This is a genomic window from Bifidobacterium panos (genome assembly GCF_012932445.1).
Taxonomy (GTDB): domain Bacteria; phylum Actinomycetota; class Actinomycetes; order Actinomycetales; family Bifidobacteriaceae; genus Bifidobacterium; species Bifidobacterium panos.
The window spans coordinates 1-49,559 of record NZ_JAAIIJ010000020.1 but is presented as its reverse complement, the minus strand read 5'-3'; the positions used below and the strand labels follow the sequence as shown (position 1 = coordinate 49,559).

The following is a 49,559-nucleotide window of genomic DNA, read 5'->3' as shown; positions in this document are numbered from 1 at the left end:
GTCTACAGAGGACACGGGAACGATCTACTACCGCAAAATGACGCCGTCCGTTGATATCGACACGAACAGCCCACTGGGCTGTTCGTCCGGGGTGTCGAACACGGCAACATCCGCCGCAGACACCGGAATAGCCAAACAACACGAAAATCAAAAACAGAACAGCGAAAACGAGCGCCGCAACCCAAAACAAACCAAGAACAATAGCAATAGCACCGCAACCCAAGACAAACCAAGAACGATAGCGAGCACACCGCAACCCAAAACAAACTGAGAACGGTAGTAATGGGCACTGTAACCCAGAACAAGCCGAAAACAACAGCAATAGCACTGCGACTTGAGACAAACCGAGACGACAGCAACGCACACTGTGACTCAAACACGCAGGGAACGACCTCGCTGCGCTCGGACAGATCTTGATGTTTTATGCGACGTTTGCGGATGCTAGCGCTGTTTGGGCTATTGTTGGGCGTGGGCGGCAATGGCCGCTGCTTGACTTAAGGAGCGCAACGTATGCAGGTTTTCCGGTTCGGCCATTCGGCGTTGCGGCGCACGATGGGGCGCATTGACGATGCCGACCCGAAGCGCCCGGTGTGGGTGTTCCCCTATACGCAGGTGTCGTTCCGCTTCACCGGCACCTCGCTCGGCGTCGAGCTTGTCAACCATTGGAATTACGGCGATATCTATCTCGGGGCTGTGATTGACGGCATGCAGGTCAAGGTGCCGGTGCCCATAGACGCCGCGCACGATGCCGTCAGTCTGGAGAATGGCTATCCGCGGCGCGCCGAACCAGCGGAATCGACTGAGAAAACAGCAGTCGACGTACCGCCGCGCCAATCCACCATCGTCACCCTCGCCGAGCACCTGCCGGATATCGAGCACGAGGTTACCATCTTCAAACGGCAGGACGGCGGCATGTGCCATCTCAAGATGTTGGCAGTGTTGCTGGACGACGGGGCGGAACTGCTGGAGCCGGCGGACACCGAGCCGCAACCGCCTAAGGAGCGGCGCATCGAAGTGTTCGGCGATTCCGTGTCGTGCGGCGAGCGCTGTGAAGCCGTGCGTTACGCCGGCCAATGCGACCCGGATGCCGACCTGAGCTCATACAGCAATGCTTGGTATTCCTACGCGGCCATCGCCGCACGCGAACTCGGCGCTCAACTGCATATTACCGCCCAGGGCGGCGTGCCGCTGATCGACGGCATCGGTTGGTTCAACCCGCCGCGATACATCGGCATGGAAAGCATGTGGGACAAGGTGGAATACAACCCCGCGCTGGGCACGACCAAGCCGTGGGATTTCAGCCGATACACGCCGCATGTCGTGGTGGTGGCGCTAGGGCAGAACGATTCGCACCCGCGCGACTTCATGGCGCAGTGTTACGACGGCGAACAAGCCCGGCATTGGCGGGAGCGCTACGTTGATTTCGTGCGTACGTTGCGCGCGACGTACCCGAACGCGCTGATCGTGCTGACCACCACAATCATGGAACATGATTCCGCGTGGGATCGCGCGATAGACGAGGTGTGCTGCATGGCCTCCGACCCCAAGGTCACGCACTTGCTTTATTCGCGCAACGGCTCCGGAACTCCCGGCCATCCGCGCATCGCCGAACAGCGCGAAATGGGCCACGAACTGGCCGCTTACCTCGCATCTTTCGGCCCCGCTTTGTGGAATTGATATGTGGGATTGATAAAGGAGCAACGCATGGTCATCGCAACCGGCCCGGCCCCGGGTTCCGAAATGAACGTCTTCTGCACGTCGAGTGACGCCGGACGCAACCGTTGCGGCGCACTGACGGTGGCGGCCATATTTGACTCGCACATGGTGCTGCAACGAGACAAGCCCATCACTGTGTTCGGCACGCTCGCGGCGAACGCGGATCCTTGCGCTGTGACGGTTGCGATACTCGACGCGCACGGCACCACGGTCGCACAAGGCATTGCAACCACGCGCCCCTCGTTACCAAACGGACAATATACTGACCGATTGGTCACGGGCGATAATCCTTCGTTACCAACCAGACAGAATACTGACCGATTGGTCACGGACGATACCCCGCAGCAGTCATCCCCATTACCAACCGGACGGAATACCGACCGATTGGTCACGAGCGGCACCACGAGTGACGCACAGCCTGAAACTCCCCTCCCCTGGTCGGTGACACTGCCCGCGCTGCATGAGGCGGGGCCGTACACCATGCGCATCCATGCCGGTGCCGACGAGCTCATCTTCGAGGATGTGCTGGCCGGCGAAGTGTGGCTGGCGGGCGGCCAAAGCAACATGGAGGTCGAGCTGCGCAACAGCGACGATGCGGAGCGAGCCGTCAGCGAATCCGCCGATCCGCTGTTGCGTTTCATCAATGTGCCGAAAACCGGTGTGGTGGACGAGGCGGCGGAGCATGCCGCGCGCTGGCGTTCATGCTCGCCTGAAACCAGCGGGACGATGTCGGCAGTCGCCTATTATTTCGCGCGTAAACTACGGCGCGAATTGGGCGACGACGTGCCGGTCGGAGTTGTGGACTGTTACATCGGCGGAACGTCCGCAACCTGCTGGATGAGCCGCGAAACATTGGAAACTTGCGCCGCCGGACGAGGGTATCTCCAGCGTTTCGAGGCAGCGATAGCCGATAAAACCGCCGAATGCTTCGCCGCCGAAACCGCCGCTTGGCAAACGCGGTTCGATGCTTGGAATGCCTACATCGCGGCGGCGCGTGAGGCCAGCCCGGATGTCACGTGGGATGAGCTTAATGCACGATACGGCGCATGTCCGTGGCCGCCGCCCGTCACCCCGACTTCGCAGTGGCGCCCCGCCGGCGCGTTCGGGGCGATGCTGCAGCGGATTGCACCTTACGCACTCGCCGGCTTCCTGTGGTACCAAGGAGAGGAGGACGAGGCGTATTGCGAATCGTACCGCGAACTGCTGGGACTGCTGATCGGCGAATGGCGCGGCTTGTGGCATGACGCCGCACTGCCGTTTCTGATTGCGCAACTGCCGCAGTGGATTGACAAGACCACCGCCGAGACGAGTGGCGACCCGATGCGCTGGCCGGTGTTGCGCGAAGCCCAGTGGAGCGCCGCGCGTGAAATCAGCCGCGTGTTCGCCGTCAGCCTGATCGACTGCGGCGAGTTCGACAACATTCATCCCACCGACAAGCGCACACCCGGCGAGCGGCTGGCGGATTGCGCGTTGCGGCGGGTGTATGGGCGCAAGGATGTCGCCGTCGACGGGCCGTCCGTTGCGCGTTGGAACCGGGACGAGCATGGCCGGGTTACGCTGGTTTTCAACCATGCGCACGGGCTGCATTTCGACGGCACCGACCCGGACAGCCGGCGCAACATGGACGAACGGCGGCGCCTCAATCAAACGCCGCTTATTCGCCAAGCCACTCAGTCAGGTTTCGAGCTGGCGAGCACGGACGGCGTATTCCACCCGGCGCAGGCGACCATCGTCACGCGCGACGCCCGCCAAACCGCCACAAACGACCTCGCCCAGATAACACTCAGCGCCGAAGACGTCGACCACCCAACCGCCGTACGCTACGCCTGGCACAGCTGGGGCCCCGCTCCCCTGTTCAACGCCGCAAACCTCCCCGCCCCACCCTCACAATCAATCTAGTCAACAGTCAAGCGTGACGAAACGCAGCAACCGATTCGTCAATAGCGATTCGCAAAACAGACTTATGAACAGACTTATGAGACGAGCTTGTTCAAATCGGCCAAGCCAAGCACCTGACCGTGTTTCGTCTCGAAGGACTCGTCGCCGCCATACACCACGAAGCGCCGCTGCGGGTCAAGTCCCATTGCGGGAGCGATATCCTCAAGGGTTTTGAATGCGCTGGAGCGATAGGTGGCGGAGGATTTTACCTCAATGGCGTATTGGGGCTCGCCGCCTTTCTCGATGATAAGATCGATCTCTTTTTGGTTGCTGTCGCGCCAATAGAACAGCTTCGGTTCGCGGCCAATCGCCTCGTATTGCTTGGCAATCTCCACCACGACGGCATTCTCGTACAGGCTGCCCCTGTACCGGCTCAGCATCAGCTCCTCAGCGGACTCGACGCCAAGCAGATTCGCCGCCAGCCCGGTGTCATAGAAATAGAGTTTGGGGGCTTTAATAAGCCGCTTGCCGTAGTTCTTATGGAACGGATGCAGACGGAACGCAATAAAGCTCGACTCCAGAATGGACAGCCAGCTACGCGCCGTGTCCACGCTGATGTCGCAATCATTCGCCAGGCCTTCGATATTGAGCACTTCGCCAATCCGAGTGGCACACATGGTCAGGAATGCATTGAATTGCGCAACCCGGCGCACGCCCAGCTCCTCGCGCACATCACGGTCGACATATGTGGCGACATAGCTGCGGAAATAATCGGCAGGCGCGGTTTTTGTGGCGTTAAGCTGTGGATAACCTCCCGTGAACAGAAAATCATCGATGGTCGCGGGGGTCTTTTCGCCGGCAACCAACTCGGCGTAAGACAGCGGCAGCAAATGCAGTACCGCCACCCTGCCGGCGAGCGATTGCGAGATGCTCTTCAGCAACAAGAAGTTCTGCGATCCTGAGAGAACGTATTGGCCGAGCTCGTCGCTGCTGTCAATAACGCCCTGCATATAGGAGAACAGTTCCGGCGCACGTTGCGCCTCGTCAAAGATCACCCGCGAATCGTAACGCGAAAGGAACGAGTGGGGATCCTCCCGCGCCGCTTCCCGAACATCCGCATCTTCCAGCGACACATAGCGATATTGCGGAAATGTTTCTTTGACCAACGTGGATTTGCCGCTTTGCCTCGGGCCAGTGAGTGTCACCGCGGGGAACGTCTCTGCCAAGTCACGCAGCTTATCTGCCATAGCCCGTGGAATCATAGCGAAACTCCTTACATTGTGCGGTTTTCCAACATCTAACCCATGAATTACATAAAGTCTAACCCACGATTTACATAAAGTCTAACCCATGAATTACATAAGTTCTAACCCATGATTTGCATAAGTCCTAACCCATGATTTGCATAAGTCCTAACCCATGAATTACATAAGTCCTAACCCATGATTTGCATAAGTCCTAACCCATGAATTACATAAAAGCTAACCCACGAATTGCGTGGATGTTCAACGGATTGCGGTGTCCAACTCCTGCTGCGCGCGTTCGAAGCGCGAATCCATAATCTCAATGGAACGGCTGTCAAGCTGCTTCATCCGCGCCATCGGCATTGCGCGCGCAAGCACCGAATGAAGCGTGGCACACCAGCGAACTGCTCCATCACGAGGCATGGAAAACAGGTTGAGCACATCGTTTTGCAGCATCAAAGCCACGGTAACGTTCGGCTCCCCGAACATGGTTAGCTGATGCGCATCCTCCATCTGGGAGTCAAGCGGCTCGGGATTGAGATCAAACGCCGGCGACAGGCGCCACCCGTTACCCTCGCGCAGAAAGCCGTGGTTGCGCAGATGGTCGTCGCAATTCCCGATGGCCGCGCCAAATGCGGCCCGGTGCCACAGTTCGCGCATATCACAACCGACACGCTGCGCATATTCGGCCAAATCAAGCCAATCTCCACCCTCTCCATCCTTGGCACCCAAGGCTGTCATAGCGGAGATATAGGGGATGCGGCACATGCGCTCCGGCCCTTCAGACGACGGTTCGCGGTCAAAGCGCTCGGTGAGCAGCACCGTGCGATGACGACCTTCGGCATCCTCAATATTCACCGTCCGATGGTTCGGCACACACAACCCCGCCAGATTCGCCAAATCAAGCGTCACCGCCTCCCAGCCGATGACATCCCAATCATCCCCGTTCGGCTTGGGAAACTTGGCCATCCACAATCTGCCACTGTCATACACCGAAGCTTTCGGCCGCGCCCCACCCAGCGAGCCGGTGGCGCGATACAGTCGCCGCAACGCCACGTCGGGCACATCCCGATCCTGCCCGACCGCATCCGCCGTATCAAGCAGACCAGGCAAGTCAGTCAACACCGGCACATCGCTGCCGTCAGCCTGAGCGACACCATCGATTGCATAGCGCAACGCCCCTTGGCGCGTCAGGTCGTTTACGCCAAGCAGATATTCTATCTCGGAAACACGAGTGCGCTTCAACGCGCGGTTCAGCAGTCGACGCCCCCAGCGATCCGGCGCGGAATCGGAAAACGGGCCGAGCCCGTTGAAGAAGAACGGGGCGGTTGACGTGCGCGGGAGCGAAGGAGCCAGATCGTAAGCATTCAGATTGGCGAGATATTCAGGGTTGTAGCGGAACGTGAGTTTGTCGTTCTGCGCGAACAGCGTGCCGGCGGCTGCGGTTGCGCCTTTGATTGTGGTGCTGACTTCGATTTCGTAACGAGAGGACATGGTTTCATCTCCTCACCCGTTGGGGAAGTTGGTCAATGGCACGCGCCATTCCCAGCGCGGTTTTGTATGGGTCGGCGGCATCCACGAGAGGATCCAGCAGCTGCAACACATTAAGCACCGCGAACAGGGAATCGGTGCGCACGGCCTGGCCTGCTTCGACGTTGCGCACAGTGTTGACGCTGACGCCGGCTCGTTGCGCGACATCGGCAATCGTGAGGTTCAGCAATTTGCGCTGCGTCTGGGCGCAAGAGCCCAACGTGCGCAGCCCGCGACGCACCGCGGTCGGAACATATTTCATGCCATCACCTCACATATTTCGTCTGATTTTAATAAATATCAACATAGTGATAGTTATCTCAGATAAAGATTATCATACATATATTTAAATAGAGCTAACCCACGAATTACATAAAGTCTAACCAACGATTTACATAAGTCCTAACCCATGATTTACATAAGGTCTAACCCATGATTTGCATAAAAGCTAACCCACGAATTGCATAGATGTTTGGCGCATACGAAAACCGCCGCCTCCGCAGGGATGCGGAAAGCGGCGGTTTGGTTATCTTAGACCAGCGTTAGTTCAGCGACAAGCTCACTGCACCTGGGCGCGGGCGATCTTGCCGGTGAAGGAGTTGGCCTCGTCGGCGTCCTTCACGCCATCCTTGTTCCAGGAGAACATGGCGCGCAGCTTCGGGCCGACGGTCTCGATGCGCTCGTGGGAGTACTTCTCCTGCAGCTCCTTGAAGTGCGGGGCGCCGGCGTCCTGATCGTCGATGAATTCCTTGGCGAAGGAGCCGTCCTGGATGCGCTGCAGGTGATATTCCATGCGCTTGCGGCAATCCTCGTTGATGACGGTGTTGGTGTAATCGCCATACTGCGCGGTGTCGGAGCAAGACCAACGAGCCTTGTTCAGGCCGCCCTCGTTCATCAGGTCGACGAGCATCTTCAGCTCGTGGCACACCTCGAAGTAGGCGATCTCCGGCTGGTAGCCGGCGTCGGTCAGCACCTCGAAGCCCATCTCGACGAGCTTGTTCACGCCGCCCATGAGCACGTTCTGCTCACCGAACAGATCCGTCTCGGTCTCTTCCTTGAAGGTGGTCTTGATGGCGCCGGCGCGCAGAGCGCCCAGAGCCTTGGCGTAGGCCAGGGTGATGTCCCAGCCGTCACCGCGCGGATCCTGCTCGACGGCGACAACCACCGGCACGCCACGGCCGGCCGCGTATTCACGGCGCACGATGTGGCCCGGGCCCTTCGGCGCAACCATGAAGACCGGGTGATCTTCGCTCGGCTTGATGTAGCCGTAGTGAATGTTGAAGCCGTGGGCGAAGGCGACAGCCGCGCCCGGCTTGATGTTGGGCTCGATGTCGTTGGCCCAGATGGTGCGCTGGTACTGATCGGGGGCGAGGATCATGATGATGTCGGCTTCGGCGGAAGCTTCCGGCACGGACTTGACCTCAAGGCCCTGCTCCTTGGCGAACTCAACCGACTTGGAAGTCGGGCGCAAGCCCACCACCACGTCGACGCCGGAATCACGCAGGTTCAGCGCATGCGCGTGACCCTGCGAGCCGTAACCGATGATCGCAACCTTCTTGCCTTCGAGCACGGAAAGATCGCCGTCGTTTTCATACCAGATTTGTGCAGCCATTCGTTGGCACTCCTTTAATTTATATTTCACAGGCGGGCATGGCTTGGAGCCGTCCCGGGTATCCACGTTTGTTGCGCAGATGCGCTGTCGTTTGTCCTTGTGAGGGATTTTGTCCCTCGAAACCGAGAACCATCCTACCGGCACCGCTACCCGGGCCGCGCGCACGTCCACAACGTGAGCCAATCACGCTGCCGTCGGCGTCTCACTCGCCAAATTGACGAGGTTGAACTATTTGCACAAAAGCAAGGCGGCGATCGCGGTGCAGACGATGGCGGCTGGGAACAGGGCGATATAACCCAACGACGAAATGAACGCAATCACGACGACGGCACCCAGCACAGCCCCCAATGCCAGACCGAGCGGCTTGGCGAGCGCATAGAAGCCAAAATCCCGGCCTGCGGTGTGCGAATCAGGCAGGGCCTCAACCGCCAGCGGTTGCACCAGCACGTCATACAATCCCAATGCGAAACCGGCCACCAGCGAGAAGATCATCAAGCTTTTTTCGCCGCCGATGAGCACAATCGCCATGCCTGCCAGCAGGCCGAGAATATACAACACGCAGGTCAGGGCCGCCGCAATACGCAAGTTGCGCGAGCCGAGGCCCTTCAGGAACTTGTCTGCGATCGCACCGGCGCAAGCCGAGGCGAGTGCGGCACCAGCAAACGAGGCGATGGATAGCAGCATGATCAGCGTGCCTGAAGGCAGGGTGAGCGGCGCGGACGTGAGCTGGGGCTCGTCACCATATACGGCGAAACGCACGATGTACCACAGGAAAACGCCGGTGAGCGAGACAGCCGCCATCATGAACAGGCGGGATGCGAACAGGCGCAGGAACGGACGCGCCTTGTCGCCGCGAGGCCCGCGCAATACGGCATATTCCTCGTTCCAATCGATGCGCGAATGCCGCTGCTCAACACTGGAGGGTTCACGCGGCCACACCAGCACCGTCGCCACACCGGAAACGGCGAACAGCACGGCGGCGCACGCGAATGGGGTGGACGCGCCAAACGCGATGGACATGCCGCCAATCACACCGCCGGACACCTGACCGACCAGCACACCCATGGCATGCCAGCGCTCCACCGTGTCGCGGAACTTGTCGGGCACACGCTCGGCGATGGCTGCGACGAGCGGCGCGGAGACCATCGCATAAGCGAATTGCAGCACCACCCAAAGCACAGCCAGCACCACGATATTGTTCAGCGAGCCCAAAACCAGCGTGACCAGCGCGGCGAGCACACCGCCCGCGACCAGCCACGGCGTGCGGCGGCCGATGGCGAGGGATGTGTGGTCTGACCATGCGGCGACGAACGGCATGAACATCATCGAAGCGATTGCGCCAAGTGCAATGATGGCCGCCAGTGGCACAACCAGTACACAGCCGGCGTTCTTGGCAAGAATCGCGAACGCTGTGTCCAAGCCGCAAGCCCGCGCCACCTGATTGGGGATGCCCACCAGATTGAGCATCACCCATGGCGCGGTGGTGAGCGTGGCCGCCGCGGCGAATCCCCACTTCAACCGTGTCACGTCGAGACTCGAGGGGCGCTGACCGTCGGCGGAGACCATCGGGTCGCGCATGTCGAGAAACGACGAGGAATAGTCGGGCACGGCGGCATCGACCGCGGCGGCAGCCACGGGCACCGCCCCATCGGCGGTCAAGCGGGCGGCCTGCGCTCCGGGCTGTTCGCTGGAAGCCTCGGGCGGCAAACGACGATCCTCGATGGCCAGACGAGCCACGGCGGCCTTGTCTTCCGGACTCAGCGCCTTTTCGTAGTCGGGGCGGTCGTCGATGCCCGGACGGATATATGGTTCCAGCATGGCCTCTCCTCTTCGCTCGCGCACAGTTCGCGTGGGTTTTCGCGCAACCGCCGGGTGCATCACTCACCGCACGCTACGGACGGCTTGTTTTCATGCACCTAAGCTTACGGCGAGGGGCGTATCGAACACGGTGTGTCTCGCCGCGATTCCAACGTCGCTATTTCTTATCGGCAGCGCCTGTCCGGAGAACAATGCGACGAGCATAAACAGGAATCTTTCAGTTTTCGCCAAGGCGCATACCAGCAAGAAGCAAGAGAACGCGCACGAAACTCGACGTAGTGTTTTAGTGTTGGAAATATCCGTTTGAACAAAAGCAGAGGACTGGAGAAGCAGCGAATGTTCGTTCTCACCAACGCTTGGCGCGCCATCGCGCGGCACCGGGCGTATTCCATACTGACCGTGCTGGTGGCGCTTGTCGTTTCGTTCGGAGCCATCGTCTCGCTGGCGATACTGCATGAAAACGACGACGCGCACGGAGCCGACTACCAGGCGCAGCAGCCCACCGCCGTCATTCGACCGACCGCCGAACTGCAGTCGAGCCTGAAGGGCGACGACGCGGAAGGCACCACCTCGCACTATCTGACAATCAACGACTACAGTTCATTGGCAACCGCGGCGCAGAACGCGAATATCTCGTTCGAATACACGCTCATCGAAACGCTGCCGGTGCGTCAGAGCGACTCGATCACGGCGATTGCCGGCACGGAGGACAAGAGCGCGGACGAAACCGGCGGCGAGCTGCTGTTGCGCAGCTTCTATGACGAAGAAGCCGTCAAGTCAAACGATCTGGGAACGTTCAAGATCGTCACGGGCAAAGACCTCGAATACTCCGACACCTCGTTCACCGGCGCGCTGATTTCCAAGACGCTGGCCGACAAGAACAATCTGAAGGTCGGTTCCAAGTTCAGCGTGGGCGACCCGACTGACGCCTCGAAAACCTACGAGTACACCGTGCAGGGCATCTACGAATACACGGACGGGGCCAGCCAGCAGACTGCCAAGCTCGCCAAGGAAAACCGCGACAATGTGATCTACACGGCGTATGCCACCACATACACCTACGAACTCGACAAGCAGGAAAGCGCAAAGGGCACGTGGTCGGCGCCGCAACTGGACGTGGTGTTCCAGCTATCCAGCCCCTCCGATTACGAGCAGTTCGTCACGCTTGCGAAGAAAGCCGGGCTGCCTGACGGCTACGAGATTTCTTCGCCGTCGCTGAAGGCCTATGAACAGTCGATCGCGCCGCTGGGACGTGTGGCTTCCACGGTGCGCGTGGCGATGTGGGTGTTGCTGGCAGTCGGCGGATTGGCGTTGCTGGCGCTCACTATGGGGCGCACGTGGCTGGTGCGCGGCGAGGAGATTGGCATGGGTTTGATTACCGGCGTGAGCAAGCCGCGTCTTGGCTGGCAGTTCATGCTGGAGACGTTCATGCTGACGATTGTGCCGGCGGCTATTGGTTTGCTGGCAGGCGGTTTGAGCGCCGGGGCCATTGGTTCGAAGCTGGCTGAAGGCCACGCCACGCCCGTCACGTCGGGTGTTGTCTGGAACACGATTTGGGGCGCGTTGGGCGCGATTGCGGTGCTTGCGATTGTGGCGATGCTGCGCCCGGCGACGTTCCGCGTGCATAACCTGTTCAAGCCGACCGCATTCACGACACAGGAGGAAGCATGAGCGAGAAGGACGACAAGGATTTGAAAGACAACGACGTGAAGGATTTGACGGACGAGTTGACGGACGGCGCCGAGGAAGCTACGCACGCCGAAAGTGTCGAGAACGGCGAGAACGGCGATGCCGAGCATGATGCCACGCCGCAGTCGGTGTCGTTCGACATCGTGTTCGACGATGAGGAGCCGGACGAGCACAGCGACAACGGCAGTGACGCAGCCGATAATGACGGCAGCGACGCAGCCAGCGATTTCTTCTCCGCTCCGCTCATGGGCGACGAGAGCGACGACACCGACAGCACGGACGATACTGACGACGACACCGCGGTCCCCGAGGAGACCAGCGCCTCGGCCACCGCGGCCAACGCACGTCGCGTCAACGAAACCATTGCCTTGGGCGGCGATGCGCTGAAGAGGAAAGCCACCGTCGATCCGAACGAGGGCAAGCCCGCCGCTTCGGTTGCGGACGCGCGATTGGACGCTCAGGTGAGCGACCAGGTGCTGCTCAAGTCGTATCCCACGTTCTCGCTCAACCACGTCACCACGACGGATCACAAGTCCGGCCGTCATGTGCTGGACGACACGTCGATGGCGTTCTATGCGGGTTCGCTGTATGCGGTGAAAGTGCTTGACGACGAAGAAGATGCCGAGCAGCGCGCCACGCTGATGGCCGTGCTCACCGGCTTCCAACCGCCGGCTTCGGGCGCGGTAATGACGAAGAGCTCGAATATCACCGAGCTGGAAGTGGGGGATTTGCGCGGACATCGGCTGGGTGTGGTGACGCAGCGTTACGCGGTGCGCACCGACCTCGACGCCGAAACCAATGTGCTGTATGCGATGAACGGCTCAGGGCGCACGTTCCTCAAGCCCAAGCCGGTGATCGCGCGCGAACTGTTGAACCGCGTGGGCTTCGGCGAGGCGACGAAGGGCAGCAAGGTGGGCGATTTGCCGTTGCTGGAACAGCGTCGCGTGGCCATCGCGCGCGCGTTGTCTTGCGAGGCGGAGACGCTGATTCTCGACGAGCCGACCAAGGGGCTTGGCGAGGAAGACGCCGCCACGCTGCTCAAGCTGCTCGAGTCAATCGCGCATGGCCGCAATCCCAAGCGCGCGGTGATCATCGTCACCAGCAGCGACGAGGTTGCCTCGGCCGCCGAACAGACTTACGAGCTGTAAGGTGCAGTAAACCCGCTCAGGCGAGCAGAGCGCCTATTGCAGGGCGAAGGCCTTGCGGATGAGGAGCATCTGCAGCCAGGCGGTGCCGCCGGCGCCGAAGACGATATACAGCATCGGCGCCCAGACAATCGCCCCGGGAATGGTGGCGAGCAGGGCAATGGGCGCGACATCGAGTGCGAACACGACGAAAGCCACCAACGGCTTCATCACAGCCAGTCGCGCCGATTGCCTGATCTGCGCGACGACGCCGAGCTCGCTGCGCCCGCTCAGCGGCAGCACGAACGCCAGCACCATGCCAACCAGCACGATCACGGCCACGGTGATGCCGTAGACCACCGACACCGCGTCGCCCGACTGTCGAGACAGATACCACAGGTCGAAAACGGCCAAGCCCCACACGCACGCAAGAATCAGCGTCAGCAGCAGCACGGTGCCGACCCGCCGCTTGAATGCGGCCCAAAACCCGCGAAAAATGCCGTTGTCTCGCCCCTCCTGCATTGTTCGCGCCACCTCACAGGCCGCCGCGCTTGACGCCCCGATGGTGACCAGCGGAATCGAGCAGACGAACCACGCCACGGACAGCATGGCGAGGTCGCCGACGACGCTCATCACCTCGTTGTAGGGATTATCTGCGCGGAAAAATCGTGAGGCCATGGGTGCTCCTTACAATATGTGAAGTTATGTGAAGTTATCTGCGGTATGCGTCTTTTGCCGATTGCTTGCCAATTATCCGCCAATCGTCCCTACTGGTACAGCCAGTTGATGAACTCGCGGGCCGTGTCGGTCTGCTGCGTGTCGGCCGCGATGCCGATCAGTGCGTCGGAATCATCCGAGGCAAAGGCGCTCCAACCCTTCGCTTCGTTCAGTTTCAGACCGTATGGTTTGGATGCGCCCTTGCCGTCGCCCGAAGCGCCCGGGTCGTCACTTTCCGCATCGCTGAACCCGTTGAATGAGACCATCGAGCTGGCAAGTTCGGACTGCTGGGTTTCGCTCAGCGAAGATTTCAGATCAGTCAGATAGCCGTATCCCGCCAACTGCTGGAACATGGCACGCGGGGCGATGATCACGTCGATCTGTTTGGCGGAGAGCATGGTTTGCAACTTGGACAGGCCATCTTTACTGGTGTCGAAATAGCTGTCGATGGTGACGTCCTGCCCGAGTTTGTCGGCGAAGTGCTGCTGCATGGTTTGCGCCTCGGAGGTGTCGATGGCGCCGTCGAGCACCGCCGCATAGAGTTTCGGCCTGTTGTCCGGCGTGACGAAACGCACCACGAGAAAGGCGACGAGCGCGATGATCGCGAGCGCTGCGACGAGCGGCACGAGGAAATGCTCGCGGAAATATGCCGGTTTGGCTTTCAGTGGCAGTTGGCGGAAAACAGCGAGCTTGGATTCATGCGCGTGTTCGGGGGCGTTGGAGAGCGTTTCGACGGCTTTGCGCTGTTCGTCGGTCAGCTTCATTGCGGCCATGTGCCACCTCGTTCGTTTCGCCCACGCTGGCGTGCCGGCGCGCCGGCGCTTGCCCAGGATTGATGTGTCGCGCCCGAAGCCGACACGCGCGGAGCCGACACGACCGCCACTTGTTCCACTTAACCGCTTAATATATACTGCTGTCAATAAAAAGTCAACAATACTTGCAGTGATGCAGAACACCTTGTGACCATAATAATGACCATAAGGGATGACCGTGAAGGAGACGACGATGTTCGATCAGGGAACACATCTGACGCTGCGCCGCGACGGCGTGTGCGTGGTGCTCAAAACACCAGCCGACGGTATGCCCGAAGTGGAGTATTGGGGGCGTGATTTCGGGGCGGCCGGCGACGAAAACACGCTCGGCCAGCTCGACGCCATGACGTTGAAGGTCGCCACGCCCAAGGAGAAGCCCGACGCGGCGTTGCGCCCCTCTCTGCTGCCGCAGGGAGCCGAAGCGTTCGCCGGGCGGCCGGGGCTCGAGGCGCATCGTGGGGGCGCGCCGGTGTTCGTGCGTTGGACGAAGGTTGATGTGGCCGCTTCAGATGAGGGCGGTGAGACGACTTCCGTTACCATCAACGCCCAAGACGATGTGAACGACGTCGCCCTCGAACTGACGCTCGCACTGCAGCCGGGCGGTCTGATCACCACCGTCCACAAAGTCACCAATACACGCGCGAACGGCGATCCGCTGACGGTCAACTGGCTCGAATCCACGCTGCCCATGCCCAAGCTGGTCGACACACTCACGCAATTCACCGGCCGCTGGCCGCTGGAAAAGCAGCCGCACAGCGCCGCGCTGCCTGTCGGCTCCGTCACCCGCGAATGCCGCCACGGCAAAACCGGCCACGAAAGCCCGTGGATGTTCATCGCCTCCAAGGGCGAGCCGCAGTGGGGCGAAGGCGAAATATGGGCCTGCCACCTCGCATGGAGCGGCAACCAGACCTATCGTCTCGACAACCTGCCCTCCCATGAGCCGCTGATCGGCGCGGGCGAACTGCTCGGGCCGGGCGAAATCCAGCTCAACGCCGGCAGCAGCTATATCACGCCGCAAGTCTGCTTCTCTTACTCCCCCGCCGGTCTGGACGGCATGGCCGCGCGTTTCCACGATTGGCTGCGCTCCTTGCCTGCGCATGTGAACCCCGCAGCCAAGCCACGCCCGTTCACGCTGAACACTTGGGAGGCCGTGTATTTCGACCACAACGAAGCCACGCTCAAGAAGCTGGCCGACCGCGCCGCCGAAGTCGGCGTGGAGCGTTTCGTGCTGGACGACGGCTGGTTCCATCTGCGCCGCGACGACACCAAGGGCCTGGGCGATTGGGTGGTTGACGGCGAAGTGTGGCCCAACGGCCTCGACTCCCTGGCCAAGCATGTGCACGATCTCGGCATGGAGTTCGGCTTGTGGTTCGAGCCGGAGATGGTCAATCTCGACTCCGATTGCGCACGCGAGCACCCCGATTGGATTCTCGCCGCCCCCGAAGCCGTGCCCTATCGCGAGGATGTCTCCTACCGCACACAATACGTGCTTGATCTGGCCAACCCGAACGCCTACGCGCATGTGCACGACCAGATGGCCGCGCTGGTGGGCCAGTTGGGCATCGATTACATCAAGTGGGATCACAACCGTGACGTCACCGAACCGGTGCATGACGGCCGTTATGGCCTGCACGAGCAGACATTGGCGTGCTATCGCCTCTTCGACGAACTCAAGGCCGAATTCCCCTCCCTCGAAATCGAAAGCTGCTCCTCGGGCGGCGCGCGCACCGATGCGGGCATCTTGCAGCACGCCGACCGCATCTGGGCCTCCGATTCCAACGACCCGCGCGACCGCGTGGACATCCAGCGATACACCGAACTGGTGGTGCCGCCCGAAATGATCGGCGCGCATGTGGGGCCCTCGCCCGCCCACTCCACTTGGCGCGCCACCGATGTGAGCTATCGCGCCGCGATCTCGCTGGAGGGCTGCTCCGGTTTCGAGTGGAATATTCTGGAATGCTGCGACGAGGAGCTGCATTCGCTGAAGGCATTCGTTGCGCTGTATAAGGAGCTGCGCGGATTGCTGCACACCGGCCGTGTGCTGCATGCCGATTTCATCGACCCGGCGTGGCGCGCGCGTGGCGTGGCTTCTCACGACGGCGCGCATGCCGTGTGGGTGGTGGCCACCGTCACCAATCTGCGTGACAAACTCCCCGAGCGTCTGCGCGTGCGCGGCCTCGATGCCTCGCGCACGTATCGCGTTCGTCTGCGCGACGAGGTGGGCGAGGTGCGCTGGGGCTGGGAGACGCCGCAGTGGATTGGCGCCGCGCGCGACGGCGGGTTCGAGGTGAGCGGATTGCTGCTGGAGAACGTCGGTTTGCAGTTGCCGCCGCTGTGGCCCATGCAGGCCGTGGTGCTTGAGTTCGAGGCCGTCTGACGACCACACACTCAGGATGATAAGGTGGGCATGAACCCTCCCCGTCGTTCTCGATTTCACGAAACGTAACTATCGTGCAAACCCGGTTATTTAAGAAAGGACTGTTGGAATATGAGCATCGATAATCCGAAATACCAGTTGGGAAGCGCCGAAAACAAGGCGTTCCTCGATGCCGCGCGAGACAATCTGCTGAACTTCGGCACGCACTTCCCCTCCCCGGACGGCAGCTCCTACTGGCTGGGCGACGACGGCACCCCGTGGAAGGATCGCAACCGCGCCACCTGGATCACCTGCCGTATGACCCACGTCTACAGCCTCGGTGCATTCGTCGGTTTCCCGGGCGCTCAGGAGCTTGTGGACGCGGGGCTGAAGGGCTTGACCGGCGCGCTGCATGACGACGCGAATGACGGCTGGTATCCCGAAATCACCCCGTCAGGCGACTTCGCGCCAACCAAGCAGTGCTACGCGCACGCCTTCGTGCTGCTCGCCTCCTCCTCGGCCACGCTGCTTGGGCGTCCGGGTGCCGCCGAACTGCTGAAGCATGCGCAGGAAGTATTCCTCGACAAGTTCTGGGACGACGAAACCGGCCTGTCCGTGGACACCTGGAACACCGAGTTCACCGAGCTTGACCCATATCGCGGCCTGAACGCTAATATGCACTCGGTCGAGGCGTTCCTTGCCGTGGCCGATGTGACGGGCGAAGAGGTTTGGCGCGAACGCGCCGGACGCATCATCGACCATGTGATCGGCTGGGCGCGCGGTAACAACTGGCGCATTCCCGAGCACTTCCACTCCGATTGGTCGCTTGACCTCGAATGCAACCGCGAGAAGCCGGACGACCAGTTCAAGCCCTACGGTGCCACCCCGGGTCACGGCATCGAATGGGCACGTCTGATCACCCAGTGGACGCTGAGCACCCACCGTGACGACAAGGCGGCAGCCGCGCCGTATATCGAAGCCGCCGAGCAGCTGTTCAACCGCGCCGTGGAAGACGCCTGGAACGCGGATGGCGCACCCGGCCTGGTCTACACCACCGATTGGGACGGCAAGCCCGTCGTGCATGACCGCATGCACTGGACGCTCGCCGAAGGCATCAACACCGCCGCCACGCTGGCGAAGGTGACTGGCAAGGCCGAATACGCCAAGTGGTATGCCACTTTCCTCGACTACGCGGACAGCACGGTGATGGATCACGTCAACGGATCGTGGTTCCACCAACTCGACCGCACCAACCAGCCAATCGGCACCGTGTGGCCGGGCAAGTCCGACCTTTATCACGCCACCCAAGCCATGATGATCCCACTGCGCGAGGCGAGCCTATCCATCGCCGTAGCCGCCAAACAGCAAGGCTAAGTAATCGAGCCAACCGTGATATGGCGCTAATCCGCTCAGTATCACGGGTTCCTTGACGAATATATGAAATGTGGCGCCGAGAACCGCTCGGCGCCACATTTCATATTCGGCTCACAACGTGCGCTCAGTCTATGCGAGCCGGCAACAACGCCTTGCCGCCTGTCGCATTCACGACCTGATCGCACAATCCAAGACGCGCGGTGAAGTCCCGTCCGTCGCTGCTGGTGACTTCAATGCCCTCGGCGGTCGCCCGGGCGCTGAACGTCACAGTGGAGCCATCGATTTCACTGACTGTCGCTTCGGCGCAATCCTGCTGGTCGAGGAATACGGAGACGAGCGCGTCCTTGCCGTATTCGTAGTCCGGCGTTTCGGCGCCGGGCTTGGTGACCAGCACACTGCCGTCACGCACCCACAGCGGGATGGTGTCGAAGCCGTGGCGCTCGGAACGCCACAAGCCGTGCTCGCTGCGCACCGTTTCGCCGGTGAACCAGTTCGTCCATGTGCCGGCGGGCAAATAGTATTCGACATCGCCGGAATAGGTGAACACCGGAGCCACCAAGAGCGAGGGACCGAACATGTACTGCCTGTCGAGCGTGCGGCAAGTCGGATCGTCGGGGAACTCCACGAACATCGATCGCATGACCGGCGTGCCGTTCAGGTGCGGCTGCAAGCCGACCTGATACAGGTAAGGCATGAGCGACAGCTTGAGCTTGGTGAAAGTACGGGCCACATCAACCGCACTCTGCCCGGGGGCGTTGACCACGCCGTTCTTGGCGTCCTCCTCGTCGAACAGCCACGGCACGCGGTACACGGTGGAGCCATGCATGCGCGAATGCGAGCCAAGCAGACCAAAAGCGACCCAGCGCTTGTAGACGGCCGGATCGGGATACGCGCCCTCGAAGCCGCCGATGTCGTGGCTCCAGAAGCCGAAACCGGAGCTGGTAATCGACAGCCCGGCACGCAGCGTCTGGGCCATGCCGTTGAAGGTGGATTCACAATCGCCGCCCCAGTGCACCGGCTGCTGCTGGCCGCCGACCGTCGCGGAGCGGGCGAACAGGCAGGCCTTGCCCTTGCCGTATGTCTCCTCGATGGCCTCGAACACCGCCTGATTGTACAGCTGGGTGTACCAGTTGTGCATCGACAGCTTCGGGGAGCCGTCGTACCAGACCACATCGCGCGGAATGCGCTCACCAAAGTCGGTTTTGATGGCGTCCACGCCCTGGTTCAGCAGCGCCTTGACTTTGTCTTTGAACCATTCGCGGGCTTGCGGATTGGTGAAGTCCACCAATCCCATGCCAGCCTGCCAGAAGTCGGTCTGCCAGATTTCGCCACTGGCTTTCCGAACCAGATAGCCGTTCTCCTTGCCTTCCTTGAACATGGTGCCGCGCTGGCCGATGTACGGATTGATCCATGCGCAGATATGCAGCCCCTTGTCTTCGTGCAGACGCTTGAGTGTGGATTCGATGTCGCCGAAGAAGCGCTTGTCCCACTCGAAGTCCGTCCAGTGGAACTCGCGCATCCAATAGCAGTCGTAGTGGAAGGCGCTCAGCGGAATGTCACGCTCGGCCATGCCGTCGATGAAGGAGTTGATGGTCTGCTCGTCATACTTGGTGGTGAACGAGGTGGTCAGCCACAGGCCGTAGCTCCATGCCGGAACGTTGGCGGGACGACCCACCAGCGCCGTATACCGGTCGAGAATCTGCTTGGGGGTCGGCCCGTAGATCACGCAGAAGTCGATGGTCTCCCCCGGCACCGAGAACTGCACGGCCTCGGTGTTTTCGGAGCCCACCTCGAAGGAAACATGCCCGCGATTGTTCACCAGCACGCCGTAGCCGTTGGATGTCATATAGAACGGAATGTCCTTATAGCCCTGCTCGGAGGCGGTGCCGCCGTCCTCGTTCCAGATGTCGATGGTCTGGCCGTTCTTCACGTACGCGCCGAAACGTTCGCCGAAACCATATACGTTCTCGCCCACGCCAAGATGCAGCTGGATGCCGGTGAATACGTCGGATTCGTCATACGCGGAGCCGTCCATCGTCACGCCGAATTCGCCAACCGGCTGCGCGGTGACATTCGACAGCCTGTTCAGCGTGAAACGACCGAGCGACTTGCCGGACGATTCGGTGAGCACCTTGCCGTCCTTGCCGGTGAACGTCAGATTCCAAGGCGAGCCTTTGACCACTTTCGCCGTCAGCTCACCGGAGGTCAGCGAGACGCTGGCTCCGTTGCTCCCGACCTCGCCGTCGCCATTGCCGTCGGCGGAAGTGCGCACATAATCACGCCCGCCCGCCTGATCGGCGTTGAGAGGAAAGCCCGGATGCTCGGTGGCGCCCTGCCAATGGCCGGCGGTCACGCGGATCACGCCTTCCGCCGGAGAGGTGACGTCGATGTTGAACGTCGGCAGGTTCAGGGTGTCGTAACGCCCGCGGACCACACTGGTCGGTGCGAGCACGTTGAGGCTTTCCCCGTCTTCGCTGACGCCAAGCTCGTACGCCTCGCGCGCATACAGCGCATCGACTCCGTCGCGAGTCATCCAGTAACCGTTGGTGAACTTCATTGTTATTGCTCCTAATCAGATAGGATTCCCGGCTTCGAAAGCAAGCAAAAGATGGGAATTCTCCGAAGCCGGGATATAGGTGGTTGGGATTATGGTGTTGGGCTCACCGCTACTTGACCGCACCGGCGGTGATGCCGCGGGACAGCGTGCGCTGGAAGATCAGATAGAAGATGAGCGTCGGCACGATGCTGATGAGCGATGCGGCGGCGGTTGTCGTCACATCCATCAAGCGGTCGCCTGTCAGCGAGCTGACCGCGATCGGGATGGTCTGCGTCGAGTTGTCGACCAGGAACGCCATCGGGATCATGTATTCGTTCCACGTCCAGATGAAGAAGAAGACGAGCATGACGCTCAGCGTCGGCTTGGAAATCGGGAATACGATCTTGCGGAAGATGGTCCAGCGGCTTGCGCCGTCGATGGTTGCGGCCTCCAATATGGATTTCGGGAATGTGCCGTAGACCGACGACAGCAGGTAGGTGCCGAATGCGCTTTGGATGACCGTGAAGATAATCACGATTGCCCACGGCGAATTGTACAGACCGATCTTCTTGAACATGATGTACAGCGGGTACAGCATGGCCTCCTGCGGGAGCATGTTGGCCAACATGATGAGCAGCACGATCCAGCGACGCCCCTTGACGCGGCCGATGCCGAGCGCGAAGGCGTTGAACATCGAAAGCACCACTGCGAGCACCGCCACCAGGCCGGAAGTCCAGATGCTGTTCCACAGCTTTTCGGGATAGTTGACACGGTTCCAGAACTTCACCAGGCCGTCGGCGCTGAAGGACTGCGGCCAAGACAGCGGGCCCGACGAATTGTAATCGGCTGTGGTCTTGAACGCGTTAAGCAACAGCACGATGAACGGGAAGAGCATGACCAGACCGCCCACGATAAGCAGGGCGAGAATCACCCAGTCTCCGGCGGTGCGGTTCTTCTTGGCGTGCACGGGAATCTTGGTTGTAGAAGTCATGTTCTCACTCCTCATCTTCCTTCGCGACCTTCTCCTGAAGGTTCGTGAAAACAACGGCCACAATGATGATGACGACGGTCAGCGCCGTTGCGATCGCCGCGCCATAGCCAACCTGCTGGGATTGGAAGAACTGCACGTAGGAGTAGTACGACGGCACGATGGTGCTGGTGCCGGGGCCGCCCTTGGTCAGCATGTAGACCGGGCCGAACACTTTCAGCGCGGCGATGGTGCAGGTCAGGGCCACCACGAAAATCTCCGGCTTGATGGCCGGCAGGGTGATGGCGAGGAAGCGCTGCCACCAGTTGGCGCCGTCGAGGCTTGCGGCCTCATAGAGCTCCGGATCGACGCGCTGCAGGCCGGACATGAAGATGACCAGCGGGTAGCCGACCTGAATCCAGATCATGATGAGCATCAGGAAGATCAGCGCGGTGTCCGGTTTACCGAGCCAGTCATGCTGCAACGATCCCAGCCCAATGGCCTTGAGCAGTGCATTCAGCGCGCCGTTTTCCGGGCGGAAGATCCAGCCCATGACCAGGGAAGCGACCGCGATCGGCAGCAGCTGCGGGAAGTAGTAGATGGCACGCATGGTGGAGGCGGCTTTCGGCCCGAACTTTTTCTGCACCACGTCGAATACCAGGGAGGAGAGAATCAGGCCGAGCAGAATCGGAATCACCACCATGGCGATGATCATCCAAATCGAGTTGCGGAACGACACCCAGAACGTGGTGTCCTTCATCAGTCTCGCCCAATTGGTCAGGCCCGCGAATTTCGGCGGTTTGATGCCTCGGTAGTTGGTGAAGCTGAGGTAGATGTTCCAAACGGCCGGCACGATGATGATCCACAGGAGCATCAGGAAGCCCGGAATCAGATAGAGCCAGAAACGGCTGGACGGGTTGCCCGGAATGCGGGACATGCCCTTTTCTCGCGCGGTCGGCTGTTGGCCGTGCGATTGCTTGTTCTTTGCGTTCATAACGGTAATCACTTCCCATGATTCGCACCGCGATTACGCTTCGGACAACTGCGTCCGACAGGGTAGTGCGGCTGGGGCGGAGCGGGTGTTCGCTGTCCGTTCACCGCCCGGAAAAGGATAAAGAAGAAGAATGTGCCGCCGCTTTCTCAACGGCGGCACATGGTTGTCATCGGCTATCGGGAATCGGTCGCGGGTCAGGACTTGACGCCAGCGGCTTCAACGCCCTTGTCGTAGTTGCTCTTCATCTGATTGAGCACACCCTTGACATCGGTGGTGCCGTTGACGAGCTCCTGCAGCGAGGAATTCAGCTCGTCATAGAACGTGGATGTCGGCCAATCCGGGTAGAAACCGAGGGCGTTCTTCTTGAGCACGCCGTTGAACGAGGTGATGAGTTCCTTGGTCTTTTCGTCGGTGATCTTGTCCGGATCGGCGGCGATCGGCAGACCGCCGGAGTTGCCCATGAGGTTCTGCACCTCATCGCTCAGGGTGATGTCGATGAACTGCGCGGCCAAGTCCTTCTTCTTGGAGTTCTCGGGAATCACCCAAATGTTGCCAGAGGAGCCGACGACCTTATCGGTGTCCGGGAAGGTGGCGAAGGTCCAGTTGGCATTCGTCATGTCGCTCTGGAAGCGTCCGAACCACCAGGTGCCGGAGAAGAACATCGGATAGGTGCCGTTCATGAAGCCCTGGCCGGCGTCCTCGGCCTTGGTGCCGGTGCAGTCCTTGGAAATGTAACCTTTATCGACCCAGTCCTTGATGGTCTGGGTGGCGTAGGTGGTCGCCTCGCCCTGCCAATCGACGTCGCCGTCGTACATCTCATAGGCCTTGACGAAGCTGTCGGACGCCTTGGACAGAACCAGCTGCCACCACAGGTGCTGCAGCGGGTATTCCGCAACGCCTTCGGAAAGCGGGGTCACGCCATTGTCCACGAACTTCTGCATGGCGTCCTTGAGCCCGTCGAGGGTTGTCGGGATTTCGATGCCGTATTTGTCGAACATGTCCTTGTTGTAGTACATCACGATGTCTTCACCGTAGTTCGTGATGCCATACCAGTCGCCGGATCCCATGACGCCCTTTTCGTCGTACTTGCCGGTGTCGGCCAGCGTGCCGCTGACCTTCTCATCCCAGTTGTACTTGCTGACGTAATCGTTGAGGTTGGAGAGCAGTCCCTGGCTGGCCAGCAGGCCTGCCGTCGCGTTGCCCTTGTTGTATTCCATGACATCCGGCGCCTCATCGGAGTTGAGGATCTGCGCCGCGTTCTGACGAATCTGCTCGAAGGACTTCTTTTCGAATTCGACCTTCACGCCGGTTTTCTCTTCGAAGAGTTCCATGGCCTTGGCCCAGGCCTTGCCTTGGGCGCCATTGTCCTCTTCGTAATGCCAAATCTTGATGGTTGTCGGATTCTCCTCCTGCGCTGTGTCGCCGCTTCCGCAGCCTGCCAGCCCAAGCGTTCCAAACATGGTTGCCGCTGCCAAACCGGCGGCAACGAACTTACGGGTAAACTTCATCGTTTCTCCTTTCAGCACCTTTACTGAGGTGAGTTTCAACATACGTCTAAACTCATGCTCACTAAATTAAGCTAAAGAATTTCGACTATTATTTCAACTTATTTCGATAGATTTCGACAAATTGCTTCAGTGATCTACTTTTGTTAGGGTTCACAAAGCCTCGATCAACCATTTCTTTACCCGTACGTTGCGCAACATGAGACGCCATATCACGACAGGCGGCATTCACCCATCGTCCCGCGGGCCAAATATTGTGCAGGCAACAATTCAACAGCACCGACATCGTTTCGCCGGCCTTCAAGGATTTCCATCATCACGTCCACCGCATGGGCACACACGGCATTCGGTTCCATTGGCATCTCATCGACGGCTTGCGACAACTGTTGCAATCCCTGCGTGCAGGCAGCCATCACGGAAATATCACGCGGCACCACCAGTCCACGCTCATTCAAAGCAACAAGCAGATTGTTCACATGTGTGGCGTTGGTCTGGCATATGATCGTCGTAATCAGGGGATCCTGAGCAAACGCGGCAGACAACAACAGCTTCACATCCGCCATACCAAAGCCTGTGGAAGGCATGAACGTCACCTTCATATTCAAATCAGAACCACGCTTGATGGCGGCATCACGAAAACGAATCAGATAATTCGACCCATCCTCATAGGCGAATCCATTACTGCCGATAATCAACACATGATTGTGCCCCAATGTCGCGGCCTTCTCTATCGCTTCACGCCCCATCCTCTCAAAGTCGAGATCCACAGAATATACAGCCTCGGTATTCGACGGATAACCGACGGACACCACCGGAACCTCCAACATAGATGCCACTTCGGCACGAGAATCGTTCATCAACACATCCAACAGCAGAATGCCGTCAACCATGCCGCTTTGGACAACGCGAACCAGCTCCCGATCACCATACTCGTGCATCAGCAGCAGGATATCGTAGCCATATCTCTTAGCTCTTGCGGCGATCGCAAAGAAAAAAGCCGCATAATTCGAATAATCCGTATATTCATGCACCGGCGAACTCAATGCAAGAACCTTCGTACAGTTCACCTTCGAAGCCTGGGCCTGATTTTTGGACCGATACCCCAATTCATTGGCGGCCTGCATGACCTTACGGCGAGTCTCCTCCTTAATGGAACGCTTGCCGCTCATCACATACGAGACCGTGCTGATCGAAACCCCGGCGCGGGCCGCCACGTCCTTGATTCCCACAAGCGCTCCTTACAGAACAATGCCGACTATTACCAACATAATAGGAACGGCCATGTAGAGGAGTTTGTTGGGCCGGAGCCGATTCCCCATCGGCGATGATGTGAGGAAGCTGACATGTGCTTAATGTCACAGTGGCGCAATTTGGGTTGATATCGGTTGTTGCGAGGGGCAGAAAACGGCTTTATTCTGCGGTTTTCGCGGAGGTGCGCGAGTTGGCGACACCGAAAAATCGGGGGGTAAATGGCGGGCGATAGCCCCGTATAATACCTCGAAACACACCCTTTACGGCGCAAAGCCCAAGGCTTCGCGCGGCCAATATAAACCGACAAATAGAAAGGTGAATGACATGTCGTTGGGAGGCGGAAGGTTCAGTGACGAGGAAGTGCGATTGTTGCGCGGGCTGTCCGCGGTCGCCAATGCGACCCGCGTGCGCATCACCTATTCCGACTCGTTCAGGAAGCTGTGCATGCGGCGTTACCTCGCGGGAGAATCGCCGGTCAAGATTTTCCGCGAGGCCGGACTTGACCCGGAGCTGATCGGCTACAAACGCATCGAGCGCAGTGTGGCGCGTTGGAAGAAGATGGACACGATCACCCGCGCGGCGGAGGAGCGGCGTCAGGCCATCAAGCGACGCCATGAACGCGCGATCGGCGCGGCATTGCGCATCGTCGGCCAGCCGGAAATCGGCTGAAATCGTCGGCGCCGCAATCGTGATCGACGCGGCGCCGATACTCACAATATGAGACGCGATGGGCTCTGCGGCGGCACAAGAACGTTGGAATTGCGCCATTTGGTTGTCTCATACAACAAAAATCCCCAAAAATCAAGACTGTTTTTCTTCTCTGTTCCGCTTTATCGTTGGGTGCGGTGCATGTATCGCACTTGCAATATATCGCACTTGCAATACTTGAAGGAAAAGAGGAATCCGAGCATGCTGTGTTGCGCGGCGAGACCATCACGGAGCAATGCTGTGACTGCACCCCGCCACCTCACACATATTCTTGGCCGCGGTGCCGCCATGGCCGTGGCTATGTTGCTGACATTGCTCGCTTGCGCCGCGCCCACGGCCCTCGCCGCCGACGCAAAAACGAACTTCGACAGTTGGGCAGCGGCCGCGCAGAACATCGAGCAACAGCTGGCGCAGGGGCAAAGCGACTACCAGTCCGGCAAATACTACGAAGCGGCCACCGACTTCCAGAACGCGCGTTGGATCGGCTATGACGCCTCCAACTTCTCCAAAGCAGCCAGCGACACCATCGGTGCGGACGCCCAACAGTCACTGCTCAAGCAGTTCACCGACCTCGAAAACCTCGCCTACACGCAAGGCAACACCGACGCCGTCAACACCGGGGTTGAAACCCTGAGTGCGCAACTGGGCGAGACGGCCGTCACGCTGGATGCCAATCCCGACCTCGCCAACCCCAAGGATTACGCCGCCGCACTCGCCGAGCAGACGCAAGCGGAACGCAAGCAGCTCGACGCCGCGAAGAAAAACTCGTCCACAGGCAAAGGCGAACGCACGTGGGCGGACGTGGCCTCCGAGATGAACGCCATCCTCGACAAGGCCTATCAAGCGGCGGTTTCAGGCAAGGGCGAGCAGGGTTCGAGCCTGGTCAACAACGCCTATTACCAGTACTACGAAAAGCTCGGCTTCGAGAAGAACGTGATGAACGCGATCTCAGGCGACCGCGTTTCGCAAGTCGAATACCAGTTCAAAATGACGCGCAAAGCCATGCGCGACGGCGCGTCGAGTGCCGAAATCAAAGAGCTCGTCGACCAACTCAAAAGCTGGCTCAGCGAGGACGCCGCCACGCTGGACGGCGGCGCGGCCAGCAGCGTGAACGGTTTCACCAAGTTCATCACCAGCGCCGTCGGCCAGGCGTTTCTGATTCTCATCCGCGAAGGGCTCGAGGCACTTCTGGTGGTGGCCGCGGTGATCGCCTATCTCGTCAAGTCCGGCAACCGGCGCTTCACCAAGTGGATTTATCTCGGCGTGCTCGCCGGACTGGCGGCTTCCGGACTGATCGCCGTGCTGTTCACGGTGTTCTTCGGCGGCTCCGGGCCGATTCAGGAGATTTCTGAGGGCGTGTGCGCGCTGATCGCCATGGGCATGCTCTTGTGGACGAGCAACTGGATGCTGAACAAGTCCTCAGTCGAAGCGTGGAACCGCTATATTCGAGGCAAAACCAAGGCGGCGGTGGCCAGCGCGGCCAACAAAGTCGAGGCGGGCGAGAAGGTGAGCCTCGGCATGGTGGTTTCGCTCGCCATGCTGAGTTTCCTCGCCGTGTTCCGCGAAGGCGCCGAAACCGTGATCTTCTACGAGTCCATCTATTCGATGAGCCAGGACGCGCGCGGCATGTGGATCGGCGGCGGCGCGGCGGCTGTGGTGCTGCTCATCATCTTCTTCGTGCTGCGCTTCACCTCGGTGAAGATTCCCATCGGCCCGTTCTTCCTCGTCACCTCGATTCTGATGGCCGTGTTGGTCGTCATTTTCGCGGGCGGCGGCATCCACGCGCTGATCGAAGGCGACCTCATCGAGGGCACCTATGTGAACGGCGTGCCCACCAACGATTGGATCGGCCTGTACCCCTACGCCGAAACTGTCGGCGCGCAATGCGTGGCGGGCGCGGCGGTAATCGCGCTGTTCGTCGTCGGATTGGTCAGGAAAAAGCGACATCAAGCTTTGGGGGAACAGGACTTGTAAGCCACCCCCAGTCACGCAACTGCGTGGCAGCTCCCGCCAGCGGGGGTTAAGAGTCTAAGAGTATGGCTCACTACAGAAAGAGAAATAATGAAGAATAAGAAGATCGCCGCACTGCTCGGCATGCTGCTGGTCGGCTCCATGGCTTTCACGCTGTCCGCTTGCGGCAACAGCAACAACAGCAACAGCTCGTCCAGCGATACGAGCGGCTCCTCGTCCTCCGAGTCCAGCGACAGCAAGAAGTCGGCCGGTTTCGAGGAGATTCAGGTCGACGAGGCACACTCCGATCAGGAGGTCGGCCCGCTGACCGTCAACGCCGTCTATTTCCAGCCCATTGATATGGAACCTTCGGGCATGGGTTTGAAGGCCGCGGACGCCAGCTTCCATCTCGAAGCCGATATCTCGGCCAACGAGAAGGGCACCGAGCTGGGCTACGGCAAGGGCGATTTCGTGCCGGACTTGACGGTCGATTACGAAATCATCGACAAGTCGAGCAATGAGTCCGTCGCTTCGGGTGTGTTCATGCAGATGCTCGCCTCCGACGGCCCGCATTACGGTGCCAACATCAAGCTTGACAAGGCCGGTGCCTATAAGCTGGGGCTCAAGATCGAATCCCCCGAAAAGAAGGGCTGGATGCTGCACGTCGACCCGGAAACCGGCGTCACGGGCCGCTTTTGGACCGAGCCGCTGGAGGTCACATTCCCGGATTGGAACTACACTCCCCAGGAGTGGTGATTGATCGCGCGGCTCCCACTGACGGATGGTTCAGCGGGAGCCGCGCTAAGGACATTATTAGGGGCATAACGACGAAAGGTGCGCAATGCTTTTGCAATATGTGACGGTGCTGCAGGGCACGCTGCCCGTGGCGCTGCTCGTCATAGCGCTCAATGTCATGCTCACCGTGGGTGAGGGGCGCGACAAGCCGGCTAGCCGCCACTGGCGCCTGATTGGCGTTCTGGTCGGTTTCGCCGGTGCCGTCGTGTTCGCCGCGCTGCGCGCCGCAGCCATCATCACGCAACGCACCTTCGTCAACTACCCCACACTGTGGTGCTGCGTGCTGCTCGATATCGCCGTGTTCGTCATCGTATTGTTCGCGCGCAAACTCACCGCCGACTGGCATGCGCATGCCCGTGCGCTCGATATCGCCAACCTGATCGCCGCGCTGGCGATCGCAGTCACCACCTTCCATGCGCTGCCCGACGTGGTGCTGAAACTGACGATCTTCGTTGAGCCGGGCGAGACTTTCTTCACTTCCGACATGCTGCTGCGCGCGCTCGGCTTTGCGCTGGGGGCGGCCACTGCCATCGTGGCGGCGCTGATTGTACGCACCATGCGCGGTTCGAACGTGCGTCCGGCGTTCACTGTTGCCACGTTGCTGCTGATTGCGCTGCTATTCGCCTCGCACTTCACCGATTTGGCGCAGATTCTGCAATCCAAGCGCATCGTGCGTTTCCCGACGAACATGTTCATGCTGCTCGTATGGGCCATCAACCATCAGCGCGACATGGTGATTGCGATGGTGCTGGTGTTCGCCATTCCGGCGATCGCCTCTCTGGTGATGGGCTTCAAGGTCAAGGCGAGTGGCGAGAACGAAGCGGATGTGCGTGCGCATATCGCGTTCCGCCGCCGGGCGAAGGCCGCGGGGGCATGGAGCCTGGTCGCCATGATCGGCGTGACGGTGGCGCTGACCTATGGCGTGGCCCAAACGCAACAGGTCATCACGCTGTCGCCCCCCGAAAACTATTCGTTGCAGGACGGCGTGGCCACCATCAGCTTCGATCAGGTTTCGGACGGGCACTTGCACCGCTTCGAATACAAAGCCAAAGACGGCACCACGATGCGCTTCATCGTCATCAAGAAGAACGGCGGTGCCTACGGTGTCGGGCTTGACGCGTGCGAGAACTGCGGCGATGCGGGATATTACGAGAAGAACGGCAAAATCATCTGCAAGAAGTGCGATGTGGCCATCAATCTCGCCACCATCGGCTTTAGTGGCGGCTGCAACCCCGTTCCGTTCGACTACAAAGTCGAATCCGGCAAAATCGTCATCCAGACTTCCGTGCTCGACGCGCTGTCGGCGCACTTTCAGTGAAGATGGAGGCTGATTGACATGTTCTTCATCCGCATGATCGCCCGCTCGTTCACCCGCCAGCTCAAGCGGCGGCTGTTGATCGCGCTCACCGTGTGTTTGTCGGCCACGGTGAGCGTCGCCATGCTCGGCGTCGTGTTCGATGTGGGAGACAAGCTCAACGCGGAACTGTCGACGTATGGCTCCAACATCGTCGTGCAACCCAAAGCCAGCGCCGTGGTGAGCGATTTGTATAATACGTCGGGCGACAGCACTGACAATAGCTCTGACCCCACCACGTTCCTCAAGGAATCGGACGCGGCGAAAATCAAGACGATTTTCTGGGCGTTCAACATCACGAACTTCGCGCCGGAACTGAATATCCACGCCGACGTTGATTGCTCCGATGGTTCCGGCGATGCAACCGATTCGGCCGATTCAGTCGATTCATGCAAGGCCACCAGCGTGCCCATCGTCGGCACATGGTTCGCCAAGCAACTGCACATGGACTCGGGCGAATCGGCAGTGGCGGGCATGCGCGGCATGCGCTCATGGTGGAAGCTGGAAGGCTCATGGCCCAAGGACGACAGCACGCAGGGGCTTGTCGGCAAGAAGCTGGCCGCCAAGCTGGGTGTGGGTGTCGGCGGCACCGTCACGCTGAACAAAACGAACGCCTCGGGCGCGCGCAATGTGCAGAAGATCACTGTCACCGGCATCTACGAATCCGGCGATTCGGACGATGACGCGATGTATATCCCCTCGGCTGCGGCGCAGCAATTGTCCGACCTGCCGGATTCCATCGACAAAATCGAGGTCAAGGCGCTCACCACACCCGACAACGACTTGGCGCGCAAGGCCGCCAAAAACCCGGCCGCGCTCACGCAGGACGAGTGGGAGACGTGGTATTGCACGGCGTATCCCTCGTCGATTGCCTATCAAATCGAAGATGTGATTGACGGGGCCGTCGCCAAGCAGGTGCGCCAGGTCGCCGCATTGCAGGGTGATGTGTTGCGCAAAACCCAGGCCGTGATGGTGCTGATGACAGTGCTGTCGCTGGTGGCGGCGGCCATCGCCGTGGCGAATCTCATGGCCGCCTCCATTGGCGAGCGCGGCTCGGAGCTGGCTCTGCTCAAGGCCATCGGAGCGAGCGACGGCGCGGTGTCCCGTCTGATGCTGGCCGAAACGGCGATGATTTCGCTGATAGGCGCGATTGCGGGCGCGCTGCTCGGTTCCGGTGTGGCGCAGATTGTGGGGCGCGTGGTGTTCGATTCGGGCATTACGATGCGCCCGATGGTGTTCGTATTGGTGTTTGTATTGCTGGCGTTGACGGTGCTGGTGGCGTCGTTCTCGTCGATTCGCGCGATATTGAACTTAAGGCCTGCCGAAGTGCTGCATGGTCGGTGAAGCTATGAGATACGGGATATTGGTGGCCGCTGCCGCGACTGAGAGCGAGCGGCGAGTTTGCGGAGGTGAGCGATGAATAACCGCAGGATGTTCATCACCATGCTGTTCGGCGCAGTGTTCCGCCGACGTTCGCGCGCGGCCATGGCCGTCATCGCCGTGCTTGTCGGCGCGACCACGCTGTTTGCCTTGGCTTCGATCTGCATCGCCGTGCCGCAGCAGATGAACGAGGAGATGCGCGCATATGGCGCGAACCTCATCGTCACGCCGTCCGAAACGGCCGAGGGCAACGGCGGACTTGACGCCGACACTGTCCAAAACGTCACCGCGCTCATCTCGGGCGAATACGGTGCGAAATCGGCTTCCTACCGCTATGAGAGCGTGCGTATCAACTCGGCCCCCTATACACTGGCCGGCATTGACCCCACGGCTGTCAAGCAGCTCAATCAGCACTGGAACGTCACCGGCGACTGGCCTGCCGCAGGGAATGTGATGGTCGGGCGCGACGTGGCCGACGCGCTTGGCGTGGGTATTGGCTCGCGTATCACCATCGGATATCGCGCGTCGGATAACGGCTCGACTGATACCGCCTCGGACGCAACGAGCGGCGATACCGAAGAAGATACCCAAGAAAGCACAGAAGAAACGAGCGGCCACTCGTCGGCACATATGCACGACGGCCGCGTCTCCTCCGACATCATGGAAACCTCAGGTACCGAGTTCCGCGTGTCCGGCATCGTAGACACCGGCGGCAGTGAGGACGAAATCGTATACGCCACCAACGCCGACCTGTCCAAGCTGGCCGGCGGCGAGCGCGGCGCGGATGTCGTCGAATACTCCGTCAATGCGTTCGGCAGCGACCTCGACGCGCTGGTCAAGTCGCTCAACAAGAATCCGAACACCGGTGTGAAGGCGCAGACCGTCACCAAAATCACCTCGTCCGACACACGCATCATCACGATGCTGCAGACGCTGTTCTGGATTGTCTCGCTGGTCGTGCTCGTGCTGACGCTGGTCGGCGTGGGCACCACCATCAGCTCGATTGTCTCCCAGCGGCGCAACGAGATCGGCTTGCGCAAGGCGCTGGGCGCACCCTCGCGGGCCATCGGTGCGGAGTTCTATGTGGAATCCGGCGTGTATGGCTTGGTGGGGGGCTTGGCCGGCACGGCGATCGGCTATGCGCTGGCTCGGGTGCTGTGTCAAGCCGTGTTCGAGCGCGCGATTGGCTTCAACTGGCCGTTGGGCTTGGCGTCGGCGACGTTGAGTGTGCTGCTCGCCGTCGCCGCCTCGGTGCCGCCGGTGCGCCGCGCCACCCGCATCGACCCCGCCGTAGTGTTGAGGGAGGAATAAATGAAAGGTTCCGACATGTTGCTTGAACTCGACCACATCTCCAAGATCTACGGTGATCTCAAAGCCGTGGACGACCTGAATCTCACGGTGCCGCAGGGCCAGTGGCTCGCCATCGTCGGCTCGTCCGGTTCCGGCAAGACCACGCTGATGAACATGATTGGCTGCATGGACACGCCTTCCAAGGGTTCCGTCATGCTGGAGGGCCGCAAGCTGGAGGACCTGAGCGCCAAGCAGCTCGCCGACGTGCGCAAGAACATGATCGGCCTGGTGTTCCAGAAGTTCTATCTTGTGCCGCATCTGACGGCCGTCGAGAACGTGATGGTGGCGCAGTATTATCACTCCGTGGTCAACGAGCGTCAGGCGCTCGAAGCGTTGGAACGGGTGGGGTTGAAAGAGCGCGCGCACCACTTGCCCGGCCAGCTGTCGGGCGGCGAGCAGCAGCGTGTGTGCATTGCGCGGGCGCTGATCAACTGCCCGAAGATCATTCTCGCCGACGAGCCCACCGGCAATCTGGACGAAAAAAACGAGCGAATCGTGCTCGATCTGTTCCGCGACCTGCACGAGCAGGGCACGACGATTATCGTAGTGACGCACGACGCACTGGTGGCCAGCCAGGCCGAGCGTGAAATCATGCTGGGGCACGGCGTGCTCGTCGGCGAAAAATGGAATGACGAAGCCGCGCGCACCGCCTACGAACAGGCCGGTGGCAAACCCGCCTTCACCGGTTCGTCCGCCGAAGGCGCCCAGCGCGCCGACGACTTGCCCATCGGATTCGCCGACCCCACCAAATCCGCCAAGACCGGCGGTGAGGCATACGAGGCATAATATGGCCGATATGACACGGAACATGACGAAAGTGGTGGCGCTCACGGCGGCGTCGCTGGCGCTGCTGGCGGGCTGCGGCGAGCCGAAGGCCACACCGATGGACGACGAATACGCGGGCGATTCGGGCGAGACCGAGAGCTCGCAGGAGCAGCAGTCGCAGAGCGGTGATTCGGACAAAAAAGATTCGTCGTCAGGTGACAGTTCCAGCAACTCCAACGATTCCACCCAATCCGACAACAAGGACACCGGCAATTACGCCGATGGCACCTATTCGATCAACAGCCAATACGGCCCGGTGGGCGAAGACACCATCGACGTGCATCTGACCGTCAAGGGCGGCAACGTCGAGAATGTCGAAATCGTGGGGCATCCACTCACTTCGATTTCCCAAAAGCATCAGGAGGATTTCGCCAAAGCCATCAACGGCGTGGTGGACGGCAAACCGCTCAAAGACCTCAAAGTGGACAAGGTGGCCGGTGCCAGCTGGACGTCCGACGCCTTTAATAAAGCCCTTGATGTCGCCCGTCAGCAGGCATCGATTCAATAGGTCTCGATTCCATAGGCCGCGGGAACAACCGCACGCGGGTGATGGGCGGCTTTAGACTGGGGAACCGTGTGTGATGGAACCGTTGCCGCTGAGGGCGGCCTTGCCGGTGCGCCGAGCGCCTGCGCGCGCATTCGCCGCGTGGCACGAGCTCTGGGCAAGCGCAGCCCTTCCACCTTGCGCATCAGTCTGCGCGAACGGTTCGTCCCCTATTTCGCCGCCATATTGGCCTGTTGGTCGCTGTGGGTCGCGCTCACCTGGCCGGGCGCGTTGCGCGACGACACGCTCGCGCAATACCTGCAATCGTCCGACATTCATAACTATTACACACAGCACCCGCTGTTCGACACCTTGATTTTCGGCCTGTTCTGGCACCTCGGAGACGCGCTCGGCTCTCCGCTGACGGGCCTGGGCCTCTACACGGCCACGCAAGTCGTGCTGCTCGCCGCCGGTTGCGCGCTGGCGCTGTGCTATATCCGCAAGCTCGGCACCCCGCGTTGGCTGCTCGGCATCGGTCTGGTCTACCTGTCCACCAGCTATGTGGTGGTCGGCGCGACCACGACGATGAGCAAGGATTCACTGCACACCGTGTTCTTCCTGCCCATGGCGGTGATCTTCGTCGAAGCGGCGTTGACCCGCGGGGAAGTGCTGCGGCGCACGCCCGTGGCGTGTTGGTTCGCGCTGCTGGTGTTCGGCTCCGTCGCATCGAAGCGCACCGCGCTGTTGATTGCGCTGTGTTCTGGCATCTGTTTGGTCTTGGCTTGCCGCAAGGGGCGCAGGTTGCGTGCGGCGATCTGCATTCTGGTGGGGATTCTCGTGGCGCAATGCGTGTTCGCGCCACTTGCCGCCTCGCTCACCCATGCGAACCGCTCCCCCAGCCGCGAAGTGTGGGGCTATATCACCCAACCGATCGCGCAAATCGCGCACGATAATCCATCCGCGATTTCACCAAGCCAGCGCAAGACGCTGAACAAGATCATGGATCTCGACGAGGCGGCGGCGAATATCCGCGCAACTCGCACAAACGAGACGTTTCAAACCCTGCGCACCGATCCCGCGCCTTCCGCAAATGAGAAGCTCGCGGCGCTGAAGGTTTGGGCCGAACTCGGCGTTCGCCATCCGGGCGAGTACTGGAAAGCATATTCCGGGCCGATTCGCGGCTGGTGGGATCCGCGCGTGAATTTCTCGTACCCCACCGACGCCGATTACCTCTTCTCCCCCGGCTATCTGAGGCAGTGGTCATCCTACCTGACCGCACCGCAATACAGCGGCGATTCCGAGGAAGCGAAGGAGCGCAGCCTTGCACAAATCACTCGCGATTTAAGCCCGCTGATGGGCACATCGAACAAGCCGCAGTGGAAGAAGAGCGCTCTCAATCATGTGCGCACATGGGTTCGCACGGACAACCCGCTGACTTCGATGGCGCTGTATGTCACGTGGATTCCGCTGTTGACGATTGTCTCTTTGGCGGCGCAGGCGGCGCTGCGGGCGTTGCGGCGGCGCAGGGGGGTTGCCGGTGATGCCGGCGAGGGAGATGCCGTTGAAGGCGAGCGGCGCGGCATGTGGCCGCTATTCGCCGCCGCGAGTCTGCTGGTGTTCACCGTGCTGTCGCTCTATGCCTCTCCCGAAGCGCTGTTTTGGTACCCGATTCCGGTGTATTTTTGCCTGCCTCTGTTCACTGCACTGCCGTTCGTGCGTGCCGGTGACGAAATAAAACGACAGCCGGCCAAGTGAGTGGTCGGCTGTCGGGCGCGGATGGTGTTGCCATACACGTCTTGCGCAACTACGGCGTGCGAAACTAGCTGGCTGCGGAATCGGAACCGTTGGTGTTGGAGCTGCCTTTCTGATTGGAGTTTGAGTTCGAGCCGTTGGACTGGCTAGAGCCATTGCCGCTCTGGCCATTGCCACTTTGGCCGCTGCCGCTCTGACCGTTGCCGCTCGGCGGCTCGCCCGGCTGGCCGTTCTGGCTGTTGCCGCCACCTTGGCCGTTGCCGCCTTGGCCGCCCTGCGAACCCGAGCCGCCCGGAGCACCGCCGGGAGCCTGCATCTGCTGGCTGCTCGACGACCCCGCCCCGGTGATCGCGCCATAGGCCAGTCCGCCGCCGAGCCCACCGGCCACACCGAACACCAGGCTCACGCCCACAACCAGCGCGATCAGCTTGCCGTTCATGCGCTGTGCGGCGGTGGCCTTGCCACCCAAAGCCGACGGAACGGCGGCGTTCATCGGGGCAGCCTGATACGGGTTCGACGGCATCGGCGCAGTGCCGCCCGGCGCGGGAGGCTGCTGTGCGAAGGACGAGAACTGCGCGGCTCCCTGCGCGGGGGACGTCACCCGTGTGGCCGACTCGTTGGCATTGGTCGTGTTATCCGAGGCATTCGGGAAGGTGTTGTTGCTGGTCATGATGAATCCTTTCGCAAGGGTTATTGGATGCTATGTGATTGAGATGGTTGTTGAAATAGGGGTTATTGGCTGGGCTGGTTGCGCGCGGGGAATTGGGTGATATTGCTCGCTCAGCTCATCGTCCACGCGGTGGAAGTGGAGAACTTGGAGTCGTAGGCTTCGCGGCTGATGAGCTTGGTGGCGAGCGTGGTGCCCGTGCCGGAAGTTTCCACGGTAGTGCCGTATGCGCCGGCCACGGTGACGGTGATGTCGCTCGTGCCCTCAACCACCGTGTCGCCACCGTTCTTGATGGTCACGCTCTTGCCTTGGGCATCCACCACTTTGCCGCCCTGGGCCACGTTGAGCTTGGAAACGGTGGTATCGCCCGTCACCACCCAAGTGGACGAGCCGTCCACGTTCACGCTGATCGGCGTCTCGCTGGCGGAAGCCGAACCGGCCGAAGCCGATGTGTTGTCAGCAATCTGCGCCGCGCCCGTCCAAGTGCTGGAATCGAACAGGTTGAGCGTGACCGACGAGATTGTGTCGGCGCTCACGTTGCCCTTGAGCTCCTGATTGCGTCCGGTGAACGTGACGGTTGCCCCGTTCGAGCCGGCCTGCCCCCAGCTGTTCGAGTCGTTGCCGGCCGCGGTGATGAGCGCCGCCGCGTCCGAATCGAAGTCCAGCGTGGTGTTGCTCAAAACCACGTTCGCCTCGGTGTTGGTGAAATAGAACATCGAACCGGACGTGATGGCCGACTTCAGCGTGGAGTCTTTCGCTTGGAACGTCGCGGCCTCGCCGGTGGTCGCCTCCGCGTCTCCCGAGGTGGATTGGTAGATGATCACACCATTGGCCACCGGGTCGGAGGCCGTCTTGCCGCTCACGGTGCTTTCCAAGGTGGACTTGTTGATCAAGATGGTATTGAGGCCTTCCATGCCGGCGATTTGCGAGCCGGTTGCCGTGCCGGTCACGTCGCTCACTTCGACGTCGCCGGTGGAATACAGCAGCGGCGAGCCCGAGCCGGAGGTGGACAGCTTGGCGCCGGCCACCGAGATGTTGCCGCCTCCGCGGTCGGTGGCCACGGTGGCACAGTGATCGCCTTCGGTAGTGGCTTCAAGCTCGCCGGCCACTATCGTGCCGCCGTAAGTGGCGTCGAGGCCGCGCGAGTTGTCGGCACTGGTGTTGATGGTGACCTTGCGCGCCAGCACAGTGCCGGAATCGGTGGCGAAGATGGCGTTCGACCCGGCGCTGGAAGCATTGAGCTTCACATCGTCCAGCGTGGTGGTCGATTGTTCACCCACCGTCAGCGATACGGCGTTCGTGCCATAGAAATTGGTATTGTCCGCGTTGGACGAATCGCCGGACTTGTTCAGCGTCATGCCCGTGAGCGTCAACGTGCCGCCATTTTGCGCAAGGGCCGTGTTCTGGTCGGAGTTCGTGGCTTCAGTCGTCTCGTTTTCGGCCGAGACGGTTTTGCCGTCGGCGCTGAGCACACCCGAATAGCTGCCGGTGTAGTCGTAGCTCATCGTGTTCGCTCCTCCGCCGCCGCTCACCGTCGTGGCGGTCGACTGCGTGCGGCCCAAACCGAAGTCGCCCGCGATGGCGCAACCTGCCATGCCATATCCGAATCCGACGACCAGCGAAATGACAGCCGCAGTGGCGACGATTTTGCCGCCACCTTGCGCCGCCTTATGTTGTTTGACGGAGGCATGTGTGTTGCTTGTCATGTCGTATTGTCCTTAACTTATGCGTCACTGATTGGCTTTGTGCCGACCAGCCGCCTTTCGGCTGTTGGTTACCAGTACACCCCCTACCCCTTGCGAAAGTCTTGACCAAATCTCGGGGGAACTGAAATCTTCAGTCGATGTTCTCTAGACGTTTCTTGAACGTTTCCTGAATGTCGAACGACCTGAGACACCCCTCCAAACACTGCCGCGCTATCTGCCCAATACCTTTCCGACAGCGGAAAATGCACGCACGCTGGTAGCGTTGTACCTCATGAGAGTTTTTGCGAGAGACAACCAGTCGGCCGATATCGCCGAGCAGTCAGCCTCCGCAAACAACATCGACGGAGCGATTGCCGGCGATACCATTGCCGAAGATATAGCCGCCGAAAACACGGCCGCCAAAGATGCAATCACCGACGATCAAACCCCCATCGACGACCGCCGCCTCCCCCTCATCGTGCGCATCTACGGCGTGCTGATCCTGCTCGACGGTCTGTTCTCACTGCCGCGCATCGTATATGCGGCGGTGCTCGCCACGCGCCGCGTGCTGCTGGGGCGCGAGCGTGTGGACGCGCTGGATCTGACCATCGTCTTGTCCGTATGCGACACGATATTGCTGATCGTTCTCGAAACGCTGCTGATTGTGTTCGGTGTGCTGTTGTTGCGCAACCGGCGCCGATATGCGGCGCGCTGGGCGTACGTGCTCATCCCGCTCACCATTGCGGACGGCATGTTTTCCTTGGCGCTGCAAGGCTTCGGCCCCAATCTCATCGCCCCGGCGATTCAGGTGGCGATTCTGGTGGTGCTGTCCGTCATCGTCGATCCCGCGCTGTTGCAGGAACGTCGTCTGCACCGCAGCCTCAAGCGCATGGACGAGCGCGACAGCTATTGGGACGCCGTGCGCAAAGGCACGCTCGGGCGCGACAAGTCCGGCAAAGGCTACATCGCGCTGGACTTCTTCAACGTGTTCTGGCTGTTCGTCTTCGGCAGCGTGTTCGGCTTGGCGGTCGAGACCATTTACCATCTCATCGTGTTCGGCGAATATCAGGATCGCGCCAGCACTCTGTGGGGGCCGTTCTCATGCATCTACGGCTGCGGCGCCGTCATCCTCACCGTGTGCCTGAACCGTCTGTGGCGCAAAAGCCCGGTGCTGATTTTTCTGGCCTCCGCTCTGATCGGCGGCGCGTTCGAATATTTCGTCAGCTGGTTCATGGAAGTGACTTGCGGCATCAGGTCGTGGGATTACACCGGCGAATGGCTGTCCATCGGCGGGCGCACCTCGGGGCAGTTCATGTTCTTCTGGGGCGTGTTGGGGTTGCTGTGGATCAAGCTGATATTGCCGTGGCTGCTGTGGCTGATCAACAAGATCCCATGGAAGGTGCGGTATTCGCTGACCGCCGTCTGCTTTGTGTTGCTGCTTGTCGACTGCACGCTGACGATCATGGCGCTGGACTGTTGGTACATGCGACTGGCCGGCAACGAGCCGGATTCACCCGTCACCCACTGGTTCGACCAGTATTTCGGCAACGCCTACATGACGCACAAGTTCCCCACCATGCAAATCGACCCCTCTTTGGTCAATCGCGTGTAACAACATCGCGCTGTTACCTGGCTATCTCGCTTACGTGTGGCACTCAACCGTGAATAACGCAGGTAGGGCGACTGGAACTGCAACGGTCATACTCGCGGTATCGAAGGAACGTTGCCACACGTAAGCGAGATAGCCGCGAAACGAGAAATCACCTGCCGTATTGCTCACGCACAAAACGTTCGAGGGCGGGGATTGAACGCTTGACTTTCTCGGTGTCGACGCAATAGGCCATGCGGAAGTGGCCGGTCACACCGAAGCTGTCGGACGGCACGAGAATCAAATCGTATTCCTTGGCCTTCAGACAGAAGGCGGTGGCGTCAGATTCCAGGGCTTTGGGGAAGATATAGAATGTGCCGCCCGGCCGCACCACCTCGAAACCAAGGGAGGTGAGCGCATCGTACAGCAGGTTCATGTTCGTCTCGTACACGCTCAAATCGCTGGTCTCGTCAATGACCTTCGCCACGCCGAGCTGAATCGAACTCGGCGGGCAGTTGTGACCGGTGCCGCGGCTGATCTGGCCCATCATCGCCACCAGCAGGTCGGCATCGGTGGCGCGCGGGTTCACCGCCACATAGCCGATGCGCTCGCCCGGCAGCGACAGCGACTTGGAGAACGAATAGCAGGTGAGCGTGTTGCTGTAGAAGCGCGCCGGATAAGGTTGCTCGCCGCCGTCGAACACGATTTCGCGGTAGGGCTCGTCGCTGATCAGAAAGATGTCATGGCCGTATTCGGTCTGCTTGGCGGCCAGGATTGCCGACAGTCTGGTCAGCGTTTCGGCGGAATACACCGCGCCCGAGGGGTTGTTCGGCGTGTTGATGAGCACGGCCTGCACGTTCGCGTTCAGCGCGGCTTCGAAGGCATCAAAGTTGATTTGGAAGTTCGCCGTGTCGGCGGGCACGACAGTGAGCTTCGCGCCCGTGCCAGCCACATACGGCTGGTATTCGGGGAAATACGGTGCGAAGGTGATGATCTCGTCTCCCGGCTTAGTGACGGCGCGCATCGCATGGGACAGCGCTCCGGCCGCGCCGGTGGTGGGGAAAATATGGTGCGCTTCATAAGGCACACCGAAACGACGGTTCAGCAATTCGGCAATGGTCGCGCACACGGACGGAATGCCAAGCGACGGCGAGTACCCGTGGATGGCCACCGGGTCGCCATGCTCATACAGATCGACCATCGTGCGCGTGAAATCGTCGGGCGCGGGCACGGACGGATTGCCCAGCGAGAAGTCGAACACATTCTCATAGCCGATCTCGGCACCGCGCCTAGTGGCGTACTCACTCAGCTCGCGAATAACCGACTTGCCGCCCAGCATCGCCTTATACCCCTCGTTGATCATCCTTGCCTCCATGCGTTGTGCGCCGCACCAACAGAACCAACGCCAGTATATGCCCTATATCCGCCACCATTGCCCAACGGTTCGTCAGATGTCGCCCGCCCGGCCACTCGAATCTCACGATCCAGTTAACCCCGGAGACTATTGGAATAGTGCCCTCGTTGCGAGCTAAAGTAGCGCTGAATCTCACTGAAACCCGCCAATGGCACATTTTTTGTCGGGGTCAGCGAAGATATTTCAAGACACACATACTTCCTGAGTGGGGCCGAATCGGCGTGTGATGCCGTTCGGCACCGATGGGTACTGGACCGTCGGGCGAGGGAACGCGCATTATCGCGCGTTCCCTTCAGTAGCCGATGTGCCCCTGATGCTCATGAATGGTGGGTTCTTCGTCCAATGTGACGGGTGGGAAATCGGCGGGATCGGCGATGAACCGGTCAATCAGCTCCCATTGGCGGCGGCTGATGCCGATGCGCTCGTCCGGGCGCACCATGAGCAGCGGCGCAGCCGGCAGCAGCGACTCCAACTCGATTCTGCTTTGGTCGTAGCACTCCTCGTCGTCAATCCAGACGATCGGCTGCGAATCGGCGACCCGCCGCTCCGCTTCGATGCGACGGCGCACGGTGGTGCGCTTGCCCGTCAGCCTGCCCTCGCCAGTCTCGGGGTCATACCAGCACACCGTCTCCACCACCGCCGCATCCCAGCCGAACTCCTCGTTGAGATATGCGGTGAATGGCTGCCACGTGGATAGCCAGTTCAGCTCCGCACGGCCTTCCACAGCCGCGCGGTACATCAGGCCGGCCAGCTCTTCGGACCAGCGAATACGCAATTTCCTATGGAACCCAGGCAACATCAGCCGCTTGGTTTTATTCAGCAGAAACGCATTCGACGTGTCATACAGTATTCTGCGCGGATCTTCGGGTTTGAGCCAGCCAAGATTGCCTTGACCGCCCCGACGCAGAATCTTGTCCTGCATAAACGCGTTGATCACGCCATCGAAATCCGTGTAGATGACTGTTTTCGCCATATTCCGCAAGTCTATTTGCTCACATCGATAAGCCGGTGCCCGTCCAAGCCGACGAGCCAACGCTGGGCGACGACATAACCATCGTATATTTGCTCAGCGTTTCGGCGACGGCCGCGCACTCACCGCATGACTAGTGGGCGAATGGTTCGTCGGTGCGCAGGCTCTTCAGCTGGACGGATGAGTCGAACAACAGCGCTTTGACGAACAGCTGCAACGGCTCGGCGGTTTTGAAAGCAGGGTCACTGGCATTGGCCAAAGCGAGAGCGTCGCGGAAATATTGGCTGTGCTTGGCAAACGGCTCATCGCCCACATTAAATCCGAGGAATCTCAGATATAGGATGCCGAAAGTGGCGGCGGTACGTGTGTTGCCTTCGCGGAACGGATGAATCTGCCACACCCCGGAGAGGAAGCCGAATACCGATTCCGCGACATCTTCCCGGCTGGCGCGCTGGTATGAGCCTTGCCGCTTCTTCTCTTCGGAGAAATCATATTCCAGTGTAGGTTCGATCCACATGGAATCCGAATACTGCACAGTCTGGCCGCCTAGGGCTGGTTCCTGTTTTGTGATGTTCTCCGTGCGCCACACTCCGGTCCAATCGTCAGACAGAACGCCGGCAAATAGCTTGCCATGAATGGCTTTGAGTACCCCCGGACTGAACGCGAATGTTGGCATCTGTAAGATTTCGCTGATGCGCTGGGAAACCACATCCGCTTCCCTGTGTTCTTTCTGGCTGGGATTCGCGGCGTGGTATTCGCTGATCTCCTGCGCCGCTTGACCGTAGGAGATCTGCCCGGCGATTTGACGACGAGCAACATCATGGGCGTATTCGGACGGCTGCAACCCATCGGCTTGCTGCAATCCGAAGCCGATGCTCCAGCCATATTCGCGAGACTTCTCATTCCCATCGGAATCAGCCACTTTGTATCCGTCGATCATCACCTGACCTCCTTTCCCGATTCTCTCACATCATCTCGGGATGGAGGACGACGCGTTGTCTAAATGAAAGTGCAACTCGCGGTCGCCGACGGTGGCGACAGAGAGTATTATTGTATGTGGAAGGGGAACGGTCCCACATTCAGGATTGAAGGGGTCCGGGTTGATGCCTCGTTTTCTCAGAGCATCGGAGGAAACGAGGTGTCAACCTTTGGGAATATTGCTGGGTTCGGGCCAGGGGGTGCAGGGAGCGGCCTTCGGCCGCTCCGGTTTGCTGGATCTACGAACAGCTCGGTGGACTGTTCGCAGATCCAGTGGGGGTGCAATAAAAATCCCCGCCTTTGGCGGGGATTTTTATTGCACCCCCTGTGGAGTTCGAACCCACGGGTTATAGGGTTGGGGCTCCGGACGATTTTCTGGACACTTTAGGCTGCGTATCCTAATGATAGTCGGTATTCTTCCGGGCTTTTCCAGCCCAGGGATTTCTTTCTTCGTCGTTTGTTGTGGTAGCGGATGTATTCGTCGAGTCTTTGGCTGAACTCCTCGAACGTCACGCCATCCCAGGCCCTGTGGTGGAAGAACTCGTTTTTCAGGCGCCCGAAGAACCCCTCGCACGCCGCGTTGTCCGGCGAACATGCCTTCCTCGACATCGACCGGGTGGTGCCGTTCTTTTCGCATATCCCGATCCATCCGGGCCACCGGTAATGGCAACCGCAATCACTGTGAAGCGTTTGTGTTCAATGGGAAGTTACGTTTTTAGTCACGAAAATTTTTCGGGTTTAGGCGGGGAGCATGCCGGCCACCCACGGGTCTTAATTGGTTGGTGCTTCGTGTCTCCGGTGGAAGGGTCCGGAAAGGCAGATGATCGGCATGTCCCAAATACAGTCTATTCGCCGTATGAGAGGGAACGGCGAATCCATAGCGTCGATAGCGCGCAAGCAGCACATGAGCGAACCCACGGTGCGCAAATACCTCAGAATGGACGACCTGCCGGGGAAGCCGCCCGTCGGAAGGCGACGCGGCTCGGTGATCGACCCGTACCTGCCCCTGATCGAGCAATGGCTCGCCTGTTCCAGGCGTTCCAGGCGCACTACGGGTTCGACAGTTCCCCGTGCAGTCCGCATTGCGGCCACGGGAAGGGCGCGGTCGAGGCGAAGGTCGGCATGATCCGCCGCAAGCTGTTCGTGCCCGGGCCGGGCGTGTGGAGCCTGGAGAACTTCAACGCCAAACTGCCCGACCCGGGCGAATATGACATCGCGTTCACCGCCACGGACACGAAAGGGGCGCAATGATGGCCGCGAGGAACGACGCCGGACTCTACGCGAAGGCCCGGAGCCTGTTCATCTCCAGAGCCACGATGGACGATTTCTCGGGCTGGGCCACGCCGCGGCAGGCCGAGGCCGTGTCCAGGCCGTTCGACACGGAACCGGCCAACGCGGTGTGGCCCCTGGCCATCGTGCAAACCTGCGCGGTGCATTTGTTGCGCAACACGTTCCGCTACTCGTCCAAGAAGGACTGGGACGCCATCAGGCGCGACGTCAAACCCGTCTACACCGCGCCGGGCGTCGCGGCGGCGCAAGGCCGCCAGGGACGCGATGCTGGACAAGTGGGGGGGCGAAGTACCCCGCGATCCGCAACCTGTGGATGGACGCGTGGGAACGGTTCACACCGTTCCTGGACTACGACGCGGAAACCCGCAGGGTCATCTGCCCGGCCAACGCGATCGAATCACTGAACGCCAGGTTCAAGCGCTCCATCCGCGCCCGGGGCCACTTCCCCGACGAACAGGCCGCGCTCAAATGCATGCACCCGGCCGTCCGCTCCCTGGACCCCACAGGAAGAGGACAGGTACGATGGACGACACGGTGGAAACCCGCACTCAACGCGTTCGCCGTCACCTTCGCCGACCGCTGGCCGGGCGAAGAAACACAACAACAATAAAAACGCCAATTACACACTTAACGAGACAGTCCCATCTGAGAGTAACGCGTCTGTCTGAGGGTAACTCGGTTATGTCTGTTCGAGAGTAGCGCGGTTATGCTCGTTTGAGGAAGCGGATTTCTTCCTCTAGCTGTTGGATGCGTAGGGCTTGGGCGGCGATGAGGCGGTCGCGGGGGTCGCGCGGATCGTACGGATCGACGGTGTCGCGGGATTTGGGTTTGAGTGGCTTGGGATGGGTTGGTTCGGGGGTGCGCTTCCAGCGGGCGAAGGCGCGCTCGATGCGCTTATGGCCCACGAGCTTGGGATCAAGGCCGGCCTGACGGAACAGGTCCACCGGCTTCTCACCCTCCCTATAGCGGCGCATGCACTCGATACGGAACCAGTCCGCGTAATGGATGCGCGAGGACGCGTCAATACTGTCCACCGCAGCCAACGACGACAAATACGCCCGCTGACCCGACGTAAACACCTGCGACTCACTCATCACACACCGTCCTTGTTAATTACCGTCATTTCGACCGGGGCCGACCGGTCATTGCCATTCCGGCCGGGATTGCCCCGGTTGTTGTCATTTCGAGCGGGACGAACAGTCCAGTGGACTGTTCGCAAACAGCGAGCAGCGATAGCGTCGCGAGCGCGCAAACCCAAACACGGGGAGCTAAGGGCCGCGTGCTGTTCCGGCCGCGGCCTTATTCGGTTATTGTCATTTCGACCGAGCGCAGCGAGTGGAGAAATCTTGTTCTGCATGCTTATGGCGTTGGCCGGAAGATTTCTCCGCTTCGGCCTGGCGGCCTCCGGTCGAAATGACAGTAAAAGGGGAGGCGCGCCCGGTCGAAATGATATGAGGAAAGGCGGGGAACCACGGGGCGCGAGCCCCATGTCCCCCGCCTTTCGGAAACCGTCAACCGGCCGGTGGACCGGGCGTCAGCCCGGTCCAACCGGCGGCCGGAGCCGGTCAGTTAGCCCGGTCCGGCCGGTGGCCGGGCGGTCAAGCCCGGCCGGGCCGGTTGTTCGGTTTAGTGGGAGCGGCGGCGCAGGGCGGTGGCCGCGAGACCCGCTGCGGCCAGGGCGAGGGCCGTCAGGGCGGCGGCAAGGCCGGTGGCGCCGGTGGAGGCCAGGGCGTTCACCTTGCTCCAGCGGGCGTGCAGCTTCTTGCCGACCGCATCCTCCAGGTTCGTGATGAGGTTGCCCTCGTCGTCGTACCAGCCGTCGAACTGGTAGCCGTCACGCGTCGGGGTCGGCAGCTTGCCGTCCTCACCGGTCCAATCCGTGGGGATGTTGCCGCCGTTCGGGTCGAACGCGTCCGCCACGCTGGTCCACTTGACGTGCAGCTTCTTGCCGATCGCATCCTCGACGCTGGTGATCAGGTTGCCCTGCTCGTCATACCAGCCATCGAACTTATAGCCCGACTTGTACGCCAGGGGCAGCTTGCCGTCCTCGCCCGTCCAATTCGAGGGGAGGTTGCCGCCGTCGGTGTCGAACGCGTCGTTCACGTTGGTCCACTTGGCGTGCAGCTTCTTGCCGATCGCGTCCTCGGTGTTGGTGATGAGGTTGCCGTCCTCGTCGTACCAGCCGTCGAACTTGTAGCCCGGCTTGCTGGGGATCGGCAGCTTGCCGTCCTCACCAGTCCAGTTGTCGGGCAGGGTGCCGCCGTCCGGGTTGAAGCCCTCGTCGACCGGGGTCCACTTGGGGTGCAGCTTCTTGCCCGCCGCGTCGTCCGCGTTGGTGACGGGGTTGCCGTCCTCGTCATACCAGCCGTCGAACTTATAGCCGGGCTTGGTGGGAACGGGCAGCTTGCCGTCCTCGCCGGTCCAGTTGTCGGGGATGGTCACGTCGCCGTCCACGTCGAACGTCGTGGGCAGCTTCGTCCAGTGGGCGGTCAGCTTCTTGCCCGCGGCCTCCTTGAGGGTGGTGACCTTGTTGCCGTCCTCGTCGTACCAGCCGTCGAAACGGTAACCGTCACGACTCGGGGTCGGCAGCTCGCCATCCTCGCCGGTCCAGTCGTCGGGCAGGGTGCCGCCGTCGGGGTCGAACGCGTCGTCGATCTTCGTCCACTTCGCATGCAGCTTCTTACCCACCGCATCCTTCACGGTCGTGACCTGGTTGCCGTCCTCGTCATACCAGCCATCGAACTTATAACCCGGCAGCGTCGGGGTCGGCAGCTCGCCGTCCGCACCGGTCCAATCGTCCGGCAAAGTGCCGTCGCCGGGGTCGAACGCGTCGTCCAGCTTCGTCCACTTGGCCGTCAGGTTCTTGCCCACCGCATCCTTCAGCGTGGTCACCTGATTGCCGTCCTCGTCAAACCAGCCATCGAACTTATAACCGTCACGAGTCGGAATCGGCAACTGGCCATCCGAACCCGTCCAATCCGACGGGATCGTACCACCGTCCGGATTCAACCCGTCCGTACTCGCGTTCTTCGTCCACTTGGCCGTCAACGTCTTGTCACCAGTATCAGAAGCACTGATGCCACTGACCAGGTTGCCCTTCGCATCGGCCCAGCCGGCGAACGTGTAACCCTCGCGGGTCGGGTTCTTCAGGGTCGCACCCACACCATACGTGTACGAGGCCGGGTTCTTCGGATCCGTGCCGCCGTCGAGCTTGTAGGTCAGCTTGTACGTGTTCGCCTTCCAGGTGGCGTTCACCTGCAGCATCGACTGCTCGAACGTGCCGCTCGCGTCGCGGTCCCAGCCGGTGAACGTGTAACCCGTACGGGTCGGGGCGGCGGGCGCGGTGTACGTGGTGCCCAGCGCGCCGGTCTGGATATTGGACGCGTTGCCGTCCTTGTCCGTGCCGCCGTTGTAGGCGAACACCACCACACCGGTCGCATTCTGCACGTACTGCGCCGTGAGGGTCACGTTCTTGCCGGGCATGGTCAGGTTCGCCAGCTCGTCGCTGGTGACCAGGCCGTACTCGTCGCTCAGCCAGCCGACGAACGACCAGCCAGCCTCGCAAGCAACCGTCGGGGCAGTGACCTTCGCGTCCTTCAGGCTCGCGTCGGTGGCCACCGTGTAGCCGGTGGTGCCCGTCAGCGTGCCGTGATCACCCTTATTGAACGTCAGGGTGTTCTCGTTCGCGGTCCACTGGGCGGTCACCTGCAGCGACGCCTCGTCGAACGTACCAGACACCTGCTTGTCCCACTGCTTGAACGTGTACCCGTCCTTCGTCGGATTCGCGGGAACATCATACTTCGTGCCCAACGGGCCCGACAGGCTCACCAACGGATTACCAGCCGCATCCGTGCCGCCATCGAAGTTGAACGTCACCGTGGCCGTCGCGTTCTGCGCATACTGGGCCGTGAACTCCACGCTCTTGGCGGGCATCACCAGACTGGCCAACTGCTCGCTGGTGACCAGGCCGAACTCCTCGGACTGCCAGCCAACCAGAGACCAACCGGCCTCAGCCTCAACCTTCGGAGCCACCACACTGGCATCGCCCAGCTTCGCGTCCGTGGCAACCTGATAGTCCAAGGTGCCCGTCAGCGCACCGTGATCACCCTGTTTGAACGACACGGCATACGAATCAGCCTCCCACTGAGCCACGTACACCGTCGTGCCATCCGTGGCGTACGTGCCGGACGGCTCATTGCCATCCGCGTCCACCCACTTGACGAACGTGTAACCGTCACGCGTCGGGTTCGAAGGCTTGTCGTAGGTCTTATCCTTCGTGCCCTCGAGGGTCACACCGGACTTGCCGTCCACCAGGCCGCCGTTCGCGTTGAACACGACCTTCGCGCCGTTGTTCGGCTCGTACCGGGCGGTGAACGTGACCTCCGGGTTCAGACCGGAGACGACGTACTTGTCCTTCACACCGTCCTTGCCGTACAGCAGGTCGTCCTCGCTGGACTTCCAGCCAACGAACGTGTACCCGGCCGTCGCGTTCGCGGTCGGCTCGCCGGACACCTTCTCGCCGGAGTTCACCGTGTACTGCGTGGTGCCGTCCAGCGTGCCGTTGTCACCCGGCAGGAACGTCACCGTATTCGGGTTGACCGTCCACTCGGCCGTGTACGTCACCGACTGGTACGTCGTCGACAGGGTCTTGTCCCACTGCTTGAACGTGTAACCGGTACGCGTCGGAACCTCGGCCGCGGCGGTCTTGTCGGCGTCGGAATACTCCGCGCCCTCCAAACCGGTCAACACCAGGGACGAATCACCCTTCTGGTTGTAGCCGCCGGCGTAGTTGTAATGCACCTCCACACTCGACTCCGGCACAAACTTCGCCGTAAACGTAATGTCCTTGTTCGCACCGGAAACAACGTACGCGTCCACGCTGTCCTGCGAATACACCTTGCCGTTCTCGCTGGACACCCAGCCAACAAAACGATACCCGCCATCAGCCGTCACCGTGGGCTTGCCGCCGACCTTCTCACCGGTCAACACCCGATAGCCCGTGTTGCCCGTCAGACTGCCGTGCTTATCCTCGTCGGACACCACGAAGTTCACCGTGTTGGTGTTCGCCGTCCACTGGGCCGTATACGTCACCGACGCATACCTGCCCGTAACAGCCGGGCTCCACTCCTTGAACGTGTAACCCGTACGGGTCAGCTTCGACGTATCCGGAACCTTGGCCTTGGCCTCGTCGGTGTACTCGGTACCATCCACGCCCTTCAACGTCACGGACGTATTACCGTCAGCAT

Annotated in this window: 36 protein-coding genes and 4 pseudogenes; 19 read left to right on the top strand and 21 right to left on the bottom strand. The window is 60.6% G+C overall.

The window, feature by feature from the left end; genetic code table 11:
- From G1C94_RS07690 to G1C94_RS05415, 3 genes are all read left to right on the top strand, one after another.
- Nucleotides 1-271 (top strand): hypothetical protein (locus G1C94_RS07690; RefSeq protein WP_216656890.1); only part of this gene is annotated, 271 nt, incomplete at its 5' end.
- Between the two features lie 239 nt (nucleotides 272-510).
- On the top strand, nucleotides 511-1,677 hold the full coding sequence (locus G1C94_RS05420; protein ID WP_172145795.1) for an SGNH/GDSL hydrolase family protein: 1,167 nt from the start codon (nucleotides 511-513) through the stop codon (nucleotides 1,675-1,677).
- A gap of 27 nt (nucleotides 1,678-1,704) precedes the next feature.
- Complete coding sequence (locus G1C94_RS05415) at nucleotides 1,705-3,615, top strand: sialate O-acetylesterase (RefSeq protein WP_253902328.1); 1,911 nt, start codon at nucleotides 1,705-1,707, stop codon at nucleotides 3,613-3,615.
- 74 nt (nucleotides 3,616-3,689) lie between these two features.
- On the opposite strand, the gene G1C94_RS05410 is transcribed toward G1C94_RS05415, so the two are convergent.
- The 5 genes from G1C94_RS05410 to G1C94_RS05390 form a co-directional block, all read right to left on the bottom strand.
- Complete coding sequence (locus G1C94_RS05410; RefSeq protein WP_172145793.1) at nucleotides 3,690-4,856, bottom strand: ATP-binding protein; 1,167 nt, start codon at nucleotides 4,854-4,856, stop codon at nucleotides 3,690-3,692.
- Nucleotides 4,857-5,099: 243 nt separating this feature from the next.
- Entirely contained in the window at nucleotides 5,100-6,332 is a 1,233-nt protein-coding gene (locus G1C94_RS05405) for a type II toxin-antitoxin system HipA family toxin (RefSeq protein ID WP_172145791.1), read from the bottom strand.
- 4 nt (nucleotides 6,333-6,336) lie between these two features.
- Nucleotides 6,337-6,630: a helix-turn-helix domain-containing protein gene (locus tag G1C94_RS05400; RefSeq protein WP_172145789.1), complete on the bottom strand. Its 294-nt coding sequence runs from the start codon at nucleotides 6,628-6,630 to the stop codon at nucleotides 6,337-6,339.
- A gap of 297 nt (nucleotides 6,631-6,927) precedes the next feature.
- Nucleotides 6,928-7,980: a ketol-acid reductoisomerase gene (ilvC, locus tag G1C94_RS05395; RefSeq protein WP_172145787.1), complete on the bottom strand. Its 1,053-nt coding sequence runs from the start codon at nucleotides 7,978-7,980 to the stop codon at nucleotides 6,928-6,930.
- A 228-nt stretch (nucleotides 7,981-8,208) separates the two neighbouring features.
- A complete protein-coding gene (locus G1C94_RS05390; protein WP_172145771.1) occupies nucleotides 8,209-9,798 on the bottom strand; it encodes an MFS transporter in 1,590 nt (529 codons plus the stop codon).
- Nucleotides 9,799-10,134: 336 nt separating this feature from the next.
- Between G1C94_RS05390 and G1C94_RS05385 the strand changes: the two genes are divergently transcribed.
- Nucleotides 10,135-11,469: an FtsX-like permease family protein gene (locus G1C94_RS05385; protein WP_172145768.1), complete on the top strand. Its 1,335-nt coding sequence runs from the start codon at nucleotides 10,135-10,137 to the stop codon at nucleotides 11,467-11,469.
- Entirely contained in the window at nucleotides 11,466-12,635 is a 1,170-nt protein-coding gene (locus tag G1C94_RS05380; protein ID WP_172145765.1) for an ATP-binding cassette domain-containing protein, read from the top strand. The genes G1C94_RS05385 and G1C94_RS05380 overlap by 4 nt, the downstream gene beginning before the upstream one ends.
- Before the next feature lie 33 nt (nucleotides 12,636-12,668).
- Here the strand turns inward: G1C94_RS05380 and G1C94_RS05375 are convergent, their stop codons facing one another.
- Both G1C94_RS05375 and G1C94_RS05370 read right to left on the bottom strand, forming a co-directional pair.
- On the bottom strand, nucleotides 12,669-13,289 hold the full coding sequence (locus G1C94_RS05375; protein WP_172145744.1) for a YesL family protein: 621 nt from the start codon (nucleotides 13,287-13,289) through the stop codon (nucleotides 12,669-12,671).
- 89 nt (nucleotides 13,290-13,378) lie between these two features.
- A complete protein-coding gene (locus G1C94_RS05370; RefSeq protein ID WP_172145741.1) occupies nucleotides 13,379-14,101 on the bottom strand; it encodes a hypothetical protein in 723 nt (240 codons plus the stop codon).
- Nucleotides 14,102-14,312: 211 nt separating this feature from the next.
- Between G1C94_RS05370 and G1C94_RS05365 the strand changes: the two genes are divergently transcribed.
- Entirely contained in the window at nucleotides 14,313-16,517 is a 2,205-nt protein-coding gene (locus G1C94_RS05365) for an alpha-galactosidase (RefSeq protein WP_253902327.1), read from the top strand.
- A gap of 111 nt (nucleotides 16,518-16,628) precedes the next feature.
- The gene (locus tag G1C94_RS05360) at nucleotides 16,629-17,870 is read left to right on the top strand and encodes an AGE family epimerase/isomerase (RefSeq protein WP_172145738.1); all 1,242 of its coding nucleotides are present in this window, start codon (nucleotides 16,629-16,631) and stop codon (nucleotides 17,868-17,870) included.
- Between the two features lie 124 nt (nucleotides 17,871-17,994).
- Here the strand turns inward: G1C94_RS05360 and yicI are convergent, their stop codons facing one another.
- The 5 genes from yicI to G1C94_RS05335 all read right to left on the bottom strand — a co-directional run bounded on the left by yicI (nucleotide 17,995) and on the right by G1C94_RS05335 (nucleotide 25,101).
- Complete coding sequence (yicI, locus tag G1C94_RS05355) at nucleotides 17,995-20,427, bottom strand: alpha-xylosidase (protein WP_172145735.1); 2,433 nt, start codon at nucleotides 20,425-20,427, stop codon at nucleotides 17,995-17,997.
- Nucleotides 20,428-20,536: 109 nt separating this feature from the next.
- Entirely contained in the window at nucleotides 20,537-21,397 is an 861-nt protein-coding gene (locus G1C94_RS05350) for a carbohydrate ABC transporter permease (protein WP_172145732.1), read from the bottom strand.
- A 4-nt stretch (nucleotides 21,398-21,401) separates the two neighbouring features.
- Nucleotides 21,402-22,367: a carbohydrate ABC transporter permease gene (locus G1C94_RS05345; RefSeq protein ID WP_172145729.1), complete on the bottom strand. Its 966-nt coding sequence runs from the start codon at nucleotides 22,365-22,367 to the stop codon at nucleotides 21,402-21,404.
- Nucleotides 22,368-22,561: 194 nt separating this feature from the next.
- Nucleotides 22,562-23,875 carry an ABC transporter substrate-binding protein gene (locus G1C94_RS05340; RefSeq protein ID WP_172145726.1) on the bottom strand — a complete coding sequence of 438 codons (1,314 nt, stop codon included), beginning with the start codon at nucleotides 23,873-23,875 and terminating at the stop codon, nucleotides 22,562-22,564.
- A 209-nt stretch (nucleotides 23,876-24,084) separates the two neighbouring features.
- The gene (locus tag G1C94_RS05335; protein ID WP_172145722.1) at nucleotides 24,085-25,101 is read right to left on the bottom strand and encodes a LacI family DNA-binding transcriptional regulator; all 1,017 of its coding nucleotides are present in this window, start codon (nucleotides 25,099-25,101) and stop codon (nucleotides 24,085-24,087) included.
- Between the two features lie 346 nt (nucleotides 25,102-25,447).
- Between G1C94_RS05335 and G1C94_RS05330 the strand changes: the two are divergent.
- From G1C94_RS05330 to G1C94_RS05290, 9 genes and pseudogenes are all read left to right on the top strand, one after another.
- Nucleotides 25,448-25,678: pseudogene (locus G1C94_RS05330) on the top strand (HTH domain-containing protein); the annotation flags it as partial.
- 354 nt (nucleotides 25,679-26,032) lie between these two features.
- A complete protein-coding gene (locus tag G1C94_RS05325; protein ID WP_172145719.1) occupies nucleotides 26,033-27,805 on the top strand; it encodes an FTR1 family iron permease in 1,773 nt (590 codons plus the stop codon).
- Between the two features lie 87 nt (nucleotides 27,806-27,892).
- The gene (locus G1C94_RS05320; protein WP_172145716.1) at nucleotides 27,893-28,537 is read left to right on the top strand and encodes an iron transporter; all 645 of its coding nucleotides are present in this window, start codon (nucleotides 27,893-27,895) and stop codon (nucleotides 28,535-28,537) included.
- Between the two features lie 85 nt (nucleotides 28,538-28,622).
- Nucleotides 28,623-29,894: a DUF2318 domain-containing protein gene (locus tag G1C94_RS05315; RefSeq protein WP_172145713.1), complete on the top strand. Its 1,272-nt coding sequence runs from the start codon at nucleotides 28,623-28,625 to the stop codon at nucleotides 29,892-29,894.
- Between the two features lie 18 nt (nucleotides 29,895-29,912).
- Nucleotides 29,913-31,274, top strand: coding sequence for an ABC transporter permease (locus G1C94_RS05310; RefSeq protein ID WP_172145710.1), 1,362 nt, complete (start codon nucleotides 29,913-29,915; stop codon nucleotides 31,272-31,274).
- Between the two features lie 72 nt (nucleotides 31,275-31,346).
- Nucleotides 31,347-32,621: an ABC transporter permease gene (locus tag G1C94_RS05305; RefSeq protein ID WP_172145707.1), complete on the top strand. Its 1,275-nt coding sequence runs from the start codon at nucleotides 31,347-31,349 to the stop codon at nucleotides 32,619-32,621.
- A gap of 15 nt (nucleotides 32,622-32,636) precedes the next feature.
- Entirely contained in the window at nucleotides 32,637-33,446 is an 810-nt protein-coding gene (locus tag G1C94_RS05300) for an ABC transporter ATP-binding protein (protein WP_172145798.1), read from the top strand.
- Nucleotides 33,447-33,456: 10 nt separating this feature from the next.
- Nucleotides 33,457-33,993 (top strand): FMN-binding protein, encoded by a 537-nt coding sequence (locus G1C94_RS05295; protein WP_417852149.1) that lies wholly within the window; start codon nucleotides 33,457-33,459, stop codon nucleotides 33,991-33,993.
- A gap of 66 nt (nucleotides 33,994-34,059) precedes the next feature.
- Entirely contained in the window at nucleotides 34,060-35,724 is a 1,665-nt protein-coding gene (locus tag G1C94_RS05290) for a DUF6020 family protein (RefSeq protein WP_172145701.1), read from the top strand.
- Nucleotides 35,725-35,788: 64 nt separating this feature from the next.
- Here the strand turns inward: G1C94_RS05290 and G1C94_RS05285 are convergent, their stop codons facing one another.
- Both G1C94_RS05285 and G1C94_RS05280 read right to left on the bottom strand, forming a co-directional pair.
- Nucleotides 35,789-36,391: a hypothetical protein gene (locus tag G1C94_RS05285; protein WP_172145698.1), complete on the bottom strand. Its 603-nt coding sequence runs from the start codon at nucleotides 36,389-36,391 to the stop codon at nucleotides 35,789-35,791.
- Nucleotides 36,392-36,501: 110 nt separating this feature from the next.
- On the bottom strand, nucleotides 36,502-38,094 hold the full coding sequence (locus G1C94_RS05280) for a beta strand repeat-containing protein (protein WP_172145695.1): 1,593 nt from the start codon (nucleotides 38,092-38,094) through the stop codon (nucleotides 36,502-36,504).
- Nucleotides 38,095-38,365: 271 nt separating this feature from the next.
- On the opposite strand from G1C94_RS05280, the gene G1C94_RS05275 reads away from it, so the two are divergent.
- Nucleotides 38,366-39,685, top strand: coding sequence for a putative ABC transporter permease (locus G1C94_RS05275; protein ID WP_172145692.1), 1,320 nt, complete (start codon nucleotides 38,366-38,368; stop codon nucleotides 39,683-39,685).
- A gap of 148 nt (nucleotides 39,686-39,833) precedes the next feature.
- Here G1C94_RS05275 and G1C94_RS05270 read toward each other — a convergent pair whose 3' ends face one another.
- From G1C94_RS05270 to G1C94_RS05255, 4 genes and pseudogenes are all read right to left on the bottom strand, one after another.
- Nucleotides 39,834-41,024, bottom strand: coding sequence for a pyridoxal phosphate-dependent aminotransferase (locus tag G1C94_RS05270; protein ID WP_172145689.1), 1,191 nt, complete (start codon nucleotides 41,022-41,024; stop codon nucleotides 39,834-39,836).
- A gap of 343 nt (nucleotides 41,025-41,367) precedes the next feature.
- Complete coding sequence (locus tag G1C94_RS05265; protein ID WP_172145686.1) at nucleotides 41,368-42,048, bottom strand: hypothetical protein; 681 nt, start codon at nucleotides 42,046-42,048, stop codon at nucleotides 41,368-41,370.
- 130 nt (nucleotides 42,049-42,178) lie between these two features.
- Nucleotides 42,179-42,985 (bottom strand): Fic family protein, encoded by an 807-nt coding sequence (locus G1C94_RS05260; RefSeq protein ID WP_172145683.1) that lies wholly within the window; start codon nucleotides 42,983-42,985, stop codon nucleotides 42,179-42,181.
- A gap of 422 nt (nucleotides 42,986-43,407) precedes the next feature.
- Nucleotides 43,408-43,710: pseudogene (locus G1C94_RS05255) on the bottom strand (transposase); the annotation flags it as partial.
- Nucleotides 43,711-43,852: 142 nt separating this feature from the next.
- On the opposite strand from G1C94_RS05255, the pseudogene G1C94_RS05250 reads away from it, so the two are divergent.
- Nucleotides 43,853-44,220 (top strand): annotated as a pseudogene (locus tag G1C94_RS05250) (hypothetical protein); the annotation flags it as partial.
- Nucleotides 44,221-44,299: 79 nt separating this feature from the next.
- Here the strand turns inward: G1C94_RS05250 and G1C94_RS07885 are convergent.
- Nucleotides 44,300-44,437, bottom strand: coding sequence for a hypothetical protein (locus G1C94_RS07885; RefSeq protein ID WP_216656892.1), 138 nt, complete (start codon nucleotides 44,435-44,437; stop codon nucleotides 44,300-44,302).
- Between G1C94_RS07885 and G1C94_RS05245 the strand changes: the two are divergent.
- Nucleotides 44,406-44,923: pseudogene (locus G1C94_RS05245) on the top strand (transposase); the annotation flags it as partial. The gene G1C94_RS07885 and the pseudogene G1C94_RS05245 overlap by 32 nt on opposite strands.
- Before the next feature lie 94 nt (nucleotides 44,924-45,017).
- On the opposite strand, the gene G1C94_RS07680 reads toward G1C94_RS05245, so the two are convergent.
- Both G1C94_RS07680 and G1C94_RS05235 read right to left on the bottom strand, forming a co-directional pair.
- Nucleotides 45,018-45,407, bottom strand: coding sequence for a hypothetical protein (locus G1C94_RS07680; RefSeq protein ID WP_216656888.1), 390 nt, complete (start codon nucleotides 45,405-45,407; stop codon nucleotides 45,018-45,020).
- Between the two features lie 532 nt (nucleotides 45,408-45,939).
- Nucleotides 45,940-49,559: InlB B-repeat-containing protein (locus tag G1C94_RS05235; RefSeq protein WP_172145677.1), on the bottom strand; the 3,620-nt coding region annotated here is incomplete at its 5' end.

Coding starts and splice junctions, on each gene's coding strand:
- G1C94_RS05420 (WP_172145795.1), top strand. CDS start 511: ATGCAGGTTTTCCGGTTCGGCCATTCGGCGTTGCGGCGCACGATGGGG.
- G1C94_RS05415 (WP_253902328.1), top strand. CDS start 1,705: ATGGTCATCGCAACCGGCCCGGCCCCGGGTTCCGAAATGAACGTCTTC.
- G1C94_RS05410 (WP_172145793.1), bottom strand. CDS start 4,856: ATGATTCCACGGGCTATGGCAGATAAGCTGCGTGACTTGGCAGAGACG.
- G1C94_RS05405 (WP_172145791.1), bottom strand. CDS start 6,332: ATGTCCTCTCGTTACGAAATCGAAGTCAGCACCACAATCAAAGGCGCA.
- G1C94_RS05400 (WP_172145789.1), bottom strand. CDS start 6,630: ATGAAATATGTTCCGACCGCGGTGCGTCGCGGGCTGCGCACGTTGGGC.
- ilvC (WP_172145787.1), bottom strand. CDS start 7,980: ATGGCTGCACAAATCTGGTATGAAAACGACGGCGATCTTTCCGTGCTC.
- G1C94_RS05390 (WP_172145771.1), bottom strand. CDS start 9,798: ATGCTGGAACCATATATCCGTCCGGGCATCGACGACCGCCCCGACTAC.
- G1C94_RS05385 (WP_172145768.1), top strand. CDS start 10,135: ATGTTCGTTCTCACCAACGCTTGGCGCGCCATCGCGCGGCACCGGGCG.
- G1C94_RS05380 (WP_172145765.1), top strand. CDS start 11,466: ATGAGCGAGAAGGACGACAAGGATTTGAAAGACAACGACGTGAAGGAT.
- G1C94_RS05375 (WP_172145744.1), bottom strand. CDS start 13,289: ATGGCCTCACGATTTTTCCGCGCAGATAATCCCTACAACGAGGTGATG.
- G1C94_RS05370 (WP_172145741.1), bottom strand. CDS start 14,101: ATGGCCGCAATGAAGCTGACCGACGAACAGCGCAAAGCCGTCGAAACG.
- G1C94_RS05365 (WP_253902327.1), top strand. CDS start 14,313: ATGACCGTGAAGGAGACGACGATGTTCGATCAGGGAACACATCTGACG.
- G1C94_RS05360 (WP_172145738.1), top strand. CDS start 16,629: ATGAGCATCGATAATCCGAAATACCAGTTGGGAAGCGCCGAAAACAAG.
- yicI (WP_172145735.1), bottom strand. CDS start 20,427: ATGAAGTTCACCAACGGTTACTGGATGACTCGCGACGGAGTCGATGCG.
- G1C94_RS05350 (WP_172145732.1), bottom strand. CDS start 21,397: ATGACTTCTACAACCAAGATTCCCGTGCACGCCAAGAAGAACCGCACC.
- G1C94_RS05345 (WP_172145729.1), bottom strand. CDS start 22,367: ATGAACGCAAAGAACAAGCAATCGCACGGCCAACAGCCGACCGCGCGA.
- G1C94_RS05340 (WP_172145726.1), bottom strand. CDS start 23,875: ATGAAGTTTACCCGTAAGTTCGTTGCCGCCGGTTTGGCAGCGGCAACC.
- G1C94_RS05325 (WP_172145719.1), top strand. CDS start 26,033: ATGCTGTGTTGCGCGGCGAGACCATCACGGAGCAATGCTGTGACTGCA.
- G1C94_RS05320 (WP_172145716.1), top strand. CDS start 27,893: ATGAAGAATAAGAAGATCGCCGCACTGCTCGGCATGCTGCTGGTCGGC.
- G1C94_RS05315 (WP_172145713.1), top strand. CDS start 28,623: ATGCTTTTGCAATATGTGACGGTGCTGCAGGGCACGCTGCCCGTGGCG.
- G1C94_RS05310 (WP_172145710.1), top strand. CDS start 29,913: ATGTTCTTCATCCGCATGATCGCCCGCTCGTTCACCCGCCAGCTCAAG.
- G1C94_RS05305 (WP_172145707.1), top strand. CDS start 31,347: ATGAATAACCGCAGGATGTTCATCACCATGCTGTTCGGCGCAGTGTTC.
- G1C94_RS05300 (WP_172145798.1), top strand. CDS start 32,637: ATGTTGCTTGAACTCGACCACATCTCCAAGATCTACGGTGATCTCAAA.
- G1C94_RS05295 (WP_417852149.1), top strand. CDS start 33,457: ATGACACGGAACATGACGAAAGTGGTGGCGCTCACGGCGGCGTCGCTG.
- G1C94_RS05285 (WP_172145698.1), bottom strand. CDS start 36,391: ATGACCAGCAACAACACCTTCCCGAATGCCTCGGATAACACGACCAAT.
- G1C94_RS05280 (WP_172145695.1), bottom strand. CDS start 38,094: ATGACAAGCAACACACATGCCTCCGTCAAACAACATAAGGCGGCGCAA.
- G1C94_RS05275 (WP_172145692.1), top strand. CDS start 38,366: ATGAGAGTTTTTGCGAGAGACAACCAGTCGGCCGATATCGCCGAGCAG.
- G1C94_RS05270 (WP_172145689.1), bottom strand. CDS start 41,024: ATGATCAACGAGGGGTATAAGGCGATGCTGGGCGGCAAGTCGGTTATT.
- G1C94_RS05265 (WP_172145686.1), bottom strand. CDS start 42,048: ATGGCGAAAACAGTCATCTACACGGATTTCGATGGCGTGATCAACGCG.
- G1C94_RS05260 (WP_172145683.1), bottom strand. CDS start 42,985: ATGATCGACGGATACAAAGTGGCTGATTCCGATGGGAATGAGAAGTCT.
- G1C94_RS07885 (WP_216656892.1), bottom strand. CDS start 44,437: ATGGCCAGGGGCCACACCGCGTTGGCCGGTTCCGTGTCGAACGGCCTG.
- G1C94_RS07680 (WP_216656888.1), bottom strand. CDS start 45,407: ATGAGTGAGTCGCAGGTGTTTACGTCGGGTCAGCGGGCGTATTTGTCG.